This is a genomic window from Desnuesiella massiliensis (genome assembly GCF_001403615.1).
GTDB classification, from domain to species: Bacteria; Bacillota; Clostridia; order Clostridiales; family Clostridiaceae; genus Desnuesiella; species Desnuesiella massiliensis.
On the sequence record NZ_LN879457.1, the window covers coordinates 745795 to 803226 of the forward strand.

Here is a 57432-nt window from a genome sequence, read left to right on the forward strand (position 1 = left end):
GGCTGTTTGTGAAGTTCATGCGTCCTCGTCCTCCCCGGTATCAGAGGCCTCTCCGTCTACTTCCCACGGCGGGGTATCATCCTCCTGCTCGTCGTAGGTATCGGCCTCGTATTCGTCAAATTCGTCCTCTGCCAAAGCGGCCTGCTCCTGTTTCGGGCGGTAAATCTTAAAGTAATATCCAGCCCCGCCGCCAAGGACTACAACCGCCAGCACCAGCAGGAGCATTGGGGTATTGCTTTTTTGCTCCGGCTCCGGTTCGGGCGTTGGCTCCGGCGTGACTTCGGGGGTAGTTTCCGGCTCCGAAGCGGACAGCGGGTTTTCTTCGTCATTGGTATCCTCGGACTTCTCCGCAAGGGCCAACAGGTCTTTTTCCGTCACGGCGTTCAGAAAATACACATTGTCCGTTTCCCGCTGAAGGTCAATGACAAGGTAAAATACATTTTCGTCCGGGGTGGTAATGGTGTAAAACTGCTTGCCGTCCTCGTCCGTGGCGGTATTGACTACGGTTCCCGTTCCGGCTGGGGTAAAGGGATTGGGGTCGCTGGTTGTTTCAGAAGTCGCCGGAGCTTCCGTTACTTCCGGGGTTTCCTCACCGCCGCTGGCATAGGCCACAGTGCTAAAGGAAAATGCCATTAAAAAAGCGGCGCATAGCACCGCCATCATACGAAATTTCTTCATTCTTCGATTTCCTCCTTTTCAGTTTGGGCGGGTACTGCGGACTTCGGGCCAAGTTGGCCCGAAGTGGCGCCGCCTGCCTTTGCTGCTTTCAGCAGGTCGGCAAGGTCGGTCAGGGAAATATCCATGCCGCGCACCGCGTCCACGATTTCCAGATTTTCCAGCTCGGTTTTCTGCTTTTCCAGTTCTCGGAGCTTCGTTTGAAACTCATTGATTTTATCCTTAGTTTTCTGTATGTCCTTGCTGACACGTTCAATTTTGACGTTCAAAAGTTACCTCCTTTTCGTTATGGCAAACGCCCATAGCCTAAAAAATGATTTTGCCAGTAGTTTGTATTGATCGAAGTGTACTGTATGGGGGAACCGCAATGGATCATCATACCGTTTCCAACGTAAATTCCCACATGGCTTGCGCCGGAAGTATCGTAGGTGCCTTGAAAGAAAATCAGGTCGCCGGGCTGTGCTTCGTCCGGTGGGATATGGGAACAGGAATTGTAAAGCCCTGTTGCGGTGGTTCGCCCCACGCTTCCCACACCCGACTGATTGATGACCCAGCACACAAAGCCCGAACAATCAAAGGAAGTGGAGGGAGAAGAACCGCCCCAGACATAGGGGTAGCCTAAATATTTCTCCGCTTCCGTAATCATGGCGGCAAATTCCGGGTCGGCCAGAGCTTGTGGCGGTATGTCGTAATCGGTGTATTCCCCGGCATGAGCGTAAATATTGCCCTCGAACAGATAAGGGCGGTTGCCTTTGGTCTTTTGGTAAATGGCATAGCGTTCCGTCTGCTCCGGGTCGAGATTGGAAAGAGCCACGGCTCCCAATGACTTATTCTTCAAAGACACATTGAGGATATAGTAATCATAGGGAACCTCGTAGGTGTCGGTATGGGTTTCGCCGTTCTCGTCCGTCCAAGTGTCGGTTTCAGTGCGGTAGCGTACCTCCACCGTTTCCGTGATGGTCAGGATATATTGCTGTCCGAACAGGGCTTGCAGTTCTGCCTGTACCTGTGCCGGGGTGTAGCCGCCGTATTTGGCAGTCAGGTAGGAAGCCAGCTCAAAGGGGTCATGTCCGATTTCGTCCACGGAATAGCGGTACTCGTCATAGCCGGAATAATCCTGTTCTATCCGGGAGAGCCGTTCCCGCAAATCCTTTTCCAGTGTGGTATAGCGTTCTTCCACGGCTTTAATATCGCTGTCCGATGAACCGTAAGAGGTGCCGCCTACAACACTAATCAGGCCGTTGCCAATGGTGGTAATTCCCGCCATGCAGGATTGCAGAATCACAATCAGCAGGAACATTACCAGCGCAAGCAGTAAAACCTTTGGGTTGCTCTTTACAAAAGCCGCAATCGTCCGGGCTGCTTTTTCTGTGAACCTCACCGCTTTTTTGCCCTGCTTTGCGGCTTTCTTTGCTTGCTTTCGGTACTGCTTTTTTAGCTGTTGCTTCTGCCAGAACCGGGAAACCGGGTTACTTTGCAGGCTAGGATTCTCCTGCACAAGCTGGCGGTAAGCGTAATCGGCCCTTGCGCTGATATGCTTATGTTCCCACTTGCGAACCTGCCGGGCAGGTCTGGTGCGGATACGGTGCTTCATAAAGCGTGTACCGCCCCGGACAAGGTGTTCTTCGGCAAGCTCGGTTTTGTGGGCGGCTTCCGTGCCTGCATTTTCATGCTCCACTTGATGGATTTTTCCATGCACATACCGCCATGACTGATACCGGGTGGAACGGCTGAAGGCTTTGACCGGGCCGGGTTTCTTCTGCGGTTTCTGGTTCGCCAATTTTTCACGGGCAGTATTCAGCTTTTCGCCGCTTTTTTCCATACGGAGCTTTGATTTCTCCATACGCTTACCGTCCTGCGCCGCCTTTTTGCTGGTAGAACCATTACGGGAAGCGGATTCGTCGCCGGGCGGTGGCTCACCGTCGCGCCGCAGACGTTCAGAGGGTCGGGGCTTCTTGCTGTCCTGCCGGAGCTTTCCCGACTTCGGGCCAAGTTGGCCCGAAGTTGTGGGGTCAGCATATTTCGGCGGGGTAGCTATTTCCGGGGCGGCTTCATCTTCAAACTGCAATTTTCGTTTTTTCGTATCAGGCGGGGCCGAGCCAGAGCGATTGCCCACAGACAGCGAAGTTCCCAGCGGGTCGGAGGTCGGAGGGGGTGTTTTTCCGGCAATTACCTTTTTCGGTGCAGTCCGCTTTTTTGACTTCGGGTCAAGTTGGCCCGAAGTTGCCGCCTGTCCCTCCGGCTCGAACCGCAAGCGGCCCGGCCTACCCGTATCACGCATTTTGGGCCTCCCTGATGTCCTCCGGGCGAGTGGTAAGCAGATTATAAATCTCACCACGGGGGAAACGGTCTACAAAGGGAATAGTGGTATTGCCGAAGAACAAAAGCCCTTCCCCGGAATTGCTGTGGGCGATATAGGAAAGCTGATGTTCCGATATACCAAGCTGTTTGGCGAGAATCGCCCGGTCGCCCTGTGCCTGTGACAGCAGTATCATAAAGTCGCTGTTTTCCAGAATATTTTCAATTTCCCGGCTGGCTAAAAGATCTTTCACATTCTGCGTGAGGGCACTCGGTACACAGCCTTTTTTACGGAGCATTTTCCATACACGGACAAAGTAGCTGGCAGAAAGTGCGTCCTGCAACAAAATATGAAATTCGTCATAGTAACACCAAGTCGCAAGGCTTCTGGAAAAGTTTTCGTCTACCGCCTGTGTTACCAGCTCGTTTGTGATGTGCATGGCGATTTTGCGTAGGTTTTCGCCCATGCTTTTTAACACGATACAGGTAATGCGGTTGTCGGTCTGCACGTTGGTAGGGTGGTTAAACATATTGAGGGAGCCAGTGCAGTAAAGCTCCAAGGCGGTTGCAATCCGTCTGGCTTCCGGTTCGGGTTGCTGGCACAGGGTTTCATACAGGTTTTGCAAAAGGGGCATTTTTCCGTCCCCGATCCCAAGGGCAAGCTCCCGGTACACCAGCCGCACACAACGGTCAATGACCGTTTTTTCAATGGGCTGTAAGCCCTCCTTTCCGCCGATAATCAGTTCGCATAAGGACAATAAAAAATCCGCTTTCATCGAAAGCGGACTGTCCTCTCCGGCTAAATTCAGCTTTAAGTCCATTGGGTTGATGTGATGGAGGCTATTGGGCGATATTTCTATGACCTCCCCGCCAAGCCGCATGACCAGTGGGGCATATTCGCCCATTGGGTCTACCACGATAATGCGGTCTTTGGTGGCAAGAAACACGTTGATTAGCTCACGCTTTGCGGCGAAGCTCTTGCCGGAGCCGGTACTGCCAAGATACAGGCCGTTAGCGGATTTCAGCTTTTTGCGGTCTGCCATGATAACATTGTGAGAAAGAGCGTTCATACCGTAATACAACGCCTGCCCGTCCATGCGTAGCTCCTGCGTCATAAAGGGAACGAAAATCGCTGTAGAGCTTGTTGTCATGCCCCGCTGTATTTCAATGCCATTCCAGCCAAGGGGCAAGCTACTCATAAAGCCCTGTTCCTGCTGAAAGTCCAGCCGTTTGAGAAAGCAGTTGTATTTCTGCGTAATGCCCGATACCGTGAAAATATCGTTTTCCAACTGCTGGCGGGTGGGAGCCGTATTCACCACAAGGAATGTGAGAAGAAACATTCGCTCGTTGCGGCTCTGTAAATCTGCCAAGAGTGCCGCCGCGTCCTTGCTGTAAGTGAGCAAATCCGGGGGAAGAATATCAATGTCATACCCGGCCCGGGCGGCTTTTTTCTGCTCGTCCATTTTCATACGGTCTATGTCGGTCAGTTTGGCCTTGACCGTTTTCACTGCTTTGGTCTGGTCTACCGTCTGGATATGCAGGGTGATGGTCATTTCCGCGTCTACCTCCAAAAGCTCCGCTAAGAGCTTGTCGGAAAGCTCGGAAGCCATAATCTGCATATACAGAGCCGCGCCCCATGTGGTTCCCACACGAAAGGCGCGGCTTTGGCGAAAATCAAAGGAAGTGGGAGCGATAAAGTCCTTTGTTCCCATACCTGTTTTGGGTATCATATCCCATGAAAAGCGGAATGGCTCCCGTCCTCCGGGGTGTAGCTGGCTGTGCAGCACCTCCAGGCGTTCCCGCCCGGAAAGGGTTGCCGATTGTACGCCCAGCTTCTTGAAGTTCCCCACAATATCCGCTTCGATACGCTCCAAGCGGGGCCGGGCCGCCGCGATTCCGTCTGCTTGAATCCCGAATGTGATGTATTTGGAACGGACAATACCGTTGTTGCTTTTGGCAATCTGGTTTTCCAGCATAGCGGTAAATTCGCCCCGGATACTGTTGAAATCGTCGTCCTGCGGGGAAATGTTCACGTTGTAACGGTTCTCCGGGCGGGAGCGGTGATTGATAAAGGAAAGCTGAAAGGGCAAGGCACTGTCAAAGTAATTGAGAAACCCGCAGTACCCGTCAAAAATGGTGCTTTGGTCGTCACTGGAAGTCACGGCGTAGTTAATATCCTCATAGGAAAGGGTCTTTGTATAGTAGCCCTCCCGCACCTTGCAGATACCGTCTTTCAGCATTTCCTTGTAGGGAATGGTCTGCTGTGCCGACTGCGGCCCGCGCTTTTTAGGCTTTCTACTTTTTACGGGAACGGGCGGGCGTTTTGTTTTTTGTGCCATTGGGTGAAACCTCCTTTCCGGGGTTGCTTAGGTAGGAATAGAAATTCTGTGTCTGATAAGGTCTTGTACGGGGCCACAGGAATTTGGAGCGGACAATATTTTGCACCACCTTTTCCAGCGGCTGTCCGTCACGCTCATACATGGCAATGAGAAAGCAAGGGAGCATAAGGGCTATCATTAAGAGCATAGCCCCGGTATTGCCAATGGAAGTACGGGTAAACAGATACGTCGGAATCCCGATTACCGCCGCCGTTCCAAAACATAAAAGCTGGCGTTTGGTAAGATTGAACGCCATTTGGGTTTTTATTTTTGATAAATCGTTTGGTACGCTTACATAGGCCAATGAAAAATCCTCCTTTCTGACTTCGGGCCAAGTTGGCCCGAAGTTGATTATCGTTCTGCATTGTGGATAGGAACCGTCTGCCGTGCCGGGGTCTTTTCCAGTCCGGCCTGTCGTATCCGCCAATAGTCCGGGTTGTGTTCCCAAAGTGACTTATTGATGTTTTCCTCAAAAGCAGACTTATCCCTAATGCGGTCAGGAATCGTCCACAGCTTTTTATCTAAAAGCTCCCGCAGGGCAACATCTTCCTGTGTATCTTCCTCAAAGCAGAGAAAACCGCTGTGACGAAAGCCACACTTGATCGCGGCAGAAGAAAGCACCGCCGCCATATCCTTTGCAACCATTGTGCCGCCATGACTGGCGGTACTCACAAGAAACACGCCGGGGCAGAGAATATCACAGGTCTGCACCTTGCCCCACGGCGATTGTTCCGGCTGTTGATAGAGCATAAAATCCTCCTTTCCGGCACTTCGGGCCAAGTTGGCCCGAAGTAGCAATATTACCTTTCTGCATTTTTGGTCTTACCGGCCTTTGCAGGAGCAGGCCGGGCGGCTTTTTCCTGTGCCGCCTGTTTCGCGCCCTCCGCAAGCTGTTTCGGGATAGACTGCTTTTCGGGGGAAGCAATGGCAGCAGCGCGGGTCTGCAACTTTTCAAGCTCTGCATGGTAGGCCGCTGTCACGGCTTCCGTCAGCTCGGCACGAAACTCCTTTGTGATGGGGCGGGCCGTATCCCGGTAGCCGGACTTGCTGGTCTTATCCGGCTTGCTCGGCATACCTACAAAAATGCCCTTGTCGCTCTGTAAAATCTTGAAATCGTCAATCACAAAGCAGTCGTTCAGTTTCAGACTGGCAAAGCCTACAAGGTTGCCCTTTGGCTCAATGAGCCGGGCGGTAACGTCCAGTTTCAGCGGCAGAGCCGCCTGTTCCGTTTCCTGCGGAACCGTTGTTTTTTCGTTGCTCATAGTAAGAATTTCTCCTTTCTCACTTCGGGACAAGTTGGCCCGAAGTTGTCAGTGTGCTCCAAAAATAGATTTTGCAAGGCTTCCCGTCTTGAACATGGTGAAGCACAATAGAACCGTATAGCCGATAACCGTCCATATGGCTCCAATGGGGTTGCCGCCTACGGCGATACTCTGCACCAGCTTTGCGTAAATCCCCACGCATACCAAAATCAGCAAGCCTTGAAAGCCCACGGCGCACAGGGATTTCAGATAATTCTGGCCCATGCCGCCAATTTCCCGGTTGACCAAGGTTGCCATTGGCACGGGTGCTAAACTGGTCAAAAGATAAATTTCAATCATTCTGCCGTACACAATGACAAACACAACAATGTTGATTGCTACGACAATAATCTTAATCAGAAAGGATTGCATCCACAGACCGAGCAGAGGGCCGATTTCCATTGTCATGAGATGGGCTTCCAAGCTGTCCAGCATATCGGGGCTTACCCCTGTATTCCCTGCAATCACGCCCCCTGCGCTGTTAATGACGCTTTGGGAAACATCAAATACCGCCATCACGATATTAAACGTGTTGGATAGAAGCAGTACCGCGACAAAGGTTTTGAATATCCATTTGAAGAAAATCCATGTATCAATGTCGTGCAGGTTGTTCCGGTCAATCAGCATTTGAATCAGCTCATAGCACATGACAAAGGTAAGCACCAGTCCGGCAATCGGCAAAACAACCGTTTCGGAAAGCTGCCGTATAAGGGAGAACACGCCGGGGTTCCAATTCCCCGGCGTGGTTCCCACCTGCGTTGCAATCTCTCCGATCTGGTCGTTCACGTTCTCGAAAAGGCCGCTTAAATTGCCCATGATACCGTCTACCAGCAGACCTTTTATCCATTCGTTAATCCAGTCGGTGAGAAAATCCATACCGGCCTACCTTAAAACAGGCTGGAAAGCATAGGTACAAGCGTTGTTCCCAGCAGGATAACGCCGCCCCCGGCCATAAGCTGTTTAATGCCTTGCGATTTCGCGCCCGGATTGTCGCTACCATACCCTTCCAAAAGGTTGATAACGCCCCACACGGCAAGGCCCGCGCCAAGAGCCACAACAAGGCTCTGTAAGGTACTAACTGCACTCGTAAAAAATCCCATAATCTAATTACCTCCATGTTTTTATATTGTTTTTGGGTACAAAAAAACCGCCATTTTCGGCGGCTGTCACTTCGGGACAAGTTGGCCCGAAGTTATGCAAATGCTTCCGGGTCGTCCACATCATCATAGTTGAGAATGTCCTCGTTCTCGTCTATGGCGACGGTTTCCTCGTCGGCATTTACTTCATAAACGATATACTGCTCATTGGGATTGAGCTTTTTCATGCGGCGGTTTACCAGCTTTGAAGCGTCAAAAGCGTTGCGCTTGTCGGCTTCGGCGGTATACCTGTAATTGGGGTGCTGTTTCAAATCGTATTTTAGGGATAGGAACGGACGCAGACCGCGAAGCTGTAAAATACACTTGTTGCCCGGCATGGTGGTCAGTTCGTCCATTGTCATAAGCTCCTTGCCAAGCCGTTGCAGATTTTGTCCATAGCTTTCCGACTGACCCCGTGTGCGGCTTTCCGTCTTCATGGAAATGGTTTCTTTCCCCAAAACCTCCGAAAGCTCCTTGATGGTGGAATGTTCCCGCCCACCAAGAAAAATCACGCTGTCCATATTCCCCATAATGGTTTCAGCGTGGTCTTTATACAGAGCCTTTAACTGGCTCTGTGCCTGTAAAAACAGGCACAAGGATATTTCGCGGGATCGGATAACGGCAACCAGCTTTTCCAGTTGAGGAACCTGCCCGGTATTGGCGGCTTCGTCCCATAATACCCTTACATGATGGGGAAGTCTGCCGCCGAATTTGCTGTCGGCCCGTTCGCACAAAAGGTTGAACATCTGCGAAAAGGCAAGGGCAACAATGAAGTTGTAGGTCGTATTGGTGTCGCTGATGATGAAAAAGGTAGCGGTTTTCTTATCACCCATGCGGTCAAGCTCCATTTCGTCATAGCTCATAATCTCCCGGAGCTGTCCAATGTCAAAGGGAGCAAGTCTGGCTCCGCAGGAAATCAGGATACTTTTTGAGGTTTTGCCGCTGGCGAGCTTGAATTTTTTGTACTGGCGCACCGCAAAATGATTGGGGTTGCGCTTTTCCAAGCCAAGGAACATATAGTCCACAGCATTTTTGAAATTTTCATCATCTTCCCTTGTTTCCATGCTGTTCAGCATATCCACAAGGGTATTGATATGGCGTTCTTCCTCCGGCCCCTCAAAGACGATATAGCCGATTAAAGCGCAATACAAAAGTGTTTCCGCTTTCGTCCAGAACGGGTCGCCCTCTTTGCCGTCGCCCTTTGTGTTCTCAATCAGAGCGTTTACAAACTTCAAAATATCGCTTTCTGTCTTTAAGTAGGCCAGCGGGTTATAGTGCATGGATTTTGAAAAATCTATGCTGTTGAATACCTTGATTTTGTAGCCCTGCTTTTTCAGAAAAGAGCCTACCTGCTCTAAAATGCCGCCCTTTGGGTCAACCACCACATAGGACGAATGAGCCTGTAAAAGCTGTGGGGTCAGCCAAAAGCGGGTTTTCCCGCTTCCGCTGGAGCCTATGATACAGCAGTTAAGGTTTCGGGCGTTGGCGGGATTTGCCGGGCGGGTGTTCATGGTAAGAAGCTCCGTGCCTGTAAGTATTACGTTGTTGCTGAATTTGGGGTCGATAAAGGGCTTGATGTCCTTTGCCGTTCCCCACCGGGCCGAGCCATATTCCACATCCCTCCGAAACTTTTTTGCGTTTTTTACCTTATACCATACCACCAGCCGGAGCATGACAGCCCCTGCAAGGCCAATGAGCCAATCGGACAGCACAAAGCCCGGCGCAAATGAAGCAAACGCCGGGCCTGTGGTTTTCATCATGCCGATTAGCTTTTCCCCAAAGTCTGCACCTGCCGCAAGACGGTAGGCTGTGCCGAGCTTCAGAAAGAACCACAGCACAAACAAATAGGGAACATTGGGAATCACATATTTACGGATTTTATCGTTCATTCCGCACCACCTCTCGTTTCCGTTCCTGCTGACGCGGTTTGGTGCGCTCCCTGTCGGCAAAGGATTTTAACTGTTTCAGAATAGAGGGGCGGCGGCTCTTGCTCCGGTTCAGTACCAGCTTTGTGTATTCGCCAAAACAGGCGGTGATAGCGTCCGCCTGTCCAGCCTTGAAGAACAGCAGGTATTTGTCCGGCCCTGTTTTATGAAAAGCATAATCCACATTGTATTTTCGGGCCACACGGTCAAACAGCTTCGTATCCCCGGACAAATCAAGGCTATTGGTAGAAACACCGTGGTTCATCAGCTTTTTTACGCTCTGTCTGCCCTGTGGGGTCTGCCGTTTCTGATGGCCCTTTTGTATCTGCCGGAGTGCTGCCGCCAGCACCTTTGCCAGTGTCCGGCCCGTCAGTTTTGTGGCATTGACGGATAGGGCAACCGTCCGGCGTTCAATATCTTCCTGCATGAAATTCCTCCTTTCCTGCCAGATAGGACAATCGTATATGCGGGAGGACTTCGGGCCAAGTTGGCCCGAAGTGTGTTACCTCTCCGCATTGACAGGGCGGGGGCGTTCTGTGGTGGGAGTGTCCTTTTGTTCTTGCGCGATTTTTTCATTGTGGGTCGCAAGAGCTTCCCGGATAGAGGGCTTTTTCTCTGCCGCCCGTTCTTCCAACCGTGCCAGCGTTTTCAAAGATTTTTCTACATGGCTTTTTATACTGGAAAAATGGGAACGCTCCGCATGAAATGGGGCAGATATGACCGCCGCCAGCTTACCGGGCCGTTTGACTTCCTGTGCCGCTTCTCTGCCAAGCATGACCCGACCCATGTTTTTCAAATGCCGCCCGGCTTGATGGTATTCGGTGCTGATGGCTTCGATTTTGGCAATAGCCTTATCGTCGTACTGAATATCCTTTGTGAGCATATCCCGCATGGCTTCTAAAGTGGGGCACACCTTGAAGAACCGGGCTACGTTATCCAGCGCGGAAATGCCGGTTTCCTTAAAAGCGGTAACGGCGTTCTTACAACCGTCTATGACGCTTTGCTTTAGCTCCGCCAATTTATCCCGCAAGTCCAATACCTGCCCCTGCATAACAATGACCGCCTTTTGCAAATCGGTCTTAACCGGGTGGTTCTGTTCCTGTGCTGTTCGGAGTTCCTGCCGCATGGCGGCAAGCTCCTTTACAGCGGCGTCAAGCTGTTTTTCCATTGCTCCGACATGATGCAGAACCGCAAGAAAATCCTTTGTGGACGGGGAATTGTTTTCCCGCAATATCGCCAAAAGCTCCTTAACGTGTTCATTTTCCAAAATCGGCTCGGCGGTAGTTTTCGTTTTTGCCATAGGCTTTAACCTCCTTTCACACTTCGGGCCAAGTTGACCCAAAGTGACAATTGTTTCAACTGTATAAATGTGGTATTATTAACCTAAAAATATAATTTGAAATGAATAAAGGAGCTTATTATGGATAACTTGGAAAAAGTTAAGTACTTTTATGAACATATCACCTCAAACCACCTTCTTAATGAATTACCTGAATATATTGCAGATAACTGCACGGTAAGAATAGGAGAAGATATTATCCCCGTAGGTATTGAGGGCATGAAACAACATATGGTAGATGTCAGAAAAACCTATCCTGATTTGAAAATGACAATTATTCGCCAATACGCTGATGGCGATATGATAATCTCAGAGTTTCTTATGGAGGGGACACATCAGGGGGAATGGCTGGGCATGAAACCCACAGGCAAAAAATTGCGGATGACAGGTGTTGACATTGACAAAATTGTTGATGGCAAAATTGTCGAGCATGGTGGAGCTGTCAATACTTTTGAAGCCCTCTTTAATGCAGAAATCATTAAACCTGCATAATGTCCACCAGTTTTCACCATGTCTTATAAAATTGTATTACTTTCCTTAACAGCTACGGTCTAACTAATTCGTAGCTGTTTTTTTATATAATAGGAAAGTTCGACTAAAGTCGAACTCCTAAATAAAATAGCCCGCTCAGAGGCGGGCACAATAAATAGACGGTGGCTAAAAGAGGTCAATATAAAAACCTTCTTCAAATTCATCGTCATCAAGATCCTCATCTTCGATAAGGAAGTAATGCATATCCAGCAAATCAGAGTCAGTCATGTTTTTGACGAGTTTTGCAGTCATTCCTTCCGGAGGATTTTGGATATATTTTTGTCTGAGTTCCTCTATAAGTTTTGGATCCATTGATTTTAATACCTCCTGTCTGTTAATAAATTAAGTATGATACAGACAGGCAAAAAAATCAAGCGGAACGGCATTTGGCTTTTGCCATAGCCCTTTCATAAAGTTCTTTTAGAGAAACTCTGTGGTGATCATAATAAAGTTCCACAAGCAACATTTCATGCCTGCATTTAGGACAGTTCAAAGGATCATAACCAAAAGACAGAAGAATGCTGCTGCGCCACTTTGTAAAACTGAGCAAGATCTGGTGTTTGGACTTAGGGATAGCTTTATACAAAGATTTATCTTTTTCTCTGTGCCTTGCATAAAGTCCATAATAACGGGTCATTTTGAAGTTCTTCTCAGGGATATGCTGGATCAATAGCTGCATGAAATCAAGAGCAGGAAGTGTTTTCTGCACATAGGCATTATCTTCATGGCGGTTGTAATGGAAGGTGACATGTTCCCCATCGTAGGAATCGATCCGTTTTAAAGCGATGGCAGGACGGCTAAGATACCGGCTGACATATTTGATCACAGTATCGGTATCGGAGAGACTGGGCTTTGCATAAACGTAGAAACCATTTTTATCTTTGCGATAAATGAGAGCCTTTGTTTTCTTGAAAGAAGGTCCGATGCGGGATTCCAGCTCGTTTAAAAGAGCAGTCTGGAAGGATTTCCTTAAAAGTGTGTAGTTGAAATGATTCACAGTCCGCCAGAAACCATCATCAGAGAATCCGCCCTCAGAGATCAGGCAATGGATGTGTGGATTCCATTCCAGGGGACGTCCGAAGGTGTGAAGGACACAAATGAAGCCGGGGACAAAGTTTTTGGACTTATTTAAGTTGTGAAACATTCGAAGGACAACACTGCGTACAGCCTGAAAGAGACAGTCCAGAAGAGAACGGTCATCGAAAAAGAAATGGCGTAGATCTTCATCAATGGTGAAGACACAGTGCCTGTGTACACAATGGATGAGTTTAAAAGCCATAGAGGTAGAGCGTTCCTGTGAATACTTAATTCCGCAAGATGGGCAAAAGCGGCTTTTGCAGCGAAAGGGAACAAACTTCATATTTCGACAGTGAGGACAGACATACATGGCGCCGCCAAAGGAAGGGGCACCGCAGTTTATCATCCTGTCCACGTTTTCAATAACGACTTTGCGGGGATGAAGAATGTATAACATTTCTTCATAATGGTCAGAAAAGATTTTTTGTAGTATATTCATAAGCTTATTATGAAACAAAGTGATACAAAAAGAAACCCCTAATCCCCTCAAGATTGAGGGGCAGGGGAGTTGAAGTGTCGAAGACACTTATTTATCGTTCCTCACAGGACGGGGCAGAGCGGTCTTTTGAGGTGTACGGTGCGTTGTCAATCATCTGCTGATACTGTTTGAGTGTGTCACGAATAGAAAGCTTTTCCGGTTTGGGATAAGCGAAAATCCGGTATTCTTCCGGTAAATCTTCCCTGCCGCAGTAAAGCTCGGTGAAGCTGTCGCCTGTCCGCACCACATATCCGCCTTCGGTAAAGCGTCCGTCCTCGTCCATGCTCATATCCCGTCCGTAGGCTTCATAATCAATGTAGTTTTCCAAATGCTCCGGAATTTCCAGCGTACACATTTCTTCAATATAGTAGCGGCCCAAATCGTCCTCGTTCTCAATTCCGGTGTAAAACTCAAAGCAATCCAGATTTTGCGTAAGGTTAATTAGGGCGGGTACACTGTTGTACTCCCCGAAGTCCACGGCGGCAGAAAACTTTTCTAACTCCCATTCCTCCATATCGTCCAGCAGGGAAGCCAAGAAGTTCAACTCATCAATGCTTTCATATTCTCCTAAGCAGTCACGCAGACCGGGAATGTCGGTTTCATAATTAGTAATGAAAATTTCCTCATACCGCACACCGTCCACATGGATACGCTTCAAAAGAGCCTGCACTTCCTCGGTGGTGGCAGGGAGCTTTAAAGGCTCCCCGTCCAAATATCCCTCGTTATACCGTCCAAGATTGGTAACAAAGGCTTCAAGCATGGTCTTTTTCCTGCCCCTGTGTTTTCACGGTCAGAATCCCGTCCAGCGTGGTTGCCGTGATGTTCAGCCGCCCGGCAACGGCAATGTCGTTTTTCACGTCCTCGTCAATATCGCTTCCGCATACGACAAGTACATGGGCGCGGCGCAGGAGATCCCGGCTCATATCAATGCCGCTTTTATGTTCCTCCGGGATTGCGTCATTGAGAAAAAGCGGAAGATACAGGGTCGGGCAAACCGGGGAAAACCCGGCTTCATAGACTGCCCGGCAATACTGCGCCGCCTGTTTGGTATCCGTATCGTGATTGCCGCACCACGCGGCAGTAATGTATGCTAAAGGTCGTTTCATGATTTAAGCACCTCCGTTCTTGTTGCGCTGAATGTGTCAACCTATCCCCCCGCCCTTTCCACGCTTGGAAAGGGAGCAGCTCAAAGGAATATATATCCCCGTCGCTTGACTGCCTTAAAGCATAACCGGGAGAAATCCGTCAAGAGTGCGAAGCACCGCCTACGGCGGCAAGCTCTTGACCGATTTTCCCGGCTATGCTACCCAATAAGCGGCGACGGGGAATATATTTATCCTTAGAGCTTTGGGGCACGGGGCAAAGCCCCGCATATACCGACTTCGGGCCAACTTGACCCGAAGTGCTTATTTTTCCTGTTCGGCTTTCTTTTGAGGAGCCGAAACCTCTTTCAGCTTCGCCTTGTTTTCCTCCAGCAGTTTCATAATGGTATCCTTCATTTCGCGAGGTGTTTTCTCCTTGCCGAAATACTGGCTTAATTCCTGACTTGAAATAATCACTTTGTCTGCCTCCTTTTTTTCTTCTAACATGATTCCGTCAATCACATCGGGGTTTAACAACTTCTTTTGGTCAAGGTCACGCATACGCTGTGCCTGTGAGAGTGAGGGAGCCGACTGCTGGCCCTCAATGGCGATAGCGATATACCGCTGATTTTTGGGCTTGATGAACGCAAGCTCCACGGCGGGAGTGAACGCGATTTTCTTTTCGTCCACCATTTTTATAAGGTCGGGAACCAACTCATTGAGCTTAATATACCGCTGAACCTGCTTGACCGTCATTTTGTTGCGCTCTGCTACAACCTCATTGGAGCGTTGCCCGTTGCCGGTTCGCGCGCCCTGCCGCTTGATGGCTTCCAACTGCATTTGCAGGGCTTTGGCCCGTTCACTGGGCAGGATATTTTCACGCTGGTTGGTGTTGTCCTCTACCATCTGCGTGATGGCCTGTTCGTCCGTCATGTTGCGGATAATACAAGGCATATCCGCAAATCCGGCTAATTCGCTGGCCTTCTGGCGGCGGTGGCCTGATACGATTTCATAGCCGCCATCTTCACGGGGGCGCACAATGGCAGGCTGGGTAACGCCCTTGTCCTTAACGCTTTCCACCATAGCCGCCATTTCTTCATCATTACGAACCTGAAACGGGTGATCTTTGAAAGCGAAAAGCTCGGAAAGATTGAGATAAACAATCTGTTCCTGTTCGCCGGGGTGGGGTGCTTCCCTCGGTTCGGACGGCAGTTCCGGGGCAGGGGACGGCGTTTCCTGCTGTGCCTGTTCCGTAGCTTGCGGGGAATCAGAAGCCCCGCCGCCAATTTCTGCGGCTTGTTTCGGTTTATCCGGCTTTTCCGGTTTTACAGCCTTTGGGGCTTTTTCCTGTTTGGCAGGGCGAGTAGGCTTTTTGTCCGCTTTTTCAGTGGTTTTTTGTGAGCGAGATTTGGGCTTGCTGTTAGCCGTTTTCGGCTCGTTTTCCTTTCCCTTATCCATACCGGGTTTCTCTGGCTCTGCCTTTTTTTCGGTGTGTGCTGATTTTTCCATGTCCTTTTTTTCGGGGGCGGTCTGCTCCGCTTCCTTTACCGCCGCCTGTTTCCCGGAAACAATCTCATTGATTTTGTCAAAGGAAACCACCACATCACCGGGGGCGGGAATGTCAATGGGGGTAGGTACTTTCGGCCTGTCCTTATCAGATTCATGCAGGGCGGCTCCGTCCTCATGGGGAAGTGCCGCTGTTTCTTCGGCAGTCTTTTCCGGGGCAGGAGCTTTGCCGCCAATCTCCGGCATGGGTTTGGGAGTGCTTTTTTCTTCTGCTGCGGCTTCCTGTGCCGGGGCGGTTTTTACTTCGTCCGGTTTGTTTGGCTCATTTTTTGCCATGCGTTTTTCCTCCTTGTCTGTTTTATGGCATGAAAAAGGGGCTTGATTTTTTAGGTCAAGCCCCACAGGGATTTGTAATCCCCCCTTTCCACTTCGGGCCAAGTTGACCCGAAGTTCCGCTATCCAGATACAAAAATACCGCCTATCTTGTCCAATTAGGCGGTATCCTGTGTAATGTGATAGCTCATATTTTATTTTGGTATTCCCTTATCCCGCATAGAATAAGGGTTTTTGCAGTTTTCCTAATACGTTTGGCTCATATGTAGATACAGTTGGAAGAAATAAAACTGCAGTTGCAAAATATATACAAAATCAACTTCAAGAAGATCAAATAGCAGAACAGATAAGTATGAAAGAATATATTGACCCGTTCACGGGCGAGCCAGCAAAAGGTAGCAAATAAAAAAGCCACCCAACGAGGGTGGCCGCTGTAAAAGTTTTGCGATTGGCGGTTTTTTCAGAGCGCGAGTAGCGCCGCCAGTACCATGCCCTTATAGGGCTTAATCAAGCCACCAGCTCAGCTGGTGGTACATGACTTAATTTTTTACAAAGCCTCTCAGCCTTGCTATTTAAATTAGAAATAGAGAGGGGTATTAAAAATGAAAATTAGTCAATTGTTTAAATCAAAAAATGTAGTATTCTCCTTTGAAGTTTTTCCACCAAAGCCCGTATCTCCTTTGGATACTGTTTATGATACCTTAAAGGAGTTGAAGGATTTAAAACCTGATTTTATCAGTGTAACCTATGGTGCGGGTGGAAGTATTAAGGATAATAAAACTTGTGAACTATCCTCTTTTATAAAAGATAATTATGGCATAGAGACCTTGGCTCATTTAACTTGTATAAATTCTACAAGAGAAAATATAGAGTTGATATTAAAAGATTTAAGAAATAAGGGGATAGAAAATATATTAGCTCTAAGAGGAGATGTGCCTAAGGATGGTAGAATTATAGGTGAATATAATAGTGCTTATGAGCTAATAAATCAAATAAAGACTATTGGAGGCTTTGGGATTGGAGCTGCCTGTTATCCTGAGGGCCATGTGGAGCATAAAGATACCTACGGAGATATATTAGAGTTAAAGAGAAAGGTAGAAAAAGGTGCAGAACATCTGATTTCACAATTATTTTTTGATAATAATATATTTTATAATTTTTTAGAAACTACTGAAAAGGAAAATATAAATATACCAATTCAAGCAGGCATAATGCCTGTAGTAAATAATGAGAGCTTAAATTCTATAATAAGCTCATTAAATAAAAATATTGCTATATAATATAGATTTTTATAAATAGGAGGGAGAATTAGCTATGAAAAAAGTGGAGAGTTTTCAATTGGATCATAGAGTGATTAAGGCACCATGGTATTAGGACAAGGATTTAGTTTGAATATATATGAAATTTAAAATAATTCACAATTTGCAGTATACACATTGAAGAGAAATTTTTATATGCGTGAAGAGGATTTTATGAAAGAATATAGTATTAGAAAAAGAGAAGTGCTGAGATATTTGGGATATAAAAATGAGATATTGGATATAGATGAGTGTACTAAAAATCTCATAGAGGAATGTAGGGAGGAAATTAAAAAAACAGCTACTCCAAGGAATATTTTTAAAAGATATAATATAGAAAAGGAAGAGGATAAAATTAAGGTGCTAAACACAAATTTTGTTTTGAAAGGTAAGGATATATTTAACCACCTAAAACATTGTGAGAGCTGCGTTTTTATGGCTGCAACCTTAGGTATTGAAGTGGATAGAAGAATAAGCTATTATGAAAAAATAAGTTTGACAAAAGCTTTGATATTTAATGCCTGTGCTACAGCTCTTATAGAGGAATATTGTGATTATATAGAAAATGTCATAAGAGAAGAAGAGGCACAAAGGGATAATCATATCACTTGGAGGTATAGTCTAGGATATGGAGATTTAAGCCTCGATATTCAAAAAGATTTTTTGACTCTGTTAGAGGCAGAGAAAACCATAGGACTTAACGCTACAGAGCATAGTTTATTAATCCCAAGAAAATCGGTAACAGCTATTATAGGTATCACTAAAGAGTCTTTTGAAGGATCTGATAGCAAGTGCGAAAGATGTGGCAATAGCAGAAATTGTGATTTTAAAAAGGTAGGTGTGTTTTGTGGACATTAGAGAGTATATAAAGCATAATGTATTAATTTTTGATGGTGCCATGGGCACTATGCTGCAAACCATGGGTTTAAAGGGTGGAGAACTTCCCGAAGAATTGAACTTCACAGAGGAAAATACAATTATTAAAATACATAAGAGATATATTGCTGCAGGATCTAAAGCCATAACCTCCAATACCTTTGGCGCCAACGAGATAAAACTTCAAAATAGTAAGTATTCAGTAGAAGAAGTCATTGATAGAGCTGTAAAAAATGTATTAGAAGCTAAAGGTGATAAAAATATTTTTGTAGCTTTGGATATTGGTCCTATAGGTCAGCTTATGGAGCCCTTAGGTACTCTAAGCTTTGAAAGAGCCTATGATATATTTAAAAGACAAGTGGTACAAGGAGAAAAAAGCGGAGCAGATGTCATACTTATTGAAACTATGACAGATTTATATGAGGCCAAGGCGGCTATTTTAGCTGCAAAAGAAAATAGCAAGCTGCCTGTGTTTTGTACCATGAGCTTTCAAGAGGATGGAAGAACCTTTACTGGAGTTAGTGCTTTAGCTATGGTAATGACTCTGCAGGGCTTAGGGGTAGATGCTATTGGAGTAAATTGCTCCCTAGGGCCTAAGGAATTGGAGCCTATTGTAAAGGAAGTGTTAAAATATGCCACTATACCGGTGATAGTTCAACCCAATGCAGGATTGCCTAAGGTAGTGGATAATAAAACAGTTTATAACCTAAAGGCTGAGGAGTTTGCCTTAGCTCAGCTTTCCAATGTGGAAAAAGGTGTTAGAATAGTGGGGGGCTGCTGTGGTACTACAGATGAATATATAAGAAAAGTGTCAGAGAAAATAAAATATTGTTCTCCTAAACCCATGACCCCTAAAGTTATTTGCGGAGTCTGTTCTTCTTCTAAGGTAGTGCTTATTGATGGAGTAAAGGTCATAGGTGAAAGGATAAATCCTACAGGTAAAAAGCTTTTTAAGGAAGCTTTAAGAAATGGGGATATGGATTATATTTTAAGAGAGGCCATAGAACAAGTAGAATGTGGCGCCCATATGCTAGATGTAAATGTAGGATTACCAGAAATAAATGAAGAGGAAGTAATAGCTAAGGTTATAAAAGAAATTCAAGCCATCACAGATGTACCACTTCAAATTGATTCTAATAATCCTAAAGTTATAGAAAAGGCCTTGAGAGATTATAATGGAAAGGCTATCGTAAACTCCGTCAATGGAGAAGAAGAAGTTTTAGATAAGATACTTCCCTTAGTAAAAAAATATGGTGCAGCAGTGGTAGGCTTAACCTTAGATAAAAGGGGAATACCTGCCAGTGCAGAAGAAAGAGTTGAAATAGCAGAGAGAATATTAAATAAAGCTTTAAGCTATGGAATAAACAAAGAAGATGTGTATATAGATACACTGACCTTAACAGCGGCTTCTAACCAAAAGGAAGTTATGGAGACACTAAGAGCTTTGACCTTGGTAAAAGAGAAATTAGGAATTAAAACTTTACTAGGAGTATCCAATGTTTCCTTTGGATTGCCTAGCAGAAACATGATAAACAAAGTATTTTTGGCTATGGCGCTCCAGGCCGGCTTAGATTTGCCTATAATAAATCCTAAGGATGAAGAAATAATGGAAACTATAGCTGTATTTAATGTGCTAAATAATGAAGATGTATCCGCTGCAAGGTTTATAGATAGGTATGGAGAGGGAAAAAAAGAGGTATCAAACAAAACTAACACTTTAAAAGAACTTCATCTAAAAGACATAATAATAAAAGGGCTAAAGGATGAAGCTAGAGAAGCTACCTTAAAAGCACTAAAGTCTAAGAAAAGCCAAGAAATCATAGATGAAGATTTAATACCAGCGCTAGACAAAGTAGGAGGTAAATTTGAAAGGGGAGAAATTTTTCTTCCTCAAATGATACAATCCGCAGAGACAGTAAAAAATGCCTTTGAAGTTATAAAGCATCATATGATTTCATCAAAGGGAAATGAGACAATTTACAAAGGAACTATAATAATGGCTACGGTAAAAGGGGATATTCACGATATTGGCAAAAATATAGTAAGACTAATCCTTGAAAACTATGGTTATTGGGTTATAGATTTAGGTAAGGACGTAGAGCCAGGAATAATAGTAGAAGAAATAAAGAAACATGATGTAAAACTAGTAGGATTAAGCGCCCTCATGACTACTACAGTAAAAAGCATGGAAGAAACCATTGAACTCATACAAAAGAATAATTTAGATTGTAAGGTTTTTGTGGGAGGGGCTGTGCTTAATCAAGAATATGCAGATAATATTAAGGCAGATTACTATGCTAAGGATGCAAAGGAAGCAGTCGAAATAGCTAGAAGGGTTTTAGGGTAATATCAAGAAATTGTTATAGCGAATAAAATGTCATAATTAAATCTGTAACAGGGTTATAGCTCATTTCATAAGATATTTATACAAAGCTTGTAATGTAAAGGGAGCTGTTATGTATAATCGCTATTTTAGAGCTAATGCTATAAACTGGAGAATTGTATCTTATGCTAGAGGAGACGTAAACGGTGATAGAATACCTGATAATGTGTATTTAACAGGCATAAAGACAGAAGATAGCCCATTCATTCAAAATATCACCCTTGTAATACAGGATGGAAGGATAGGTTGGGTTACTAGGATACCCCTTAAAGAAAATTCAGGATATAATCCTCAGGATGTTGAAAAACCCCATCGGATTTTATGAAAATCCTGATGAGGTTTTTTAACAGCAAAAAAATCCATACTGTGGGCGTAGGTAGGTGAAAAACTCACGTAAAAATTGGTATTTTCTCTCCTAAGAGTACGAGCATTGGCGTGATAACACCAATGCAATCTTCTTTATATTCTGTGCTACTGATGTTAGTAGGCACTGTTCACTAACTTTGGGTAATCCGCGGAAGCGAGCGTAGCGAAGCCCATGCAGTTCTTTTGAATCTGCAAAGCTTCGCTCAATAGTTTCCTTTCTACGTTTATAGATACCGTTACCTTTATCAGATCTAAGAAAGTCAAAAACCTTTTCCTTTAACTCCTCCCATACATGCCGTCTAATTGTCCTGACATCAGCTTTATCTGATGTCAAGCACTTTTCTCGTAACGAACAATTATCACAGTAGAACTTATCACTTACATATTCTTTATATCCTTGTCTTGTTGTTGTCTTATAACGCAATGGTGCTGCACCTGGACAAACATATAGATCATGTTCAGGTACATACTGAAATCTTAGTTTAGTAAATTTGCCTTTTACATGTGGTCCCATTCTAAAACCTAACACTGCCTGATAACTTTTTTCTGAGAGTTTCTTTATAGTTGGAGCTGTTGAATATCCTGCATCAGCTACTGCATACTTAGTATCAAACTTAAATTTGTCTATTATTGTGTCAACTCTATCCACATAAGGTTCGTCATCATTGATATTTCCAGGGGTTACGTAGCTATCAAGGATAATGTTATACCTACCATCAACAGTTCTATGCTCAAGGTAAAAGAACCCTTTTGGCTTTCCATCTCTTGTCATAAATCCGCTATCTGGATCAGTTGTACTTACTTTTCTATTCTTCTCTATTTTATCTGGAAGCTTTTTTTTTAGAGGTGTCTGACCATGGTCTTCTCTTGACTTATTTACTGCATCATCAAGATCATTTAGATAATCTTTGGTTGATGCAGTTATTTCTTCATTGGTGAATTTATTCTTATTGGCATTTGCCTTTATATGTGTAGAATCTGTATAAAGTATCTTGCCACTTACCAGTTTTTTCTCAATAGCAATGTCCACTATTTTATCAAATATCTTCTGGTATACATCTGATTCGCTAAAGCGCTTAGTTCTATTTTTGCTAATGGTTGAATGATCTGGAATCTTTTCTGATAACGAGAAACCCAAAAACCATCTATACGCTATATTAACTTCAATTTCTTCTACAAGTCTTCTTTCTGATCTTATTCCAAATATGTAACCTATCAGTAGCATCTTAAAAAGAACTATCGGGTCAATAGCTGGTCTGCCATTATCAAGACAGTAATACTCCTTTGTTAATTCTCTAATAAACGAGAAATCAATGCACTTATCAATCTTTCGTAACAAATGATTTTGTGGAACCAAGTTTTCAATATATACTAATTCTAGTTTCTGCTGTGCAGAATTATTTTCTTTAATCATGCTTTATCACCTCATACTATCCTATGAGTATAATATTCTACACCGAAGTTAAAAATCCTTTTTGCAAAGAAAAAATACCCGCCACAGCGGGTATTCCCATAAAATGTTTATCAACAGTCTGAGGATATAATCCTACTCTATTTTTGGGAGACTTTACAGGAGATGGTGTAGATGATATTTTGATAGGCATTGCCACAGGCGGCAGTGGTGGTATAATGTATTACTACATTTATTCCTTTGTTAACAATATTGAAAAATTGCTGTTTGACTTTAATGTATATGACGAGCAATACAAATATGATGTTACTTATAAAGATAACTATAAGGTTGAAGTTGTCAGTAAGGAAAATAATAAAAAGTACATTATAGATATATCTTATAAGGGAAAGGATTATTTAAGCGAGATATATTATGAAAACGGAAAGCTAAAGAATCCAATCAGCGGCTTTGTAAACCCTTTAAGTGGTTTATATCCTGTGGATTTTGATTCAAATAAAGTATATGAGCTATTAGCTTACCAAAAAATAGCTGGAAGATACAATGCAGACTCTTTAGGATATATTTTAAATACCTTGAAATGGAAAGATAATATGTTTGTTTTAGATAATCAATATGTAGCTGTTTTCGGAGCTGATATTGGAGAGATTTAGAGAGAGAGAAATGCTCTCTCTTTTTGTTCATATTCAAAAGCTTCGTAAAAAATTAGGACTGGAAAATGAAATAAAAACAGTTTATAAATTGGGATATCGTTTGGAGGTATAATGGACCATGAAGTTTTGGAGAAAACCATATTTCTGTGTGCTTATTCTGTTTCTAACGGTATTTAATGCTAGTATTTGCTGGATTATGTATACTACCTATCAATGTATGTTAGAAAGTGAAAAGGAAAAAGCTCTAGGTGAACATCATTTTATTAAACAATCTCTAGAAAATGATATGGAGAATCTAGCTAGTAATAATAAATTATCTAATATAGCAATAAAAAATATTATGAGTTATTACATCAACTATTATAGTAATGAAAATATATCCTTTTCATTATTAAAAGATAAAGGTGTGATTTTTTGAAATTTAAAATACAATCTCAAGGCTTTAGATGATAATTTGCTAAAAATAACAGGGGACAACCGTATCTCTAATTTTTACAACTTTATAATAACCTTCATATAAGTTTATAACATTATTTTTCTATAATGATAAGAAATAGAGAAAGAGAGGAATTTATATGAAAAAAACAAATAAAAAAGCCTATATAACATTAACTGCTTCCACAATCATGTTAGTAATTTTGAGTACACTGCTACTGAAAAAAGGTATTTCTTTTGCTGGAGATATTGGCACTGGCAGAATAGATAATATATTACTGATACGGATGAATTGGTAGGAGTTGCAGTTTCTTATTAATAAGATATAACAATTAGAAAATTTAAAGTGTATTTTAATTCCTCAGACTAAAAAAATTTACCTTATAGATTAGACACCATAAAATAGTCTCTCTAAAGGATAACATTTTAAAGGGGTTGGGGATTTTATTTTAGTGTATTTGATTTTAAGTATACTATAGTGATTTGTCGAAAGGTTATAACTACATGACGAAGGAATTCTTATAGCTGTATAGAAATATAAAAAATAATTTGTAATAATTAATGGGTATAAGGGGAGAGAAATTTTATTAAGGGAGGAAAAAATGAAAAAGAATATTATTAAATATTTATTATGTTCTATTATTATGATGAATTTTATCATGGCTAGCAGTTTAAATGTTTTTGCAGAAGACCAAAATGACACTGATTTTATGAGGAAGCATTCTGAAATAGTAAGGGATTGTGAGAAAATCATAGAAGATGCCATGAAGAAAAGTAAAATTGTAGGGCTGTCAGTGGCTCTAGTTGATGATAAAGAAATTTTGTGGTCAAAAGGTTTTGGATATACTGATAAAAATAAGAAAAATGCAGTAACACCAGATACAATTTTTAGTATTCAATCAATATCAAAGACAATTACTGCTACTGCCGCGATGAAAGCAGCGCAGGAAGGATTAATTGATTTAGATAAACCAATTAAATATTATCTTCCAAATTTTAAGGTAAATAGTGCCTTTGAAAATAATCCAGAGGAGAAAATAACCATAAGACATTTATTAAGTCATACGGCTGGTTTTACACACGAAGCTCCTGTTGGCAGTAATTTTGATACAAACTCTCCTTCTTTTGAGGAGCATATTAAAAGTATTTCAAATACTTGGCTTAAATTTCCTGTGGGAGAAAACTATTCTTATTCAAATTTAGGCATTGATCTTGCAGGATACATAATTGAAAAACAGAGTGGAAAACCTTTTTACCAGTATGTAGAAGAAAATATTACAAAGCCAATTGGAATGGTAAATAGTACTTTTGACATGGAGAAAATAAAAAATAATAAAGCTAGAGCTATAGGTCAAAGTAACTATTACTGGAAGGTACCCCTTGAAATACCTATAATTCCATCAGGGGGCTTTTACAGCAGTGCCCTTGATATGGGAAGGTTTATACAATTTCATTTAAATGGAGGAAAAGTTAGTGAAAAAAATATAATAGCAGCTGGTATTTTAAAAGAGATGTACAAAATACCTTTTCCAGCAGAAGGTCAAACTGAGGGCTACTGTTTAGGTGTTGGAAAGTATGTAATAAATAATTCACTTATTTTTAATCATAATGGTGGAGGCTTTGCATTTTTATCAAGTATGACTTGGTATCCTGATATTAGGCTAGGAGTAGTGGTTCTATCAAATACAGATAATAAAGCCTTAAAGGAAGATATCCAACCAGGAAATATTAGTTATCAAATATTGAATAGAATAATAGGGGATCAGACAACTGAATATTATCAAAGAGCTGGAAAGGTCAATTCTAATAATTATATAAGTAATAATAATTTGCAAAATTATTTAATTTCAAATGTTACTAATAAACTCAGTCAACTTAATATAATTCATAAGTCTACACCAAAGGAGCTAAAGAAGTATACTGGCAATTATACATATTCAATGACAGGCATTCCTTTTGTTATAGATTTATTAAATATTAGTGAAGAAGGCGGAAGTTTGTATTCAAAAGATGGAAAATTAACGGAGATTCATAAAGGAGTATTTTATTCTAATAATGGTGAAGTTTTTAATTTTAATGAAAAAGTACCATCCTTTAGAAATATAAAATTAAACAAGTTACATTTTCCTTTGACAGGATATCTAGGATTTATAATACTTACAGTAATAATACTTGCTTCTTGGCCTTTAATCGGTGTTATAAAAAGAAAAAAACAGAATAATAATGATAATAGCAATAAGAGAAATAGATTTATAGTTAAAGGTATTCTATGCTTAAATTCAATTTTAATATTTATAATGATAGGTTTTGTATTATATTACCTTTATATTTATAAGAATATTATGAATAATACTAATACAAGTCAAATAGATTACTATGTATTGTCTGCTTTTATGTATGTAGTAAAGTTTATGCCTATATTTATTCTTCTATTTACACTTCTTCTATTAACTTTCAGTATACCTATATGGAAAAAAAGTTATTGGAACTTCATAGGTAGAATTCATTATTTAGTAATAGTATTATTTAGTCTATTATTTTTTATATTGTTATATCATTGGAACTTAGGAGGTATGCTTCTAACGTTTTATTAGAACATAATAATTAAGATGGAAAGTCACCATATTTTCTTCAGAGTGTTAGAGAAAATATGGTGATTTTTCATGATAAAGATGGACAAGAATAATTATTTAAGGTAAATATAACAAGATATCTTTTTAACAATGACAAGATAAAAATTTAACAATCTAATGACGTTGAAGCCTCGTGAACACTTTGAGAAGAGCAATTTTTAATTATAAGGATTAAGCTCATTATTTAGTTAATAAAGTAGTTTAACCTCATTTATTATGAAGGTTCTCCGTAAAACTTGTATTTGCTATTACTGTTGCTATTTTGCAAAAAATAAAAATAGTACTAGAATAGTAAAATAAGCATTTTTGTGTGGAGGTGAGACTTTGGAATTTGTAATCAATAAAATAATGAGCATAGATAAAGATGCTGAAAATTATCGTAAAAATATTGATGAACTATTAAAGGAGAAAGAAAAAGAGCTGCAAGAAGGAATAAAGTCCATGCAAACCCAATGGATAGAAGAGTCTAAGGCCATTAAAGAGGCTGTTCTAAAGGAAAAATTGAGTGAAGCTGAAGAAAAAGCTAACAAAGTTATAGAAGAAAAAAATGAACTGTTAAAGAATATTAAAGCTAAATATGAGGAGAATAAAGAAAATATAGTGGAAGAAGTATTTAGTAAAATAATCAGTTCCCTTTAGGAGTGAAGATTTATGGGAAGTGTAGTTAAGTTTAGCGCTATAAATTCCAAGGTAAAGGCCTTAAAAGGAAAAATGCTTAAGGAAGAGGAATATTTAGAGCTGCTTCAAGGTAAAGGTTTTAAAAATTCTCTGAGGATTTTGAAAGAGAGAACGCACTACGGTGAGCTTTTAAAGGAATACGACATAGAAAAGATTCATAGAGGAGAATTAGAAATAATTTTAGATAAGCATTATACTAGGATTTATAACAAGTTTATAAATTATTTTAATGGCGAGTACAGAAAATTTATTAAAAATTTATTTCTAAGATGGGAAATTGAAGACTTAAAAATAATCATCAGAGGAAAGTATATAGGTCGTACTAAAGAAGAGATAGAAAAAGTTCTCATAGGAAAAGATAGATTAAATTCTATTGATTATGATTATCTGCTATCTTCTAAGAATTTAGAAGAACTGGTGGATAGACTGAAGGGAAGTATATATTATAATGCCCTTAAAAATTTAATAAAAGATATAAATGAGAAGGGTCTGTTTAGAATAGAAACAGAATTAGATTTTGTTTATTTTTCTAACATAAGAAAAGAGCTTAAACATTTAGATAAGGAAAATAGAGAGGTTATAAGTCAGATAATAGGAATAGAAGGAGATTTGCTCAACTTAAGCTGGATCTATAGGGGTAAAAAATACTATGATATAACTCCAGAAGAACTATTTAACTATACTATATATGATGGATATAAGCTTTCAAAAGACAATATTAAGAAGCTTTGCTATGCCAATAATATAGAGGAGTTTCATCACATCATTGAGAATACTCCCTATGGGTGGATTTATGAAAGTGATGATGTTAATAATATAGAAAAAAGAGAAAGAGAATTACAAAAAAAATATTTTAATAAATTTTTAAAAGAAAATAAAACAAATTTTAGCATGGTCATGAGTTATTTAATTCTTTATAGGATTGAGGTACGAGATATTATATCTATAGTAGAACAAAAGAGATATGACTTGGATGCAAGTGAGGGTATGAAATATATTTCTGTAACATTGTAGCTGGGAGGTGAAGTTATGTCCATTGAGAAAATGTATATGGTAAATCTGGTGGGAGCCTTTAAGGACTTTGACAGATTAACCAAGCTATTAGCCCTGGGAAGTTTTATACAACCAGTAAATGCATTGCAAGAGATTAATTCTTCAGACTTTGTACTTAAGACTTCTGAGGATAACATAGAGGCTTTAATGGATGTAAGTTATATAAGGCCTTATGTTTATGAGAAAGACTATAATGTAGGGCTTAGGCATATAGAAAAGCTTAGAAAACAACAAAAGGATTTTAAGCTGGAAGAAAAGATTATTAAGGATGTAATATTTGATTTTGAAGATATAGAGCATCGTACTGAAGAAATATATAGAAGGTATAAGACTCTAAATAAAGAACTTGAAGCATTAAGAGAAAAAGAGCAATTTCTTAAAAATACCTATGAGGCTTTAGATTTTTTAAAAGATGTTTCTCTTCCAATCGAAGACGTAGTATCCATGAAAAACTTTAAAGTCGGTTTATATAAGGTAAATCAAGAAAATATGGACAAGATTAAGGCAAACTATGAAAATATACCTTCTGTAGTTCAAAGTGTGTATAAAGAAAAGGATTTTGTTATATTTATAGCCTTTACACCTATACCACTAATTGCTGAGACGGAAAGGATATTTAAGTCTGCAAATTGCGAGGAAATTTTATTGCCTAATCATTATGCAGGAACTCCTATAGAAGTAGTAGAAGCATTAAAAAAAGAAACAAAAGAATATTTCTCCTTAACAGAAGTAAGTGAAAGAAAACTTAAGGATTTTTTGGTAGAGAATTATGATTCTATAAAAACTCTGGAAAATAGCTATGAGCTAGAACAAAAATCTGCAGATATTAAGAAAACAGCGGCCTGTACTAATGAATTTTTCTATTTATCAGGATGGGTGCCAGAAACCTTGATGCATAAGTTAGACAATACTTTAGTAGAATTTAAAGATACCATAGTTACCCTTAAAAAAGATACTAAGGAAATAAATAACAAGTCTATTATACCACCAACAAAATTAAAAAATGGAAAGCTTATAAGACCCTTTGAGAGTATGGTAGGAATGTATGGAACTCCAACCTATGGTGAAATTGATCCTACAGCTTTCCTAGCCATAACTTATACCATAATGTTTGGGGCTATGTTTGGAGATGTAGGACAAGGAGCAGTTTTGTTATTAGGGGGACTTTACCTAAGGTTTAAGAAAAAGAGAACTAGTTTAGGTGGAATCCTTGAAAGGCTTGGAGTGAGTTCCATGATCTTTGGTTTCTTATATGGAAGTATATTTGGTTCAGAGGAGCTTATTCCTGCTTTACTAGTAAGACCTATGGAAGATATACAAGATGTATTACTTTGGGCTATAATATTTGGCTGTGGATTCTTAATCTTTGGTTTTCTGCTAGGTATTATTAATAACCTAAGAAAAGGAGACATAGAGCATGGCGTCTTTGGAAAAGAAGGAATAGCAGGATTCTTATTCTATATTGGAGCTTTAGTTTTAGTAGTTTCAAAAGTTTACGGAAAAGATATTTTGCCAGTAGGAGTTTGGGCTGTATATTTAATTTCTCTGCTACTACTGATTTTGTTAAAACAACCTTTAGCTCATATATGTATGGGAAAAAAGACTTTATTTGAAGAGGGACCTAAAGACTATTTTATAGAAGCTAGCTTTGAAGTAATAGAAACCTTACTATCTATGTTTTCAAATACGGTCTCCTTTATAAGGGTAGGGGCCTTTGCCTTAAATCACGTGGGACTATTTATAGCATTTTCTGCTATGGCTCATATGTCAAAGAGTGGTGTAAGCTCAGCGCTCATACTAATACTTGGAAATATAATAATCATAGGTCTTGAAGGCTTAATAGTATTTATTCAAGGCTTGAGACTACAATATTATGAACTATTCAGTAAATATTATGAAGGCGGCGGAGTGCCCTTCGAACCTGTAACAGTAAATTTTTAATAAATAATAGAGAGGTGTAATGAGTATGATAATACTATTAATATTAACATTTGGTGTCGTGATTTCTACTATAGCTTATGGAGTGGTTGAACAGGCAAAGGGTGACTTTGCAGGAAAGAAGAAGATAAAAAAGGCATTGAAAATCAATTTAGGCGCCTTTGTACCGGTAATGACTTTAGCTTTAATAATGAATATACCAAGCATAGCTCATGCAGCAGCAGAAACTGCAGCAAATCCATCAGCAGGCTTAGGTTATTTAGCAGCAGGACTTTCTACAGGGCTTGCTACTATTGGTGCAGGTTATGCCGTAGGTGCCGTTGGTTCTTCAGCTCTAGGAGCAGTATCAGAAGATCCTAAGATATTAGGAAAAACTCTTATCTATGTTGGTCTTGGTGAAGGTATAGCAATTTATGGTCTTATAATATCTATAATGATTCTTGCTAGATTATAATTTTGGGAGAGAGGCTTATGAGAAGCTTTTTAATAAGTGATAATGTAGATACCTTTGTAGGAATGAAGATGGCAGGTATTCCAGGCATAATTCTTCATGAAAAAGAAGATATAATAAAGAAGATCCAGGAGCTTAAACAAGATAAAGATATTGGAATCATAGTTGTCACTGAAAAGGTTGCAGCTTTGGTACCTGAGCTCATAAATGAAATAAAACTATCTAAGGAAAGACCTCTTTTGGTGGAAATCCCAGATAGACACGGTTCAGGAAAAGGGAAGGATTCCATAGTTCGATATGTTAAGGAGTCTATAGGTCTTAAGATATAGGAGGATTAGCTTATGACCACTATTGATGATAAGATAAATTTATTTTCTAAGATAATATTTGATAAAGTAAATGAAGAAAAAGATGAAAAGCTAGGAGAATTTAATAAAGAAGCTCAGAAGAAATTGGAAGAGGAGCAAGCTAAAATCTCAGAGCTTAAAAAGAATATCCAAAGAGATATTATTAAGAAGGCCAATACTAAAGCTAATGAGATAGTAGCAAGAGAAAAGCTTAATAAGCAAAGAGAGATATTGGCACTTAAAGAAGCATTAATTGAAGCTACCTTAGGTGAAGTTAAGGATAAGCTTTTACAATATGTTTCCTCTAAGCAATATGACCACTTTTTTATGGACAGTTTAGAAAAAGCTTTAAGAGAAGTAGAAGCTGGCAATTATCATCTTGTGTTAGTAGAGAGAGATTACCAAAGATTTAAAGATGATATTCAAGCTCTAAAAGGAAAATTCAATAATAAGACCATAGAAATAAAAATATCAGAGGAAGACTTTATTGGTGGTGTAATATTATTAGACGCTAAAGGAACCTTTAAAGTGGACAATAGCCTTTTTGCTAAATTACAGGAGAGTAAAGAATTAATCGGTGTTAAAGTGATGGAAATGCTATATATAAATTAAGGTTTATTATAGCTTAGGAGGTAAGCCTATGGAAGGTAGAATAATCGGAGTTAATGGCCCCGTTATAAAAGCAGAAGGTATGAAGGGCTTTAAAATGAGAGAGATGGTTATGGTAGGTGAAAAGAAGCTAATAGGAGAAATTATAATATTAGAAGAAGATTTTGCCACCATACAAGTTTACGAGGAAACTGGAGGATTAAAAATAGGTGAATCTGTGAGTTCTACAGGTAATCCTCTTTCCTTAAAGTTAGGACCTGGAATACTAGGTAGTATTTTTGATGGAATAGAGAGACCTCTAGAAAAGATAAATGAGATGTCTTATGGCTTTATACCAGAAGGCATAGGACTTATTTCTCTGGATGAGGAAAAACTTTGGGATGTAGAACTTACGGTGAAGTTAGGAGATGAATTAAGAGAAGGAGAAGTTTATGCCAAGGTTCAGGAAACTCCTACTATAGTTCATAAACTAATGGTGCCGCCAGAGTTTGGAGGAAAAGTTGTAGAACTCAAGGAAAATGGTAAATATAACATAGAAACAGTGATTGTTAAATTGCAGCAAGGCGATGAAATAAAGGAGTTAAAACTTTATCAATATTGGCCGGTAAGAAAGTCTAGACCTGTAAGAGAAAGAAAAACTATATTTAGACCTCTTATCACAGGTCAAAGAATTATAGATGTGTTTTTTCCACTAGCCAAAGGGGGAACCTGTGCTATTCCAGGAGGCTTTGGTACTGGTAAAACTATGACTCAGCATCAGCTAGCAAAATGGTCTGATGCTGACATCATAGTTTATATAGGCTGTGGAGAAAGAGGAAATGAAATGACAGAGGTTCTAGAGGATTTTCCAAAGCTTATAGACCCTAGAACTAATTTGCCACTGATGAATAGAACCGTGCTTATAGCCAATACTTCAAATATGCCCGTGGCTGCAAGAGAAGCTAGTATCTATACAGGTATAACTCTGGCAGAATATTTTAGAGATATGGGCTATCATGTGGCTATTATGGCGGATTCCACTTCAAGATGGGCAGAAGCCTTAAGAGAGATTTCAGGAAGACTTGAGGAGATGCCAGCAGAGGAAGGATATCCAGCTTATTTACCTTCTAGATTGGCAGAATTCTATGAGAGAGCAGGTTATGTGGAGAACTTAAATGGAACAGAAGGCTCTGTTACTGTAATAGGGGCGGTATCGCCAGCAGGGGGAGACTTTTCAGAGCCTGTTACTCAAAATACAAAGAGATTCGTTTCTGCCTTTTTAGGCTTGGATAAAAAGTTGGCCTATGCAAGACATTATCCAGCTATAAATTGGTTGTCTAGCTATAGTGGCTATCTAGCGCTTTTAAAGGATTGGTATGAAGAGAATATAGCTGAAGACATAATGGATTTAAGAGCAAAGATGCTCAAGCTCTTGTATGAAGAGAATAAACTTTTAGAAATAGTTAAACTGGTTGGAGAAGACGTGCTTCCCGATGATCAAAGGCTTATAATAGAGGTGTCTAAATGCTTAAAGGTAGCTTTCTTACAGCAGAATGCTTATAATGCTGTAGATACCTATGTGCCTTTAGAAAAGCAGTATAAGATGCTAAAAGCTATTGAGAGCTTTTATGATTATGGAAGTAAAGCTGTAAAAATGGGAATTCCTATATCAATAATAACCAATAAGGACTTAATGGAAAGGCTATATAAAATGAAATATAATATTCCTAATGATAGTTTTTCCCTTATAGATGATTTAGAAAAAGAATTAGCAACCTATTTTAATGATCTCATGGAAAAATATAAGTAAGGGGGAGCTAATATGAAAAAAGAATATTTAATGCTTGATAGAGTTCAAGGACCTTTGATAGTACTTTCCAATATTAAGGATGTTGCTTACGATGAAATTGTAGATATCACTGTAGATGGAAAGTATAAGAAAAAAGGAAAGGTTGTTCAAATATATAAAGATAAAGCCGTTGTTCAAGTTTTCGAGCCTACCCTTGGAATATCTGTAGATAATGCTTCAGTACATTTCAGAGGAGAATCCTTTAAGATTCCTCTTTCAAAAGATATATTAGGCAGAGAGTTTAATGGTATTGGGGAACCAAGAGATAAAGCTGGAGAGGTATACTCCTCTAAGAAATATGATGTAAACGGGAGACCTATGAATCCTGTAGCAAGAAGATATCCAAGAAACTATATTCAAACAGGTATATCCTCCATAGATGCTTTGGTTACTCTTATAAGAGGACAAAAGCTTCCTATATTTTCTGGTAATGGTATGGCTCATAATGAGTTAGCGGCTCAAATTGTAAGGCAAGCTAAGATTTCTGGAGAAGGTGAGGATAAGTTCTGCATAGTGTTTGGAGCTATGGGAATTAAACATGATGATGCACACTTTTTTAAGAAGAGCTTTGAAGAAGCTGGAGTTTTGGAGAAGGTAGTAATGTTCACAAATTTGGCGGATGATCCTATAGTAGAGAGGATAATAACTCCAAGGTGTGCCTTAACTGCAGCAGAATATCTGGCCTTTGAAGAAGGAATGCATGTGCTTGTTATTTTAACAGATATGACTAGCTATTGTGAAGCCTTAAGAGAACTTTCCTCCTTAAGAGAAGAGGTTCCAAGCAGAAAGGGGTATCCAGGATATCTATATTCAGATCTTGCTTCTCTTTATGAAAGAGCTGGCATGATGAATGAAAAAAGTGGAAGTATAACTCAAATACCTATACTTACTATGCCTAATGATGATATAACCCATCCTGTTCCCGACCTTACCGGTTTTATAACTGAAGGGCAGATAGTTTTGAGCAGAGGTATACAACAAAGGGATATCTATCCTCCAGTAAATATACTTCCTTCACTTTCTAGACTTATGAAGGATGGTATTGGAGAGGGCTTTACCAGAGAAGATCATGCAGAGGTATCAAATCAAATATTTGCAGCCTATTCTAGGGTACAAGATATTATAGCTCTGGCTCAGGTAATCGGAGAAGACGAATTATCGGATATAGATAAGAACTATATGGAATTTGGAAGAGTATTTGAAGCTAAGTTTTTAAAGCAAGAATATGATGAAAATAGGGATATGGCAGAAACTCTGGACCTAGGATGGGAAATACTTAGTATATTGCCTAGGGGTGAGTTAGATAGAATTTCCCCGGAAATACTAAATAAATATTATAAAACAGTGGTGAAATAATATGGAGAATTTTGCACCAACCAAATCCACCTTAATGTCTGCCAAAAACTCCTTGGATTTTTCTAAGAAAGGCTTTGAACTATTAGATAAGAAAAGAAATGTGCTTATAAGAGAGATGATGTCTTATGTATCTAAGGCCCATGAGCTTCAGGAACAAATAAATTTAACTTTTTCTAGGGCCTATGAGGCTCTAAGGTATGCCAGCATCAATTCTGGAATAACTAATGTGGAAGATATAGCCATGACAGTAGAAGAGGCTAAGGATTATGACATATTATTTAAAAGCGTCATGGGAGTAGAAGTACCAAAAGTGAATTTTGAAAAAAAGGAGCTAAAGCCTAAATATGGTTTCTATAGAAGCAGTGCCGCTATAGATGAGGCTATGAAGGAATTTAACAACGTAAAATACCTAACCTATGAACTAGCAGAAATAGAGAATGCGATTTATAGGTTAGCTATGGAAGTAAAGAAAACTCAAAAGAGAGCCAATGCACTTCAAAATATTCAAATTCCTAAATTTGAAGAAATAGTTAAATTCGTTACAGAGGTATTAGAGGAGAAGGAAAGAGAAGATTTCTTTAGGCTTAAAGTGGTAAAGAAAAAGCATAAAAAAGACACTTAAAATAATGAGGTTATCAAAAAGTAAAGCTTCCTATCAAGGGTTATATCTTGATAAGAAGCTTCTTTTTATTTTTATTAAGGTCAAGTTGTTTAAGGATTACTTAAAATTTGATATGCTTATATTATAAAAAAATAAAAAGAGAAATTACGAGGATGTGAACTTATGAGATTGCATAGACTTATAGGTATAATTATGTTGCTCAATTCAAAGGAGGCTGTGAAAGCCAGAGAACTGGCCAAAATACTTGAGTCTTCAGAGAGAACTATATATAGAGACATAGATATACTTTGTGAAGCAGGTATCCCTATAGTTTCGATTCCAGGCCCTGCAGGAGGATTTTCTTTTATGGAAGGATACAAGTTTCATACGGATTTTTTATATAAAAAAGATATTGTGAATATACTTCTTTCCACCATGGGTATTAATGTGGACAAAAATACAGAAGCAGCACAGGAATTAAAAAATACAATCATAAAGCTTGAAAATAGTGTGCCGGAAAAATATAGAGAAGATATTGTAAAAGCCAAGGAGAGGTTCTTTTTTGATGCGGAGCCTTGGTGGGGAAAAAAACTTGAAAATAAGAATATAGATATTGTAAAGAATGCCATACTTGATTTGAAAAAAATGAAGATTAATTATAGAAAATATGATGGAACAGAAACAGAAAGGATTATAAGACCCTATGGAGTCATAGTCAAGAATTCGCAGTGGTATTTAGTGGCCTTTTGTGAAGAAAAAAATCAGGAAAGAATTTTTAAATGCAGTAGAATTGTGAATCCTGAAATATTATTAGAGAACTTTGTTATACCGAGAGAATTTTCTTTAGAAGAATTTTGGGGAAATAGTAAACAGCAATTTATTGAAAAAGCCGCTTCGGAGGATGTAGTATGTGAGAAGTATCCAGTGAAAGTGAAGCTTTTCAAGGAAAAGAAAGGTTTTCTAGAAGGGTTTAAGATACTTGAGTGTTTAAATCATGGAGCATATTGGATTTATAAAATAGATATGCTAAGCTTTGAAACTGCTTGTAGTATGCTTTTTCCTTTAAGTGATGAAGTTCAAATAATAGAACCTATAGAAGTTAAGAACTTTATTATAGGCAAAGCGAAAAACATATTAAGTTTTAATAATTTTTAAGACTCTATAAATCCTTGACATACTTATGGCAAAGATTAGCGATATAATTAAATTAGGCATTAGAAAAAATAATTAGTCAAATATGCGCGCCACTGATTAGTTATTTTGAGAAGATGCTTTATAAAAGATATGAGAGGAGATATTATAATATGGAAGCAAAAATTATTAATATTAAAGAGTTTAAAGCAGTGGGCATTACCTACTTTGGCAACAACAGTAAAGGGGAGATTAAAGAGCTTTGGGAGGTCTTTAATAAGAGCTGTAACAATGTAAAACATAAAAGTAAATCTCAATTATATTATGGCATATGTGATGATATGCCCGATGCTGAAGGAAGATTTCACTATACCGCTTGTACAGAGGTGGACAGCTTTGAAGATATACCAGCGGGCATGGACGCAAAGGTGGTGCCAGCAGGGAAATATGCAGTGTACACTTATAGTGGAGCCATTGATGATTTAGGAGAATTCTATGAAAGTATATTCTCTAAATGGATGCCAGCTGCAGCCTATGAATGTGATTGCAGACCTCAGCTTGAATTATATGATCATAGGTTTATGCAAAATGGGGAATTTGATATATACATTCCTATAAAATAAAAGAAATATTATAATTTTAAACCACTTCTTTGATAAGGAGTGGTTTTAGTATTCTCGCCTCATTTCTAGACATCCTTATTAACAGTTTAATAGCAGGAACCATAAGTCCTTATTAATGTAAAGCTTTCAATATAAATGAAAATTATATTTTATGTTTCCTAATACATTTTTTACAATATTTTTCAATTTAATTGCTTTATTTACATTAAATGTGTAAAAATTAGACAATTTAATAAAATTTATGCTATAATAGTTTTCAATTTCCAGTAAAAAAATTGGATGAAAAATATAAAAAATTTTTAGCATAATTATGATATTAAATAGGGGGGTCTTAATTGAATAATTCATTAATCAAGGATAATTTTTGTCCTTGTAATAGTGGAAAGCTTTATGAAAACTGTTGTAAAGAAAATAGTGTTCAGTATGAATACTTAGGTAAAAATTATGAAGGTAGAGATATAATCTTTAATAATACTAAAAATATGAACATATATGATGACATAACAGATTTTGCTATGAATAAAATATTCAGCCTAGAAGGACAAGCAGTTCTTTTTGTAAGCAAGGCTCTTGAGCTGCTTGGAACTATATATAAAAAGGTTGATGAGGGTATAGAACAATTTTCCGCATACGCTCCTTGTAAAAAAGGATGTTCCACTTGTTGCAGCTTATATTTAGATTGTACTGCTATAGAAGCAGAAAACATAAGGAGATATGTAATAGAAAATAAAACAGAAGAAGAAATTGAAAAAATAAAAAATAAGCTAATATATATGAAAAGTTCACTTACAACAACTCCAAGACCATATGAGCTAGATGAAAAAGAGTTAGATGACTTATACTTAGCATACGTTTCAAGGCATATGCCATGCATGTTTTTAAATGATGAAGGAGCCTGCAGTATTTACGAAGTAAGACCTTTAAGCTGTAGAAAATTTATAGTTTTTTCTTCAGCGGATAAGTGTAAAAATAATGCATCAGAAATTATAAAACCTAATGTTGCTCCAGCAAATATAAGTAGCTTAGCTATAGATTATCTTTCTATGTATACAGGAAGATATAAGAATTTAATATATTTACAAAAGGGAGAGAAAAAGCCTATTAAGAGGCCTTTAATAGAGTGGTTTTCGGAAGATTTTAAGGATATAATTAGAGATATATAGGAGGATGTGAAAAACATAGGTGTTCTTTTTCATGGGCCGCTCGTGGGGCTCCACGCACGGTGGAGGGAAACCTATAGAACACCTTTTTTCACATCCTCCTATAACATAAACTATTTAAATATCAAAATTCCTTTGGAGAAATTTCGAAGGGATTTTTTCTTTTCTATTTATGTATCTATTGATATACTGTTGTATTAGATATATTAAAAAAATGATGGTGATATAAAATGAGCGTAGATAAAAAAAGAATAAAATATAGCAGAAAAAATAAAGCTAATGATAATTTAAGGAATGTTCCTGAATTTAGATCTATTTATAGTAAAATATTATATATATACCTTCATAATAGGATGGAAGAGAAGGCGTTTTATATAACCTTAGAAGAGTTAAAGGACTTATTGATGGCTCCTGCTCTAGCTCATACCTATTCTCAGCTTAGAATAAAAGTTTTAGATAATATAATCAGAGAATTTGAAGAAGTACAATGTCCATTAAGGTTTAAGTATGAGATTGTAAAAGGAGAAAAAGACAAAGTAAAAATCTCCTATATATAAACAATGACATAGAATAAAAAAAGGCTACATATTATAATGTACTTAAGTAAAGTTGATGAGGAATTACAAAAGTGAGGGGTTTTAATGGAACTAAGTAAATTGACTGCTAATTATGATGAGCTAACAGATCTAGAGAAGAAAATAGTAAAGTATATAATGGATAACCCAGAGAATATTTTAAATTTAACAGCTAATGGGATAGCGGAGGAGTTATATCTATCAAAGACTACTATCATAAATTTATCAAAAAAATTAGGCTTTGATGGTTATAGTGAACTAAGATATTATATAAAAAATTATGTAGAAAAAAAGAAAGCTAAAAATGTCAATCTAACCTATGAAGATATTCTAGATACTATTTATGAGGAAATTACAAAAACCTTATCCTTGCAGAGTGAGGAAAATGTTAAAGCTATTGTAGAGAGATTACTAAACGCAAAGGCTATATATATAATTGCTAGAGGGGCTTCAAAACCCATAGGAGATTTGCTAAGTTCCAGACTAGCACTTATGAAAGTTAAATCCATTTTTATAAATGATCAAAATCTTATAGATGTATTAGGAGATGGATTAGATAAAGAAGAGGTTTTACTGCTTATGTCTTTATCCGGGGAAACAGAAAAGATTAAAAATATAGCAAAAGTAGCTAGGGCAAGGAATGTAGACGTGGTTTCATTAACTTCTTTTTCTAATAACACCTTACAAAGAATAGCTAACTATAAATTGTTTTGTTTTGCAGAACAATCAGAAACTAAATATAATGATATTATTTCAAGATTAGGATTGCATACCTTAGTGCAAATGCTAATAACCTATATGGATTTGAGTATAAAGCTAGTAGAGAATTTACAATAAGGGTTAAAGTGTCCTTCAGCATTAGAATTATAGAGGGACACTTTTGTTTTATGAAATTTTATTTGAAAAAGATTTCATTTACATATTGAATTATCAGAAAATTCATGGTAGACTATAGCTAATTGAATATTAAATTAGGCCGAGTTTGTGAGAGCCGCTATTTTAAAGTTTATCTTTAGAGTAGGGCTTTTTTTGCTTTTTTATGTGCTTAATACTTGAATATATCAAATTAAGAAGGAGGAGATTTTTATGTATGATGTAGCAATAATAGGTGCAGGAGTCATAGGTTGCTCCATTGCTAGAGAGCTATCTAAGTTTGATTTAAAGGCTATTGTCATAGAAAAAGAAACGGATGTAGCCTCAGGAACTACAAAAGCTAATAGTGCTATTGTACATGCTGGTTTTGATGCTAAGCCAGATAAATTAAAAGGAAAACTAAATGCTAAGGGAAATTTACTTTTTGATGAATTGTCAGAGGAGCTAGATTTTCCATTTAAAAGAAATGGATCCTTTGTGCTCTGTTTTGATAAAAATGACTTATATAAATTAGAAAAGTTAAAAGAACAGGGTATAGCTAATGGGGTTCCTAACATCGAAATTTTAGATGGTGATAAAGTAAGAGAAATGGAACCAAAAATTTCAGATGAAGTAGTGGGAGCTTTATATGCCCCTACAGGAGGAATAGTCTGTCCTTATGAGATGACCATTGCTTTGGCTGAAAATGCTTTTAGTAATGGTGTAGAATTTAAATTTGAGAATGAAGTAAAAAACATTATAAGAAAAGAAGAAAATTTTATTATAACTACAGATAAAGAGAAAATAGAAGCCAAAGTAATCATAAATGCAGCTGGTCTGTTTGCAGATAAAATCAATAATATGATAAGTGAGAAGAAGTTTAATATTATACCTAGAAAAGGAGAATATTGCTTATTTGATAAAAATGTTGGAAATATGATAGAGAAGACTATATTTCAATTACCTACTAATCTAGGTAAGGGGATTTTAGTTACACCCACTGTGGATGGTAATTTATTAGTAGGGCCTAATGCTGTAGATATACAAGATAAAGAGGATTTGGATACTACTAAAGAGGGGCTAGATGAGATAATAGAAAAAGCAAAAAAGAGCATTAAAATACTTCCTATGAATCAAATTATTACTTCTTTTTCTGGATTAAGAGCTAGGACAGAGACTGATGATTTTATTATAGGTGAATGTAAGGATGTACCAGGGTTCATAAATGTAGCTAGTATTGAATCTCCAGGACTAAGTTCAGCTCCATCCATTGCTATAATGGTTAAAGAAGCGGTAGTAGGTATTTTAAAACCGGAGAGAAATGAAAGATATAATCCTATAAGAAAGGGAATTATTAAGTTTAGGGAAATAGATAATGAGGCCAGAGGAAAGCTCATTGCAGAAAGGCCGGAATATGGAAGAATAGTATGCAGATGCGAAACTGTTACTGAAGGTGAAATAATTGATTCTATAAACAGGCCTTTAGGAGCAAAAAGTCTAGATGCAGTGAAAAGAAGAACAAGAGCAGGTATGGGAAGATGTCAAGCGGGCTTTTGTTCTACCAGAATTTTAGACATATTATCAAGAGAGCTTGGTATAGATAAAACTAGTGTAACTAAGTTTGGAAAAAATTCTAATATATTAATTTGTAAAAATAAAGAAGAGATATAAATATATTATTTCTTACCAATTCGTGGAGGGTTTAATATGCAAGAATATGATATTGTAGTAATTGGTGGAGGACCAGCGGGATTAGCTGCTGCTTTATCTGCTAAAGAAGAAGGTATAGAAAATATTATAATATTGGAAAGAGAAGCGCAATTAGGAGGAATCCTAAATCAATGTATTCACAATGGTTTTGGCCTTCACACCTTTAAAGAAGAGTTGACTGGGCCTGAATATGCTCAAAGATTTGTAGATAAGGTAGAAGAACTTAATGTACCCTATAAGTTAAATACTATGGTTTTAGATATCAATAAAGAAAAAATAATAACAGCAGTTAATGATCATGATGGAATGATTGAAATAAAGGCTAAAGCCATAGTTCTAGCTATGGGCTGTAGAGAAAGGTCAAGAGGTGCTATAAATATTCCTGGAAGTAGATGTGCAGGAATATTAACTGCTGGAGCTGCCCAAAAGTTTGTTAATATGGAGGGATATATGCCTGGTAGGGAAGTAGTTATACTTGGTTCTGGGGATATAGGACTTATCATGGCTAGACGTATGACTTTAGAAGGAGCAAAAGTAAAAGCTGTAGTGGAACTCATGCCTTATTCTAGTGGACTCAAAAGAAATATTGTACAGTGTTTGGATGACTTTAATATTCCTTTAAAATTGAGTCATACTGTTACTAACATTAAAGGGAAGGATAGATTAGAAGGGGTAACTATAGCTAGAGTAGATGAAAATAGAAGAGTAATAAAGGAAACAGAGGAATTTATAAAATGTGATACCTTGCTTCTTTCTGTAGGCCTAGTGCCTGAAAATGAACTATCTAGAAAGGCTGACATAGAGCTCTCAGAGGTTACTTCTGGTCCTGTGGTAGACGATAGCATGCAGACAAATATAGAAGGAATATTTGCCTGTGGCAATGTGCTGCATGTTCATGACTTAGTGGATAATGTGACTACAGAAAGTTATAATGCAGGAAAAAATGCCGCCTTATATATAAAGGGTAAAAATTTCAGAGGAAATTATATTGAAATCAGAGCCATAGATGGAATAAGATATACTGTGCCTAAATATATTAATAATGAGAATGTTGAAAAGTTTATAAGTATAAGGTTCAGAGTAGGGGATGTATTTAGAAATTCCTATATTTCTGTTTATTTTGATGACATTAGAGAAATGCATATTAAAAAGAGAATACTCACTCCAGGAGAAATGGAAGATGTTAAGCTTACTAAGGCATTGCTAGATAAGCATAGTGGATGTAAGACTATAACCATTAAGGTAGAAAAGGAGTAGAGGGATATGAATAAAAGAGAATTAATATGCATAGGTTGTCCTATGGGCTGCAACCTAGAAGTGGAAATAGAAAATAATAATGTGAAAAAAGTATCAGGTAATAGCTGCAAAATAGGAGAAGAATACGCTATAAAAGAATGCAGTAATCCTACTAGAATTGTAACTACTTCGGTAGGTATAATAGGTGGTATTTTTGACACTCTATCCGTTAAGACAGAAAAAGATATACCTAAAGATAAGATAGAGGAATGCATAAGAGAATTAAAGGATATAGTGGTAAAGGCACCTGTTAAAATAGGTGATATAATAGTTAGTAATATAGCAAATACTGGAGTAAATATTATAGCCACCAGGAAAATTGATAAAAAGCCATAACCTTATTAAATTATAAATTTAATAAAAAATAGTTAATTTATTAACAAATTAAGTAGCTATTGACAAAATATTTTAAATAAGTAATAATCTAAATAAGGGTTTTATAAATATAATATATAAGAGCTGTTGGAGGAAATATAATGTATGAACTAGAGGAGATATTAGTAGAAAACCCTGTAGTAGCAGCTATAAGAAACAGTGAAGATTTACAGAGAGTTATAGAAAGTAATGTTCTCATAGTATTTATACTTTATGGAAGTATAGTAGATATAAAAAATACCTGTGAGCAATTAAAAAATAGCGGGAAAGTAGTATTTGTACATTTAGATATGATTGAAGGCTTAAAAGGAGATATAAAAGGAATCGAATTTATAAAAGAATATGTAAATCCTTATGGTATTATTACCACTAAAACTACAAATATAAAATATGCTAAAAATGTGGGGTTATATACTATTCAAAGGATATTTATAATAGATTCCTTATCCTTGGAAACAGGCATAAAAAATATATTGACAGTTTCTCCTGATGCTGTAGAGGTTATGCCAGGAGTTGCTAGCAAAATCATTAATTCCTTAGAACAGAAGATACATCTACCTATAATAGCAGGAGGACTCATTCAGACGAAAAAAGAAGTGATGGAATCCATAGCTGCAGGAGCTATGGCCATATCTACAACTTGCTATGATTTATGGGACTTAAAATAAATCAGTTAATTTAATAGACTATATGCAGGCGGAGATAAAGAGAGCCGTGCAATATAAGCTATAAGCTTTATTTTGCACGGCTTTTTTTATTATATATTTAATGTAAAGGATTACTTATTTGAGAGATGGGGGTATTTAAATGTCAAAGTATGTAATGGCTCTAGACCAAGGAACAACCAGTTCAAGATGTATTCTATTCAACGAGAAAGGACTTATAGAAAGCGTTGCTCAAAAGGAATTTACACAAATTTATCCTAAGGCTGGATGGGTTGAGCATGACCCTATGGAAATATGGTCTACTCAGATTGGTGTTGCTAGTGAAGCTATGGCAAAGATAAATGCTGAAGCTGCTGATATAGCTGCTATTGGTATCACAAATCAAAGAGAAACTACAGTTGTATGGGATAAAAGAACAGGAAAACCTGTTTATAATGCAATAGTATGGCAATGTAGAAGAACTTCTAATATGTGTGATGAGTTGAGAGAAAAAGGCTTTGACAAAGTAGTAAAAGAGAAAACTGGTCTGATTTTAGATGCGTATTTCTCAGGAACAAAGGTAAAATGGATACTTGACAATGTGGAAGGTGCTAGGGAAGAGGCTGAAAAAGGTAACTTACTGTTTGGAAACATCGATACTTGGCTAATTTGGAATTTAACAAAAGGCAAGATCTTTGTAACTGATTACACCAATGCTTCAAGAACTATGTTATTTAATATTCATGAATTAAAATGGGATGAAGAGATACTTAAAACTTTAAATATTCCAGCATGTATGCTACCAGAAGTTAAGCCTTCAAGCTGCGTATATGGAAATACTGATGCATCATTATTAGGGGGAGAAATTCCAATAGCTGGAGCTGCTGGAGACCAACAAGCTGCTTTATTTGGACAGGTTTGTCATAACCCAGGTACAGCTAAGAATACTTATGGTACAGGTTGCTTTATGTTGATGAACACTGGTGAAAAAGCAGTAGATTCTAAAAATGGACTACTTACTACTATAGCTTGGGGCGTAGACGGAAAGGTTGAATATGCTCTTGAAGGAAGTATATTTATTGCAGGAGCAGCCATTCAATGGTTAAGAGATGAATTAAGAATGATAAAATCAGCTGCAGAGTCAGAAGAGTACGCTAGTGCTGTAGAAGATACTAATGGAGTATATATGGTACCTGCTTTTGTTGGGTTAGGAGCACCTCATTGGGATCAATATGCAAGAGGTACTATGGTGGGATTAACAAGAGGAGCTAAGAAGGAACACTTTATTAGAGCAACTCTTGAATCTTTGGCATATCAAACCTATGATGTGTTGAAGGCTATGGAAGAAGATTCAGGTATAGAGCTTAAAGCACTCAAAGTGGATGGTGGAGCTTGTGCTAACAATTTCTTAATGCAGTTCCAAGCTGATATACTAGGAGTTCAAGTAGACAGACCTGAGGTTATTGAAACTACAGCTTTAGGAGCAGCTTACCTTGCAGGCTTAGCAGTAGGATACTGGAAGGATAAAGAGGATGTAGCTAAGAATTGGGCTATTTCCAAGGCTTTCCAACCTAATATGACTTCTGAAAGAAGAACAGAATTAATTAATGGATGGCATGAAGCTGTTAATAGATCTAAGGCATGGGCAAAGTAAAGTTATAAAATTAGAACTTATAGTATTCAATAAATAAAACAGGGGGGAATTAGTATGTCACATTTTTTAGCTGAAGTAATAGGAACCATGATATTGATATTATTAGGAGATGGCGTTGTTGCCAACGTTTTGTTAGGTAAAACAAAGGGGAATAATTCTGGTTTAATAGTAATAGCCACTGGATGGGCTTTTGCTGTAGCAATTCCAGCTTTTATATTTGGGGGAATAAGCGGAGCTCATTTTAATCCAGCTTTAACAATAGGACTAGCTGCTATAGGAAAATTTGCTTGGGCAGAGGTTCCAGCATATATTTGTGCTCAAATGATAGGAGCTATATTAGGAGCCTGTTTAGTATACTTACATTATCTACCTCACTGGAAGGAAACAGAGGATAAAGGCTTAAAGCTTGCTGTTTTCTCTACAGGACCAGCTATAAGAAACACACCTGCAAACTTTATTTCTGAATTTATAGGTACCTTCGTTCTTGTTTTCGGTATATTAGGTTTAGGAACTGTAAAGATGGCAGATGGGTTATCTCCATTTATAGTAGGCTTGTTAATATGGGTAATTGGTGTGAGCTTAGGTGGAACTACTGGTTATGCTATTAACCCTGCAAGAGACTTAGGACCAAGAATAGCTCATGCGTTTTTACCGATACATGGAAAAGGTGATTCGGATTGGGGATACTCCTGGATACCAGTAGTAGCACCTATCCTAGGAGCTATAGTAGCAGCCTTAACCTTTAATGCAATATTCTAAAATAATTTTTGGTCAATTTAAATAATATAAAGATAAATAGAGTTAGATAATTTATTTTATCTAACTCTATTTGTAAATTAATGGGAGGATTTTGAAATGAAAAAAATAATTAATAATCCTGAACAGGTAGTTGAAGAAATGTTAGAAGGTATTGCTTTTGCCTACCCTCAATACCTAAGAAAACTAAAGGATGCTAATGTATTAGTAAGGAAAGATTCCCCTATTAAAAAGGTTGCATTAGTAAGTGGAGGGGGAAGTGGACATGAGCCTTCTCATGGTGGCTTCGTAGGTAAAGGCATGCTTGACGCTGCTGTAGCTGGAGCTGTATTTACATCTCCTACTCCAGATCAAGTTTTTGAAGCAGTTAAAGCTGTAGCTAATGAAGAGGGGGTTCTACTAATTATAAAGAATTACACAGGAGATGTAATGAATTTTGAAATGGCACAAGAAATGGCCGAAGCAGAAGGTATAAAAATTGCCAGTGTAGTAGTTGATGATGATGTGGCAGTAGAAAATAGTACATGGACTATTGGAAGACGTGGTATAGCAGGGACAGTTTTTGTTCATAAAATAGCAGGAGCAAAAGCAGAAAAGGGCGCATCTTTAGAAGAAGTAAAGGCTACTGCAGAAAAGGTTATAGCAAATGTACGTAGCATGGGTATGGCTTTAAGTCCATGCATAGTTCCAGCAGCAGGTAAGCCGAATTTTACATTAGCGGAAAATGAAATGGAAATAGGCATGGGCATTCACGGTGAACCAGGAACTCATAGAGAAGAATTAAAGTCTGCTGATCAAATAGTGGAACACTTAATGAGCAAAATACTAGAAGATATTAAATTAGAAAATAATGAGGAAGTTGCTGTTATGATCAATGGCTTAGGAGCAACTCCTTTAATGGAGCTATTTATAGTTAATAAAAAAGTTCATAGTATACTAAGTGAAAAAGGTATAAAGGTTTATAAGACATTAACTGGAGAATACATGACTTCCATAGAGATGGCTGGCTTCTCAATTAGTATTTTAAGATTAGATGAAGAATTAAAAGAATTATTGGATGAATCAGCAGATACTCCAGCTTTTAAACAACTATAAAATAAAGAGAGTAGTATGGTGTTTCTTTAGGCATCGTAAAAAAATAACTAGTCAAAGATGGGCTGACTAGTTATTTTTGGGAGATGCCTTACTACTCTTCCTTTAATAGAGAGGTGAAAAATATGAGTTTTAATATAAATGAAGTTATAGAGGTTATGAAAAACATAAGTAAAGTAATTGAAGAAAATAAACAATATCTAACAGAGCTAGATGCTGCCATAGGTGATGGAGATCATGGTCTAAATATGAGTAAGGGCTTTAATGCTGCTGTAGATAAGCTTAATAATGGAGAAATTAAAGATATAGGGGGCATTTTAAAAACTGTAAGCATGGCCTTAATATCTAATGTAGGAGGTGCTTCCGGTCCACTATATGGCACAGCCTTTATGAAGGCAGCACCCTTAGGAAATGGTAAATTAGATATGGACATAAATGATTTCTCTTTCATGCTTGAAGCCGCTATAGAAGGTATTAAGACTAGAGGCAAAGCAATACAAGGGGAAAAAACCATGTTAGATGCTTTAGAACCAGCTCTTAAGGTTATAAAAACTAGTATTGAAAATAATTTAAGTACTACAGAAATATTGGATAAAGCGCAGAAGAGTGCTTATGAAGGAGTGGAGTTTACTAAAACTATAGCTGCCACAAAAGGAAGAGCCAGTTACCTTGGAGAGAGAAGCATTGGTCATCAAGATCCAGGAGCTACCTCTAGTTATTTAATACTAAAAACTATTTTTGAAAAAGTTAAAGAAAAAGCAGAGGAGAAGTAGTTATGGTAGGATTGGTTATTCTTTCTCATAGTCTAAAGATAGCAGAAGGAGTTAGAGAACTTGCATTAGAAATGTCGCCGGAAGTACCGATTTTTGCTACAGGAGGTACTGAGGATGGGAGGTTAGGTAGTGATTTTCATAAGGTTTGCGAAGCTATAAGAAAAGCGTATAGTCCTAAAGGCGTAATAGTTCTCTTTGATTTAGGCAGTGCCTTTATGAATGGAGAAATGGCTATAGAAGCTTTAAGCAGTGAGCTTGGAGGGAATATTGAAATGGTAGATGCTGCTTTGGTAGAAGGTGCTATAACTGCAGCGGTGGAAATAAGTTTAGGAAAAAGTATGGAACAAGTTAAGGAAAGTTTAAGCAGATTGTGTATAGGGAAAATAAGCTAATTATATTACATCAAGGATTCTTTTGAAGGGGTAAGCTGCTTAGACATAATTAAGAATTATGATTATTTCACTGATGAACGAAAAATATATTGTGTAAAATTAACAAGGGTTGTTGTTGAATTTATAATGCTATTTACAACATACATAAGAATCTATAACACTTTTTTAGCTAAGTGCATAGTATATTAAGGTAATACTTAGTAATGAGGAGTGTATAAATGTACTGGCGTTATAATCATTTAGATGCAGAAGATTTTGATAGGGACTATGAGGAGGCTTTTGATCCTTCTTGGTTTTACTATACGCAAGGGTACAGAGTTAACCCCTTTGATTCTTTTAATCCAATGCAAGGGCCACCAGGACCACCATCAGGGGGGCCAGGCATGGGCCCAGGAGGGCTACCTGGTCAAGGCGTAGGCCCAGCAGGTCCAGGAGGACCTGGAGCTAATAAGCCACCTAGTGGACCTCCACCAGCTATGACACCAAGTAAAGCACAAGCCCAAGCACAGGTTAAAGCTGTATCACCAGCCACTATAAGACCATGCCTATTTAGGTTTGTTTATATTTGGCCTAGATTTGGAATGGGCTTCTGGGCTTATTTAATATTTGCAGATAGAAGGTCTGTAGCGGGCTGGAGATGGAATGGAAGAAGATGGCTCTATTTTGCAATGGATTTAAGAAGAATAGATAGTTTTATTTGTTATTAAAAAGATCAGGGGCTAAAACCCCTGATTTTTATATTATTTATTTTAAACTAGGTAATGAATTTAAGAAATTCACAAACTCCATATAGCTTCCTTTGTAATCACAGCATATGGATTCATCAGATTTATGTAGTAGGTTGTCCGTTATAAGATAAGTCTTTATGCCTAATTTTCCAGCAATTAGATCCTCCTGAACATCATTACCAACCATTAAACATTCTTCTGGTTTTTTATTGATATCTCTTAATATTTCCTCATAATACTTTAGCTGTGGTTTGCAGTAGTGGTTATGTTCGAAATAGGTGATATAATCAAAAAAATCTGGAGAGAAACCAGCCCAAGATATTCTATGATTGATTGCATCTTTGGGGAATAGGGGATTAGTAGCCAGTACTAGCTTATAACCCTTGTCTTTTAAAGATAATACACTATTTCTTAGATCCTCTATGACATTTACAGCGGATTTCATTTCTAAAAAGCTGGAATTATAGTAATCGCTAAACCCATCTTTAAAAATTGGGAACTTATCCTTAACCCTACTAGAAAAGTCTTTCATAAAGATCTCCTCATTGGTTAAAGGCTCGGTATTTTCTACCATGACCTTTGTTGAGGACCATATGTGATTAATTAAGCTTTCAGCATCCATAATGTCAGAAAAATACTCACATAGGGTCTTAAAATAAATTTTTTCGAAAATTTTCATATTGATAGGGAGAAGTGTGCCATCCAAATCAAAAAGTATAGTGTTCATTTTTTACCTCCTTATTTCTTTGAATCCATATATTTTATAATATCATACAAGTTACAATGACAGCGATTTTTTTTATATAATCTGTAATACTCTTTTTATTACTTTTCTTTTCTGATAAAATAAAGCTATTATTAAAGGAGTGAGTATTCAATTTTAAAAATTAATGTGTGAAAGAGCAAAAAGAAATTAGGACGATTTATAAGATTAATGATTATCTGTATAAATCGCCCTAATTTCTTAACTTAACTGTTGGTTCAATGTTGCTTTGCAATGATGCAATTTCACTCCTTGCTTTTTCCCATTCTTTATTCTCTCTCCTAGCTAAAATAAATGGTTCTTTAATATATATAAACCCTTTGCAAAGAGGAATAATGATGGATTTAAATTGTTAAGTATCTAATAAAAGCTAAGTATTTTGGTGGTCTCCCCTCCTACCTATTAGAAATTAAATAACATTACTATTATTTGAATTACATCACCTCCTAAAATTTAAGTGGTTTAAGAGGTTGGTAGAAATGATATATTTTATGATTTAATAATACATTATTCTGAAAATTATGTCAATGCATTTTGATGCTAATTAACATACTATTTAAAAAGTTAAAATTTTATTTAAAATCTTTTATGGAAGTGGTTTTATTATGATAGATAACAGAGTTTTAAAAGAAAAGGCCAATGCTTTACCAGATAGGCCCGGGGTTTATTTGATGAAGGATTCTATTGATAATATTATTTACATAGGTAAGGCTAAGAATTTAAAAAATAGAGTTAGGCAGTACTTTATGAATTTAAAGAATAGATCTCCTAAGGTGGAAAAGCTGATTTTAAATGTAAGCGATTTTGAATATATAATCACCGATACAGAATTGGATGCACTTATAATGGAATGCGCTTTAATTAAACAGAAGAAACCATTTTATAATAAATTGATGAAAAATGAGAAGGCCTATGTATATATTAAAATTAATTTACAAGAGCAAATTCCAGGGTTAAATATAGTTTATGAAAGATTAGAAGATGGAGCTGTTTATTTTGGACCGTATACTAGTACAAGTGTATTGGAGTCAGCTATAGAAGCCTTTAGAGAATTTACTCCCATCAGAAGATGCAATAAGGTATTAAGCAATAAGAAAATGTGTTTTTATTATAGAGGATGCAAATGTAGTGAATTATGCAACGGTAATGGAAATAGAGAAGAGTATATGATTACCATAAATAATATAGTTGAATTTCTAAAAGGGAGAGATTTTGGATTACTTCAATTATTGGAGAATGAGATGGAGATAGCTGCTGAGAACCTTGATTTTGAAAAGGCTGCGAAGCTTAGAGATTTTATCAATGCCTTAAAAAGGGTAATAGCTGCTCAAAACACCATTAAAGACTCTAATAAAAGAAGATACATATTAGCCTTACAAAGTATTGATGAAAATAGATGCAAAATGTTTTGGATTTATGGTAATAGATTAGTGAATTCACTAATCATAGATAAGGAAGCTTTAATAGACCATGAGCTTGTAAATAGTTTGATTTTTAGTTTAGAAGAAGAGTTGGAATTTAAAGAAAACTTAGAGCAAGAAGCAAAGTATAGTGAAACCGCAGTAACAAAAGAAGAATTAGATGAAGAACAAATAATATACTCTTATTTAAAAAGTAAAAGGGAGACTATAAAATATAAGCAAATTCCCCATAAATATATAAAAGCAAAGGATTATAAATATATAAGTGAGGTATTAAATGGCTTAAGGAATCTCCCAAAAAATAACTAGTCACTCTACTGCATCCTTTACTAGTTATTGTTTTATGATGCCTAAAAGAAAACTTCAGCCAGACTTAGCTGACTGAAGTTTTTTATTCTTCCATTCTTATAGTATCTACTATATTTTGAGATTTAATTTTTCTTAAGGGTAAGAGTGTGGATAGCAATGTGATTAGGATAGCACCTGCAGTACTTATCAAGATAGCTTTATAAGGTATAATCCAAGGTATATCAAAGGAATTACCTATCAGCTTATTGAGTACATAGCTTAGCATGCAGCCTACTACAGAGCCTATAATAGAAGCTACAATTCCATGTAAAGTGCCTTCTAAATAAATCATATTTTTTAGCTGCTGCTGGGTCATTCCTATAGCCTGTAAAGTAGCAAACTCCCTTTTTCTAAGCAGTAGATTGGTGCTTATGGTGTTTATTATATTAACAGAGCTTATAAGTGTTATTACAGAAATAAAACCATATACTAAAACACTAAGCTCTAATTCCATTCTTTTATTTTTTTCAGCAGATTCCTTATAATCATAGAATTGAGTAGTTTCATATATACTTTTATCTTCAAAATATTTTCTAACCTCTTCACGCTTTGAGTTGTCCTCTGATAGCTTCATAGGTATTTTGGTAAAATTCTTATTTCCTACAAGGGTGGTGTAGGCTTTTTCAGTGGTAATAAAGAATAAAGAATCTTGAGGTGAAGTAGTTAAAACAGGTTCATAATCTATTATAGCTAGGATTTTTAAGTTCCAAAAGTTATTGTTGTCAATAGAATTCTTTATTTCACCAAGCTGCTTATCATAGTCACTAATATCAGAGGTTTTGGGCAGCTTTATTATATCCCCTACCTTATAGGTCGAAAAATTTTCTTTGATTTCTTTTGACTTATTATTTATTACTACATTTTTGTTCACTAATATTATACCCATATTGTCTAGGGCATCTATATCTATTTTGCCATCCAATAAGGTTTTTTCACACAATTTTAAAGCCTCGTTATCAAAACCCATAATTCTAAAGTTATGAATAAAAGCATAATCTTTATATTCCTCTATATAGGGCTTTCTAGTGGTTCTTTCTTCGTATTTAGGATTGATTTTATTCTTAGGAATTGCAATCATAGTGTCTGTATCCATGTACTTATAGGCTGCTTCCACACCTGGAAGTTTTTTCATTTCTGAATAATCACTGTCTGTAAAGGGAGTACCTCCATAACTAATGTAGAAGGCATCAAAATATTTAGTTTTGTTAGGATCATTTGAAAGCTTCACATAATCTATAAAGGTGTTGAAGGTGATAAACATCACAATACTTATAACCAGAGAGAACACTGTAACAAGGAATCTTTTCTTGTTTCTATTAACATTTTTATAGGCCAATATGCCTTCTGTTTTAAAAAATAAGCCAATTATTTTACCTTTTGAAACCTTTTTTATATTTCTGATTTTTAAAGCACTAGGATTTCTTACAGCTTCTAAAGGACTTATTTTTCCAGCAGCCCTAGCAGGTAGTATTACAGATAGAAATATAGTTAATATGCCAATTAAGGAACTTATCAATAATACTTCTATATGAACATTCATTTTAAAGCTAGAGTTAGAGCTAGAGCCTAGAAAGCTAATATTTCCTAGTACTAATAATAGAATTTTCATAGCATAAACACCCGATAATAATCCTAAAGGAATTCCTATAATGCTCATCATAAAAGCTTCTTTAAATACTATTTTTCTTATTTGAGAGGGTGTGGCACCTACGGAACGCAAAATTCCAAACTGACTGATTCTTTCAATGACAGAAATATTAAAGGAATTATATATAACAGCTATTGTGCATATTACTATGATAGATACTATAAAGATGATAGTACCTAATAGAGTTTTGTTTAAATCTAGATTTGAGCCTTGAGCATAATATTTTAACAGTTCATTATTGAACTTAAGCTCTATATTAGGGTTAATATTATGAGCTATTTCTTTAGCTATATCTCTTTTATTAGCCTTGCTTATTATGTTTGTATAAGCTGTAATATTTTCTTTTTTCATATCCTCTTCTAAGTAGGTATAGCCATTAAAGGTTATATTTCTAGTACCAAATCCCTTTTCCTTGCAAATCCCCACAAGCTTAAATTCCAGCTTGCTAGTTACTTCAAAGCTCTCGTCATCACTCCAAGAGTTTTCAGGTAAAGTTTTTGTGCTATTTGGAACTTTTCTATCTCCAAAATATAATACTACGGTATCACCTATTTTAATATCAGGCTTTAGGTATTTTAAAGCTCCTCTTTCTACTATGATTTCATTTTTATTCTTTGGATAAGTACCCTCAAGGAGTTCAATATTAAAGGTTTTATCAAAGGCATTTTCATCAAAAGCCTTTAAATTTATAAACCTATATTTAGGAATACTAGGCTTTAATGCTTCCTTAGGTGTATCATATATCTTGGTAAGTCCTAAAGTTGTAGTTAAAGATACATTCTTTAGGGAGGCATGGTTTTTAATTATATCTGCCTCCTTAGATGATAGGTTTGAATAAGCAGCCTCGTAATCTCCGCTATATTTTTTAGAGGTTTCAATTCGATTATCACCAAAGCTATAAATAATGGTTCCAAGAGCACAGATTAAAGCCACAGACATTATTATGCCTATAATGGTTAAGAGCGTCCGCTTTTTATGTAGCTTTAGGTAACGAGTAGTTATATCTATGTAGCTTTTCATTACCTAACCACCTCGTCTTTAGCAATTATGCCATCTTCTATGCTTATTACTCTATCAGCCTGTTTTGCTATATTTAAATCGTGGGTAATTACTATAAGAGTCTGATTGAATTTTTTTACGGAATATCTTAATAATTCAATAATCTCCTTGCTATTCTTACTGTCTAAATTACCTGTAGGTTCATCTGCTAAAATAATAGAGGGCTTATAGGCTAGAGCTCTGCCTATAGAAACTCTCTGCTGCTGTCCACCTGATAATTGAGAAGGAAGATGGTGACGTCTTTCTTTTATATTTAAAATGGTAAGCAACTCTTCTATATATTTTATATCTGGTTTTTTATTATCTAATAAAAGAGGCATAAGTAAATTTTCTTCCGCAGTAAGTACAGGAATTAGGTTATAAAATTGAAATACAAAGCCTACTTTTCTTCTCCTGAAAATAGAAAGCTCCCTTTCTTTTAAGGAATATATGTCCGTATCATCGATAATGACCTTTCCAGAGGTTGGACTGTCAACTCCACCAAGCAAATGCAATAGCGTGCTTTTTCCAGAGCCTGAGGGGCCTACGACAGCAACGAACTCACCTTGATTAATTGATATATTTACATTTTTTAATGCCTCTACTTTTGTTTCGTTTTTACCATAGCTTTTACATAGGTCTATGGTTCTTAAAATCTCCATTTAAGTACCTCCATAAACAATTCTTTAATTTTTTATAGATACTCAAATAATTAAAATTGAATATCTATTTACTATGATAATAAATGAATCTTACAATTAGGTGAATTTTTATCTTACTATTTAGTAAGAATTGAAAATAGTTATTTTAACGTAAGAGATCGCTTAAAAAGTTTTTTAAACTATTTGCAAAGAATTCATAGCTATATTACAGATTTTAAAAAAGTTATTTGAAATTCAGAACCGAGGTTTACTTTACTTCTAACTATTATGCTTCCACCTTGCCCTTCAACTATAGATTTTGAAAGAGCCAGACCTATACCTATGCTGTTTGGATTCTCATTACTGCTAGCTTTATAAAATCTGTCAAAAATTCTAGGCAGCTCTCTTTCATTTATACCTTTTCCCTGATCTCTTATAAAGACCTGAACACATAAGGGGGTTTCTTCCCAGATTATTTCAATGTTGCTACCTTCCTTAGAGTGCTCCACAGAATTTTTTATTATATTTGTAATAGCTTCCGCAGTCCAGTTTGAATCATGGGGAAAAAGTATATCCTCCTTAGAGTTTAATAGTATTTTTTGATTTTTATCTTCTGCTTGAATTTTAATAGGGGATATGGCTTTTTCTAGTGTCTTTAGTAAACTGCTATTCTTACAATTGAATTCAATAGATTTAGATTCTAAACGTGCTAATTTAAGAAGACTTTTTATAAGCCATTCCATTCTGTTAAGTTGTTCAGCACTTTTTTCTATAAAATCTTGTCTGGTTTCCTCCTTTAATTTGCTGTCTTTTAGCAATATCTCATTAAACATGATCAGTGAGGATAGAGGAGTTTTTAGTTGATGAGAAATATCAGAGGTAATATTTTTTAAAAATCTTTTTTCTTTTTTAAGGGTATCCATACTTAACTTAAGTCTCTTTCCCATCTCATTAAATTGATGACATAAAATATAAAAGTCTCCTTCACCGTTTTCAGAGAGCTTTATATTAAAATTTCCACTTATAATTTTTTCTGCCTCTGAAGAAATCTTCTTTATGTTGTTAAATAGCTTTTTATAATCAAACATGATAAAAATGAATATAGCCAGCATTAAAATTATCAAATATGAATAGGTTTTAAGCATGAAGCCTTTATAAAAAGTTTTAAATTGAGGGACTTCTGAAAGAGAGAGGGATTGATTGTAACCATATTTAGTTAATATAGCTCTTCCGTATTCTAAATCAGCTTCTGAAATATCCTTAGTATAGTATTTTATTATATTTGATTCTTCTTCAGGACTTAATATTAGTATTTTACCTAGCACAGCAGAGTTTTGAGCTAAATATATATTATTTAACTTTTTTAGTTCTATATTAATTAAAAAGGTGCTTAATAGTAATATTATGATTTGGAGAATAATAAATTTGAAGGTCATAGATTTTACTTCTTTATTTCTAAATAATGCTTGCATAGGTCTACTCACCTCTTATCTCTAAATTCCATTTATAACCTAGACCACGCAAGGTGGAAATATATTTTGGGTTTTTAGGTTCTTCTTCAATTTTTTCTCTTAATCTTTTGATGTATACGGAAAGAGTATTATCATCTACAAATTCACCATCTATATCCCAAAGCTTTTCTAATAGCAGATTTCTTGGCATTACATTGCCAGCGTTTTTGATCAGTACTAAAAGCAATTTATATTCTACAGTTGTGAGCAATATTTCCTCCCCACTTTTTAATACTAAGCATTTTAAGGGATGAATTTCAATATCTCCTGTTTTTATAATCTCGGCACTGTTAGAAGGCTTATTTCTTCTCAAAACTGCATTTATTCTGGATATAAGTTCTTTAATTCGCACAGGTTTTGTTATATAATCGTCACCGCCAAGATCTAATCCTAGCACTATGTTAGCTTCTTCGTCACAGGCCGTTAGAAAAATTATAGATATATCAGAGCTTTTCCTGATTTCTTTACAAAAGTCATAACCATTGCCATCAGGAAGCATTACATCTAATAATAGAATTTGAAAAGTGTTATCTTTAAATCTTTTCCTAGCTTCCTCTATATTTTTAGCACACTCTACATAAAAGCCTTCGCTTTTTAATGCATATTCAATACCTAAGGCTAGAGCAGCATCATCTTCTATAAGTAAAATACTGTACATATATTGCATCTCCTCTTTAAAACGGAATTTATAGGCATCGTAAAAGAATAACTAATCAAATATAGTAGAGAGTGATTAGTTACTCTTGGTATGCCTTATATATAGTTTAAGTTAATATAATAAAAATGTATATAATAAAAGAACACTACTTATATTAGGAAGCAGTGTTCTTTCGTGGAAAGAATTTATTTAATTAATATAGAATCTATTAGCTATAGGCATGAGAACACATAAAACCTATAAATAACAAACCTATAAAAGGGACATGAATAAGAGTGTTATAAATCTTATAATGTATATATTATTTATAGCACAAAAAGAAGTAAAATAAAATAGTGAAAAGTTACAATAAAATGCAAATTCTTTTTATTTTTTTATAAAGGCATGGTATAAAATATATATAAAGGAGTGAGTATTATGGCCTTGGAGAAAGATGAATGAATGCGCTAACAACTTTAAAAACGAGATAGCCAGTATGCCTTGGGGAGATTATGAAGAATTAATAGAAACCGCAGGGGCTTTTTTAGAATGCAGTATGAACATAAAAACTGCTTCAGATAAGCTTTTTGTACATAGAAATACCTTGTTATATAGAATTAAAAAATACAGTGAATATAATATTGATATAACGAATGTATATTTATATATGAAGCTATACATTTATAATA

57 protein-coding genes and 3 pseudogenes (1 of these 60 only partly in view) are annotated in these 57432 nt (G+C 37.2%); 37 read left to right on the top strand and 23 right to left on the bottom strand.

Features of this window, described 5'->3' with window-relative positions:
- Window positions 1–15 precede the first annotated feature (15 nt).
- The 12 genes from BN2665_RS21440 to BN2665_RS21490 form a co-directional block, all read right to left on the bottom strand.
- Window positions 16–678 (bottom strand): CD1107 family mobile element protein, encoded by a 663-nt coding sequence (locus BN2665_RS21440; RefSeq protein ID WP_055669142.1) that lies wholly within the window; start codon window positions 676–678, stop codon window positions 16–18.
- Window positions 675–944: a DUF4315 family protein gene (locus BN2665_RS21445; RefSeq protein WP_013271028.1), complete on the bottom strand. Its 270-nt coding sequence runs from the start codon at window positions 942–944 to the stop codon at window positions 675–677. Before BN2665_RS21445 ends, BN2665_RS21440 begins: the two co-directional genes overlap by 4 nt.
- A gap of 17 nt (window positions 945–961) precedes the next feature.
- Complete coding sequence (locus tag BN2665_RS21450) at window positions 962–2956, bottom strand: C40 family peptidase (RefSeq protein ID WP_055669143.1); 1995 nt, start codon at window positions 2954–2956, stop codon at window positions 962–964.
- Window positions 2949–5312 carry a VirB4-like conjugal transfer ATPase, CD1110 family gene (locus tag BN2665_RS21455; RefSeq protein ID WP_074042382.1) on the bottom strand — a complete coding sequence of 788 codons (2364 nt, stop codon included), beginning with the start codon at window positions 5310–5312 and terminating at the stop codon, window positions 2949–2951. Before BN2665_RS21455 ends, BN2665_RS21450 begins: the two co-directional genes overlap by 8 nt.
- On the bottom strand, window positions 5269–5655 hold the full coding sequence (locus BN2665_RS26500; protein WP_074042383.1) for a PrgI family protein: 387 nt from the start codon (window positions 5653–5655) through the stop codon (window positions 5269–5271). Before BN2665_RS26500 ends, BN2665_RS21455 begins: the two co-directional genes overlap by 44 nt.
- Before the next feature lie 47 nt (window positions 5656–5702).
- Window positions 5703–6101: a DUF7007 domain-containing protein gene (locus BN2665_RS21460; RefSeq protein ID WP_055669144.1), complete on the bottom strand. Its 399-nt coding sequence runs from the start codon at window positions 6099–6101 to the stop codon at window positions 5703–5705.
- 50 nt (window positions 6102–6151) lie between these two features.
- Window positions 6152–6613, bottom strand: coding sequence for a SpoVG family protein (locus BN2665_RS21465; protein WP_181392720.1), 462 nt, complete (start codon window positions 6611–6613; stop codon window positions 6152–6154).
- 48 nt (window positions 6614–6661) lie between these two features.
- Entirely contained in the window at window positions 6662–7528 is an 867-nt protein-coding gene (locus BN2665_RS21470; RefSeq protein WP_055669146.1) for a VirB6/TrbL-like conjugal transfer protein, CD1112 family, read from the bottom strand.
- Window positions 7529–7539: 11 nt separating this feature from the next.
- The gene (locus BN2665_RS21475; protein WP_055669147.1) at window positions 7540–7752 is read right to left on the bottom strand and encodes a Maff2 family mobile element protein; all 213 of its coding nucleotides are present in this window, start codon (window positions 7750–7752) and stop codon (window positions 7540–7542) included.
- Between the two features lie 92 nt (window positions 7753–7844).
- The gene (locus tag BN2665_RS21480; RefSeq protein WP_055669148.1) at window positions 7845–9677 is read right to left on the bottom strand and encodes a VirD4-like conjugal transfer protein, CD1115 family; all 1833 of its coding nucleotides are present in this window, start codon (window positions 9675–9677) and stop codon (window positions 7845–7847) included.
- Window positions 9667–10140, bottom strand: coding sequence for a PcfB family protein (locus BN2665_RS21485; RefSeq protein WP_055669149.1), 474 nt, complete (start codon window positions 10138–10140; stop codon window positions 9667–9669). The genes BN2665_RS21480 and BN2665_RS21485 overlap by 11 nt, the downstream gene beginning before the upstream one ends.
- 75 nt (window positions 10141–10215) lie before the next feature.
- Window positions 10216–11013 carry a DUF6674 family protein gene (locus BN2665_RS21490; RefSeq protein WP_055669150.1) on the bottom strand — a complete coding sequence of 266 codons (798 nt, stop codon included), beginning with the start codon at window positions 11011–11013 and terminating at the stop codon, window positions 10216–10218.
- Window positions 11014–11133: 120 nt separating this feature from the next.
- Between BN2665_RS21490 and BN2665_RS21495 the strand changes: the two genes are divergently transcribed.
- Window positions 11134–11544: an ester cyclase gene (locus BN2665_RS21495; RefSeq protein WP_055669151.1), complete on the top strand. Its 411-nt coding sequence runs from the start codon at window positions 11134–11136 to the stop codon at window positions 11542–11544.
- A gap of 165 nt (window positions 11545–11709) precedes the next feature.
- Here BN2665_RS21495 and BN2665_RS21500 read toward each other — a convergent pair whose 3' ends face one another.
- The 5 genes from BN2665_RS21500 to BN2665_RS21520 all read right to left on the bottom strand — a co-directional run bounded on the left by BN2665_RS21500 (window position 11710) and on the right by BN2665_RS21520 (window position 16062).
- Window positions 11710–11895 carry a hypothetical protein gene (locus tag BN2665_RS21500; RefSeq protein ID WP_055669152.1) on the bottom strand — a complete coding sequence of 62 codons (186 nt, stop codon included), beginning with the start codon at window positions 11893–11895 and terminating at the stop codon, window positions 11710–11712.
- 58 nt (window positions 11896–11953) lie between these two features.
- The gene (locus BN2665_RS21505) at window positions 11954–13099 is read right to left on the bottom strand and encodes an IS91 family transposase (RefSeq protein WP_055669153.1); all 1146 of its coding nucleotides are present in this window, start codon (window positions 13097–13099) and stop codon (window positions 11954–11956) included.
- 91 nt (window positions 13100–13190) lie between these two features.
- A complete protein-coding gene (locus BN2665_RS21510; protein ID WP_055669154.1) occupies window positions 13191–13898 on the bottom strand; it encodes an antirestriction protein ArdA in 708 nt (235 codons plus the stop codon).
- The gene (locus BN2665_RS21515; RefSeq protein WP_011988863.1) at window positions 13891–14244 is read right to left on the bottom strand and encodes a DUF7768 domain-containing protein; all 354 of its coding nucleotides are present in this window, start codon (window positions 14242–14244) and stop codon (window positions 13891–13893) included. Before BN2665_RS21515 ends, BN2665_RS21510 begins: the two co-directional genes overlap by 8 nt.
- 300 nt (window positions 14245–14544) lie before the next feature.
- Window positions 14545–16062: a ParB/RepB/Spo0J family partition protein gene (locus tag BN2665_RS21520; RefSeq protein ID WP_181392700.1), complete on the bottom strand. Its 1518-nt coding sequence runs from the start codon at window positions 16060–16062 to the stop codon at window positions 14545–14547.
- Between the two features lie 253 nt (window positions 16063–16315).
- On the opposite strand from BN2665_RS21520, the pseudogene BN2665_RS27495 reads away from it, so the two are divergent.
- The 5 genes and pseudogenes from BN2665_RS27495 to BN2665_RS21540 all read left to right on the top strand — a co-directional run.
- Window positions 16316–16465, top strand: a pseudogene (locus BN2665_RS27495) (IS200/IS605 family transposase); the annotation flags it as partial.
- Between the two features lie 196 nt (window positions 16466–16661).
- Window positions 16662–17339, top strand: a complete 678-nt coding sequence (locus BN2665_RS21525) for a methylenetetrahydrofolate reductase (RefSeq protein WP_055669156.1) — start codon at window positions 16662–16664, stop codon at window positions 17337–17339.
- Between the two features lie 192 nt (window positions 17340–17531).
- Window positions 17532–18215, top strand: coding sequence for a vitamin B12 dependent-methionine synthase activation domain-containing protein (locus tag BN2665_RS21530; protein WP_055670034.1), 684 nt, complete (start codon window positions 17532–17534; stop codon window positions 18213–18215).
- Complete coding sequence (locus BN2665_RS21535; protein ID WP_055669157.1) at window positions 18205–20580, top strand: homocysteine S-methyltransferase family protein; 2376 nt, start codon at window positions 18205–18207, stop codon at window positions 20578–20580. The genes BN2665_RS21530 and BN2665_RS21535 overlap by 11 nt, the downstream gene beginning before the upstream one ends.
- A gap of 109 nt (window positions 20581–20689) precedes the next feature.
- On the top strand, window positions 20690–20941 hold the full coding sequence (locus BN2665_RS21540; protein WP_055669158.1) for a hypothetical protein: 252 nt from the start codon (window positions 20690–20692) through the stop codon (window positions 20939–20941).
- 90 nt (window positions 20942–21031) lie between these two features.
- Here BN2665_RS21540 and BN2665_RS21545 read toward each other — a convergent pair whose 3' ends face one another.
- Window positions 21032–22396: an IS1182 family transposase gene (locus BN2665_RS21545; protein WP_055665259.1), complete on the bottom strand. Its 1365-nt coding sequence runs from the start codon at window positions 22394–22396 to the stop codon at window positions 21032–21034.
- A gap of 122 nt (window positions 22397–22518) precedes the next feature.
- Between BN2665_RS21545 and BN2665_RS21550 the strand changes: the two are divergent.
- From BN2665_RS21550 to BN2665_RS21680, 29 genes and pseudogenes are all read left to right on the top strand, one after another.
- A pseudogene (locus tag BN2665_RS21550) lies at window positions 22519–23046 on the top strand (VCBS repeat-containing protein); the annotation flags it as partial.
- Window positions 23047–23068: 22 nt separating this feature from the next.
- Window positions 23069–23158 (top strand): annotated as a pseudogene (locus tag BN2665_RS26510) (winged helix-turn-helix domain-containing protein); the annotation flags it as partial.
- A 6-nt stretch (window positions 23159–23164) separates the two neighbouring features.
- The gene (locus tag BN2665_RS21555; protein WP_055669159.1) at window positions 23165–23464 is read left to right on the top strand and encodes a hypothetical protein; all 300 of its coding nucleotides are present in this window, start codon (window positions 23165–23167) and stop codon (window positions 23462–23464) included.
- 157 nt (window positions 23465–23621) lie between these two features.
- Entirely contained in the window at window positions 23622–23780 is a 159-nt protein-coding gene (locus BN2665_RS27160) for a hypothetical protein (RefSeq protein WP_154675002.1), read from the top strand.
- A gap of 303 nt (window positions 23781–24083) precedes the next feature.
- Window positions 24084–26075, top strand: coding sequence for a serine hydrolase domain-containing protein (locus tag BN2665_RS21560; RefSeq protein ID WP_055669160.1), 1992 nt, complete (start codon window positions 24084–24086; stop codon window positions 26073–26075).
- A gap of 363 nt (window positions 26076–26438) precedes the next feature.
- Complete coding sequence (locus tag BN2665_RS21565; RefSeq protein WP_055669161.1) at window positions 26439–26753, top strand: hypothetical protein; 315 nt, start codon at window positions 26439–26441, stop codon at window positions 26751–26753.
- Window positions 26754–26765: 12 nt separating this feature from the next.
- Window positions 26766–27806, top strand: coding sequence for a V-type ATPase subunit (locus tag BN2665_RS21570; RefSeq protein WP_055669162.1), 1041 nt, complete (start codon window positions 26766–26768; stop codon window positions 27804–27806).
- A gap of 15 nt (window positions 27807–27821) precedes the next feature.
- Window positions 27822–29786 carry a V-type ATP synthase subunit I gene (locus tag BN2665_RS21575; protein ID WP_055669163.1) on the top strand — a complete coding sequence of 655 codons (1965 nt, stop codon included), beginning with the start codon at window positions 27822–27824 and terminating at the stop codon, window positions 29784–29786.
- A gap of 25 nt (window positions 29787–29811) precedes the next feature.
- Window positions 29812–30237: an ATP synthase subunit C gene (locus tag BN2665_RS21580; protein ID WP_055669164.1), complete on the top strand. Its 426-nt coding sequence runs from the start codon at window positions 29812–29814 to the stop codon at window positions 30235–30237.
- 17 nt (window positions 30238–30254) lie between these two features.
- A complete protein-coding gene (locus tag BN2665_RS21585) occupies window positions 30255–30563 on the top strand; it encodes a V-type ATP synthase subunit F (protein ID WP_055669165.1) in 309 nt (102 codons plus the stop codon).
- Between the two features lie 12 nt (window positions 30564–30575).
- Window positions 30576–31193, top strand: coding sequence for a V-type ATP synthase subunit E (locus tag BN2665_RS21590; protein ID WP_055669166.1), 618 nt, complete (start codon window positions 30576–30578; stop codon window positions 31191–31193).
- 28 nt (window positions 31194–31221) lie between these two features.
- On the top strand, window positions 31222–32979 hold the full coding sequence (locus BN2665_RS21595) for a V-type ATP synthase subunit A (protein WP_055669167.1): 1758 nt from the start codon (window positions 31222–31224) through the stop codon (window positions 32977–32979).
- A 12-nt stretch (window positions 32980–32991) separates the two neighbouring features.
- On the top strand, window positions 32992–34374 hold the full coding sequence (locus tag BN2665_RS21600; protein WP_055669168.1) for a V-type ATP synthase subunit B: 1383 nt from the start codon (window positions 32992–32994) through the stop codon (window positions 34372–34374).
- Between the two features lies 1 nt (window position 34375).
- Window positions 34376–34996, top strand: coding sequence for a V-type ATP synthase subunit D (locus tag BN2665_RS21605; protein WP_055669169.1), 621 nt, complete (start codon window positions 34376–34378; stop codon window positions 34994–34996).
- Window positions 34997–35158: 162 nt separating this feature from the next.
- Window positions 35159–36130, top strand: coding sequence for a helix-turn-helix transcriptional regulator (locus BN2665_RS21610; RefSeq protein WP_055669170.1), 972 nt, complete (start codon window positions 35159–35161; stop codon window positions 36128–36130).
- Between the two features lie 149 nt (window positions 36131–36279).
- A complete protein-coding gene (locus tag BN2665_RS21615) occupies window positions 36280–36729 on the top strand; it encodes a GyrI-like domain-containing protein (RefSeq protein ID WP_055669171.1) in 450 nt (149 codons plus the stop codon).
- Between the two features lie 335 nt (window positions 36730–37064).
- Window positions 37065–37892: a YkgJ family cysteine cluster protein gene (locus BN2665_RS21620; protein ID WP_055669172.1), complete on the top strand. Its 828-nt coding sequence runs from the start codon at window positions 37065–37067 to the stop codon at window positions 37890–37892.
- 227 nt (window positions 37893–38119) lie between these two features.
- On the top strand, window positions 38120–38446 hold the full coding sequence (locus tag BN2665_RS21625) for a replication initiation protein (protein ID WP_055669173.1): 327 nt from the start codon (window positions 38120–38122) through the stop codon (window positions 38444–38446).
- Window positions 38447–38530: 84 nt separating this feature from the next.
- Window positions 38531–39301, top strand: a complete 771-nt coding sequence (locus tag BN2665_RS21630; RefSeq protein WP_055669174.1) for a MurR/RpiR family transcriptional regulator — start codon at window positions 38531–38533, stop codon at window positions 39299–39301.
- Between the two features lie 249 nt (window positions 39302–39550).
- The gene (locus tag BN2665_RS21635) at window positions 39551–40987 is read left to right on the top strand and encodes an NAD(P)/FAD-dependent oxidoreductase (RefSeq protein ID WP_055669175.1); all 1437 of its coding nucleotides are present in this window, start codon (window positions 39551–39553) and stop codon (window positions 40985–40987) included.
- 36 nt (window positions 40988–41023) lie between these two features.
- The gene (locus BN2665_RS21640; protein ID WP_055669176.1) at window positions 41024–42283 is read left to right on the top strand and encodes an NAD(P)/FAD-dependent oxidoreductase; all 1260 of its coding nucleotides are present in this window, start codon (window positions 41024–41026) and stop codon (window positions 42281–42283) included.
- 6 nt (window positions 42284–42289) lie between these two features.
- The gene (locus tag BN2665_RS21645) at window positions 42290–42658 is read left to right on the top strand and encodes a DUF1667 domain-containing protein (RefSeq protein ID WP_055669177.1); all 369 of its coding nucleotides are present in this window, start codon (window positions 42290–42292) and stop codon (window positions 42656–42658) included.
- A gap of 140 nt (window positions 42659–42798) precedes the next feature.
- Window positions 42799–43365 (top strand): glycerol-3-phosphate responsive antiterminator, encoded by a 567-nt coding sequence (locus BN2665_RS21650; protein ID WP_055669178.1) that lies wholly within the window; start codon window positions 42799–42801, stop codon window positions 43363–43365.
- 139 nt (window positions 43366–43504) lie between these two features.
- Window positions 43505–44995 (top strand): glycerol kinase GlpK, encoded by a 1491-nt coding sequence (gene glpK / locus BN2665_RS21655; protein WP_055669179.1) that lies wholly within the window; start codon window positions 43505–43507, stop codon window positions 44993–44995.
- A 54-nt stretch (window positions 44996–45049) separates the two neighbouring features.
- The gene (locus tag BN2665_RS21660) at window positions 45050–45754 is read left to right on the top strand and encodes an MIP/aquaporin family protein (protein WP_055669180.1); all 705 of its coding nucleotides are present in this window, start codon (window positions 45050–45052) and stop codon (window positions 45752–45754) included.
- Window positions 45755–45850: 96 nt separating this feature from the next.
- Entirely contained in the window at window positions 45851–46846 is a 996-nt protein-coding gene (gene dhaK, locus BN2665_RS21665) for a dihydroxyacetone kinase subunit DhaK (RefSeq protein ID WP_055669181.1), read from the top strand.
- Window positions 46847–46968: 122 nt separating this feature from the next.
- Window positions 46969–47616: a dihydroxyacetone kinase subunit DhaL gene (dhaL, locus tag BN2665_RS21670; protein WP_055669182.1), complete on the top strand. Its 648-nt coding sequence runs from the start codon at window positions 46969–46971 to the stop codon at window positions 47614–47616.
- A gap of 2 nt (window positions 47617–47618) precedes the next feature.
- Window positions 47619–48008 carry a dihydroxyacetone kinase phosphoryl donor subunit DhaM gene (gene dhaM / locus BN2665_RS21675; RefSeq protein ID WP_055669183.1) on the top strand — a complete coding sequence of 130 codons (390 nt, stop codon included), beginning with the start codon at window positions 47619–47621 and terminating at the stop codon, window positions 48006–48008.
- Between the two features lie 218 nt (window positions 48009–48226).
- Window positions 48227–48715, top strand: coding sequence for a hypothetical protein (locus BN2665_RS21680; RefSeq protein WP_242866003.1), 489 nt, complete (start codon window positions 48227–48229; stop codon window positions 48713–48715).
- 37 nt (window positions 48716–48752) lie between these two features.
- Here the strand turns inward: BN2665_RS21680 and BN2665_RS21685 are convergent, their stop codons facing one another.
- Window positions 48753–49463: an HAD family hydrolase gene (locus BN2665_RS21685; RefSeq protein WP_055669184.1), complete on the bottom strand. Its 711-nt coding sequence runs from the start codon at window positions 49461–49463 to the stop codon at window positions 48753–48755.
- A gap of 641 nt (window positions 49464–50104) precedes the next feature.
- Here BN2665_RS21685 and BN2665_RS21690 point away from each other — a divergent pair.
- Window positions 50105–51229 carry a UvrB/UvrC motif-containing protein gene (locus BN2665_RS21690; protein ID WP_055669185.1) on the top strand — a complete coding sequence of 375 codons (1125 nt, stop codon included), beginning with the start codon at window positions 50105–50107 and terminating at the stop codon, window positions 51227–51229.
- Between the two features lie 82 nt (window positions 51230–51311).
- Here BN2665_RS21690 and BN2665_RS21695 read toward each other — a convergent pair whose 3' ends face one another.
- The 4 genes from BN2665_RS21695 to BN2665_RS21710 all read right to left on the bottom strand — a co-directional run bounded on the left by BN2665_RS21695 (window position 51312) and on the right by BN2665_RS21710 (window position 56764).
- Entirely contained in the window at window positions 51312–53936 is a 2625-nt protein-coding gene (locus BN2665_RS21695) for an ABC transporter permease (protein ID WP_055669186.1), read from the bottom strand.
- Entirely contained in the window at window positions 53936–54616 is a 681-nt protein-coding gene (locus BN2665_RS21700; RefSeq protein ID WP_055669187.1) for an ABC transporter ATP-binding protein, read from the bottom strand. The genes BN2665_RS21695 and BN2665_RS21700 overlap by 1 nt, the downstream gene beginning before the upstream one ends.
- Before the next feature lie 200 nt (window positions 54617–54816).
- A complete protein-coding gene (locus BN2665_RS21705) occupies window positions 54817–56067 on the bottom strand; it encodes a sensor histidine kinase (protein ID WP_055669188.1) in 1251 nt (416 codons plus the stop codon).
- Window positions 56068–56071: 4 nt separating this feature from the next.
- Window positions 56072–56764, bottom strand: a complete 693-nt coding sequence (locus tag BN2665_RS21710) for a response regulator transcription factor (protein WP_055669189.1) — start codon at window positions 56762–56764, stop codon at window positions 56072–56074.
- A gap of 433 nt (window positions 56765–57197) precedes the next feature.
- Here BN2665_RS21710 and BN2665_RS21715 point away from each other — a divergent pair, with 433 nt between their 5' ends.
- Window positions 57198–57432, top strand: partial view of a helix-turn-helix domain-containing protein gene (locus BN2665_RS21715; protein ID WP_055669190.1) — the 5' portion only. It continues 23 nt past the right edge of the window; the window shows 235 of its 258 coding nt (coding positions 1–235); the start codon lies at window positions 57198–57200; the stop codon falls past the right edge of the window.

What these genes read in the sequence shown, in the direction of transcription:
- BN2665_RS21695 (WP_055669186.1), bottom strand. Translation starts at nt 53,936, where the DNA reads ATGAAAAGCTACATAGATATAACTACTCGTTACCTAAAGCTACATAAA.
- BN2665_RS21460 (WP_055669144.1), bottom strand. Translation starts at nt 6,101, where the DNA reads ATGCTCTATCAACAGCCGGAACAATCGCCGTGGGGCAAGGTGCAGACC.
- BN2665_RS21485 (WP_055669149.1), bottom strand. Translation starts at nt 10,140, where the DNA reads ATGCAGGAAGATATTGAACGCCGGACGGTTGCCCTATCCGTCAATGCC.
- BN2665_RS21450 (WP_055669143.1), bottom strand. Translation starts at nt 2,956, where the DNA reads ATGCGTGATACGGGTAGGCCGGGCCGCTTGCGGTTCGAGCCGGAGGGA.
- BN2665_RS21610 (WP_055669170.1), top strand. Translation starts at nt 35,159, where the DNA reads ATGAGATTGCATAGACTTATAGGTATAATTATGTTGCTCAATTCAAAG.
- BN2665_RS21490 (WP_055669150.1), bottom strand. Translation starts at nt 11,013, where the DNA reads ATGGCAAAAACGAAAACTACCGCCGAGCCGATTTTGGAAAATGAACAC.
- BN2665_RS21530 (WP_055670034.1), top strand. Translation starts at nt 17,532, where the DNA reads ATGAAAGAATATAGTATTAGAAAAAGAGAAGTGCTGAGATATTTGGGA.
- BN2665_RS21690 (WP_055669185.1), top strand. Translation starts at nt 50,105, where the DNA reads ATGATAGATAACAGAGTTTTAAAAGAAAAGGCCAATGCTTTACCAGAT.
- BN2665_RS21630 (WP_055669174.1), top strand. Translation starts at nt 38,531, where the DNA reads ATGGAACTAAGTAAATTGACTGCTAATTATGATGAGCTAACAGATCTA.
- BN2665_RS21440 (WP_055669142.1), bottom strand. Translation starts at nt 678, where the DNA reads ATGAAGAAATTTCGTATGATGGCGGTGCTATGCGCCGCTTTTTTAATG.
- BN2665_RS21580 (WP_055669164.1), top strand. Translation starts at nt 29,812, where the DNA reads ATGATAATACTATTAATATTAACATTTGGTGTCGTGATTTCTACTATA.
- BN2665_RS21505 (WP_055669153.1), bottom strand. Translation starts at nt 13,099, where the DNA reads ATGAATATACTACAAAAAATCTTTTCTGACCATTATGAAGAAATGTTA.
- BN2665_RS21650 (WP_055669178.1), top strand. Translation starts at nt 42,799, where the DNA reads ATGTATGAACTAGAGGAGATATTAGTAGAAAACCCTGTAGTAGCAGCT.
- BN2665_RS21520 (WP_181392700.1), bottom strand. Translation starts at nt 16,062, where the DNA reads ATGGCAAAAAATGAGCCAAACAAACCGGACGAAGTAAAAACCGCCCCG.
- BN2665_RS21555 (WP_055669159.1), top strand. Translation starts at nt 23,165, where the DNA reads ATGAAGTTTTGGAGAAAACCATATTTCTGTGTGCTTATTCTGTTTCTA.
- BN2665_RS27160 (WP_154675002.1), top strand. Translation starts at nt 23,622, where the DNA reads ATGAAAAAAACAAATAAAAAAGCCTATATAACATTAACTGCTTCCACA.
- BN2665_RS21470 (WP_055669146.1), bottom strand. Translation starts at nt 7,528, where the DNA reads ATGGATTTTCTCACCGACTGGATTAACGAATGGATAAAAGGTCTGCTG.
- BN2665_RS21465 (WP_181392720.1), bottom strand. Translation starts at nt 6,613, where the DNA reads ATGAGCAACGAAAAAACAACGGTTCCGCAGGAAACGGAACAGGCGGCT.
- BN2665_RS21680 (WP_242866003.1), top strand. Translation starts at nt 48,227, where the DNA reads ATGTACTGGCGTTATAATCATTTAGATGCAGAAGATTTTGATAGGGAC.
- BN2665_RS21500 (WP_055669152.1), bottom strand. Translation starts at nt 11,895, where the DNA reads ATGGATCCAAAACTTATAGAGGAACTCAGACAAAAATATATCCAAAAT.
- dhaK (WP_055669181.1), top strand. Translation starts at nt 45,851, where the DNA reads ATGAAAAAAATAATTAATAATCCTGAACAGGTAGTTGAAGAAATGTTA.
- BN2665_RS21595 (WP_055669167.1), top strand. Translation starts at nt 31,222, where the DNA reads ATGGAAGGTAGAATAATCGGAGTTAATGGCCCCGTTATAAAAGCAGAA.
- BN2665_RS21525 (WP_055669156.1), top strand. Translation starts at nt 16,662, where the DNA reads ATGAAAATTAGTCAATTGTTTAAATCAAAAAATGTAGTATTCTCCTTT.
- BN2665_RS21545 (WP_055665259.1), bottom strand. Translation starts at nt 22,396, where the DNA reads ATGATTAAAGAAAATAATTCTGCACAGCAGAAACTAGAATTAGTATAT.
- dhaM (WP_055669183.1), top strand. Translation starts at nt 47,619, where the DNA reads ATGGTAGGATTGGTTATTCTTTCTCATAGTCTAAAGATAGCAGAAGGA.
- BN2665_RS21615 (WP_055669171.1), top strand. Translation starts at nt 36,280, where the DNA reads ATGGAAGCAAAAATTATTAATATTAAAGAGTTTAAAGCAGTGGGCATT.
- BN2665_RS21510 (WP_055669154.1), bottom strand. Translation starts at nt 13,898, where the DNA reads ATGCTTGAAGCCTTTGTTACCAATCTTGGACGGTATAACGAGGGATAT.
- BN2665_RS21585 (WP_055669165.1), top strand. Translation starts at nt 30,255, where the DNA reads ATGAGAAGCTTTTTAATAAGTGATAATGTAGATACCTTTGTAGGAATG.
- BN2665_RS21660 (WP_055669180.1), top strand. Translation starts at nt 45,050, where the DNA reads ATGTCACATTTTTTAGCTGAAGTAATAGGAACCATGATATTGATATTA.
- BN2665_RS21515 (WP_011988863.1), bottom strand. Translation starts at nt 14,244, where the DNA reads ATGAAACGACCTTTAGCATACATTACTGCCGCGTGGTGCGGCAATCAC.
- glpK (WP_055669179.1), top strand. Translation starts at nt 43,505, where the DNA reads ATGTCAAAGTATGTAATGGCTCTAGACCAAGGAACAACCAGTTCAAGA.
- BN2665_RS21710 (WP_055669189.1), bottom strand. Translation starts at nt 56,764, where the DNA reads ATGTACAGTATTTTACTTATAGAAGATGATGCTGCTCTAGCCTTAGGT.
- BN2665_RS21700 (WP_055669187.1), bottom strand. Translation starts at nt 54,616, where the DNA reads ATGGAGATTTTAAGAACCATAGACCTATGTAAAAGCTATGGTAAAAAC.
- BN2665_RS21705 (WP_055669188.1), bottom strand. Translation starts at nt 56,067, where the DNA reads ATGCAAGCATTATTTAGAAATAAAGAAGTAAAATCTATGACCTTCAAA.
- BN2665_RS21560 (WP_055669160.1), top strand. Translation starts at nt 24,084, where the DNA reads ATGAAAAAGAATATTATTAAATATTTATTATGTTCTATTATTATGATG.
- BN2665_RS21455 (WP_074042382.1), bottom strand. Translation starts at nt 5,312, where the DNA reads ATGGCACAAAAAACAAAACGCCCGCCCGTTCCCGTAAAAAGTAGAAAG.
- BN2665_RS21590 (WP_055669166.1), top strand. Translation starts at nt 30,576, where the DNA reads ATGACCACTATTGATGATAAGATAAATTTATTTTCTAAGATAATATTT.
- BN2665_RS21540 (WP_055669158.1), top strand. Translation starts at nt 20,690, where the DNA reads ATGTATAATCGCTATTTTAGAGCTAATGCTATAAACTGGAGAATTGTA.
- BN2665_RS21600 (WP_055669168.1), top strand. Translation starts at nt 32,992, where the DNA reads ATGAAAAAAGAATATTTAATGCTTGATAGAGTTCAAGGACCTTTGATA.
- dhaL (WP_055669182.1), top strand. Translation starts at nt 46,969, where the DNA reads ATGAGTTTTAATATAAATGAAGTTATAGAGGTTATGAAAAACATAAGT.
- BN2665_RS21640 (WP_055669176.1), top strand. Translation starts at nt 41,024, where the DNA reads ATGCAAGAATATGATATTGTAGTAATTGGTGGAGGACCAGCGGGATTA.
- BN2665_RS21570 (WP_055669162.1), top strand. Translation starts at nt 26,766, where the DNA reads ATGGGAAGTGTAGTTAAGTTTAGCGCTATAAATTCCAAGGTAAAGGCC.
- BN2665_RS21645 (WP_055669177.1), top strand. Translation starts at nt 42,290, where the DNA reads ATGAATAAAAGAGAATTAATATGCATAGGTTGTCCTATGGGCTGCAAC.
- BN2665_RS21495 (WP_055669151.1), top strand. Translation starts at nt 11,134, where the DNA reads ATGGATAACTTGGAAAAAGTTAAGTACTTTTATGAACATATCACCTCA.
- BN2665_RS21605 (WP_055669169.1), top strand. Translation starts at nt 34,376, where the DNA reads ATGGAGAATTTTGCACCAACCAAATCCACCTTAATGTCTGCCAAAAAC.
- BN2665_RS21625 (WP_055669173.1), top strand. Translation starts at nt 38,120, where the DNA reads ATGAGCGTAGATAAAAAAAGAATAAAATATAGCAGAAAAAATAAAGCT.
- BN2665_RS21475 (WP_055669147.1), bottom strand. Translation starts at nt 7,752, where the DNA reads ATGGGATTTTTTACGAGTGCAGTTAGTACCTTACAGAGCCTTGTTGTG.
- BN2665_RS21575 (WP_055669163.1), top strand. Translation starts at nt 27,822, where the DNA reads ATGTCCATTGAGAAAATGTATATGGTAAATCTGGTGGGAGCCTTTAAG.
- BN2665_RS21480 (WP_055669148.1), bottom strand. Translation starts at nt 9,677, where the DNA reads ATGAACGATAAAATCCGTAAATATGTGATTCCCAATGTTCCCTATTTG.
- BN2665_RS21685 (WP_055669184.1), bottom strand. Translation starts at nt 49,463, where the DNA reads ATGAACACTATACTTTTTGATTTGGATGGCACACTTCTCCCTATCAAT.
- BN2665_RS21635 (WP_055669175.1), top strand. Translation starts at nt 39,551, where the DNA reads ATGTATGATGTAGCAATAATAGGTGCAGGAGTCATAGGTTGCTCCATT.